Source organism: Corallococcus sp. bb12-1 (assembly GCF_026626765.1).
Classification (GTDB): Bacteria; Myxococcota; Myxococcia; order Myxococcales; family Myxococcaceae; genus Corallococcus; species Corallococcus terminator.
Genome location: NZ_JAPNJZ010000002.1, coordinates 160,001 through 216,476, shown reverse-complemented (window position 1 = coordinate 216,476; position 56,476 = coordinate 160,001). Strand labels below are relative to the sequence as shown.

At 70.3% G+C, this 56,476-nt stretch carries 50 protein-coding genes (2 of these 50 cut by a window edge); 28 read left to right on the top strand and 22 right to left on the bottom strand.

The window, feature by feature from the left end:
* Together OV208_RS06720 and OV208_RS06715 are read left to right on the top strand one after the other, a co-directional pair.
* On the top strand, positions 1-379 hold the 3' end of the coding sequence (locus OV208_RS06720; RefSeq protein WP_267572993.1) for a cytochrome c oxidase subunit II. It extends 527 nt beyond the left edge of the window; only the last 379 of its 906 coding nucleotides appear in the window; the start codon falls outside the window, past its left edge; its stop codon occupies positions 377-379.
* On the top strand, positions 376-2,109 hold the full coding sequence (locus OV208_RS06715; protein ID WP_267572992.1) for a cytochrome c oxidase subunit I: 1,734 nt from the start codon (positions 376-378) through the stop codon (positions 2,107-2,109). The genes OV208_RS06720 and OV208_RS06715 overlap by 4 nt, the downstream gene beginning before the upstream one ends.
* Before the next feature lie 10 nt (positions 2,110-2,119).
* Here OV208_RS06715 and OV208_RS06710 read toward each other — a convergent pair whose 3' ends face one another.
* Positions 2,120-3,583, bottom strand: a complete 1,464-nt coding sequence (locus tag OV208_RS06710) for an ArnT family glycosyltransferase (protein ID WP_267572991.1) — start codon at positions 3,581-3,583, stop codon at positions 2,120-2,122.
* Between the two features lie 310 nt (positions 3,584-3,893).
* The gene (locus OV208_RS06705; protein ID WP_267571816.1) at positions 3,894-5,375 is read right to left on the bottom strand and encodes a transposase; all 1,482 of its coding nucleotides are present in this window, start codon (positions 5,373-5,375) and stop codon (positions 3,894-3,896) included.
* 300 nt (positions 5,376-5,675) lie between these two features.
* Between OV208_RS06705 and OV208_RS06700 the strand changes: the two genes are divergently transcribed.
* From OV208_RS06700 to OV208_RS06685, 4 genes are all read left to right on the top strand, one after another.
* Positions 5,676-6,260: a hypothetical protein gene (locus OV208_RS06700; protein WP_267572990.1), complete on the top strand. Its 585-nt coding sequence runs from the start codon at positions 5,676-5,678 to the stop codon at positions 6,258-6,260.
* 50 nt (positions 6,261-6,310) lie between these two features.
* Complete coding sequence (locus tag OV208_RS06695) at positions 6,311-7,279, top strand: cytochrome c (protein WP_267572989.1); 969 nt, start codon at positions 6,311-6,313, stop codon at positions 7,277-7,279.
* 105 nt (positions 7,280-7,384) lie between these two features.
* Positions 7,385-8,503: a LysM peptidoglycan-binding domain-containing protein gene (locus OV208_RS06690; protein WP_267572988.1), complete on the top strand. Its 1,119-nt coding sequence runs from the start codon at positions 7,385-7,387 to the stop codon at positions 8,501-8,503.
* 327 nt (positions 8,504-8,830) lie between these two features.
* A complete protein-coding gene (locus tag OV208_RS06685) occupies positions 8,831-10,204 on the top strand; it encodes a hypothetical protein (RefSeq protein WP_267572987.1) in 1,374 nt (457 codons plus the stop codon).
* A 76-nt stretch (positions 10,205-10,280) separates the two neighbouring features.
* Here OV208_RS06685 and OV208_RS06680 read toward each other — a convergent pair whose 3' ends face one another.
* The 3 genes from OV208_RS06680 to OV208_RS06670 form a co-directional block, all read right to left on the bottom strand.
* Positions 10,281-11,258, bottom strand: coding sequence for a hypothetical protein (locus OV208_RS06680; protein WP_267572986.1), 978 nt, complete (start codon positions 11,256-11,258; stop codon positions 10,281-10,283).
* Positions 11,259-11,350: 92 nt separating this feature from the next.
* Positions 11,351-12,157 carry a hypothetical protein gene (locus OV208_RS06675; RefSeq protein WP_267572985.1) on the bottom strand — a complete coding sequence of 269 codons (807 nt, stop codon included), beginning with the start codon at positions 12,155-12,157 and terminating at the stop codon, positions 11,351-11,353.
* A gap of 21 nt (positions 12,158-12,178) precedes the next feature.
* Positions 12,179-12,982 (bottom strand): hypothetical protein, encoded by an 804-nt coding sequence (locus OV208_RS06670; RefSeq protein ID WP_267572984.1) that lies wholly within the window; start codon positions 12,980-12,982, stop codon positions 12,179-12,181.
* Positions 12,983-13,144: 162 nt separating this feature from the next.
* On the opposite strand from OV208_RS06670, the gene OV208_RS06665 reads away from it, so the two are divergent.
* The 4 genes from OV208_RS06665 to OV208_RS06650 all read left to right on the top strand — a co-directional run bounded on the left by OV208_RS06665 (position 13,145) and on the right by OV208_RS06650 (position 16,002).
* A complete protein-coding gene (locus tag OV208_RS06665) occupies positions 13,145-13,570 on the top strand; it encodes a nuclear transport factor 2 family protein (RefSeq protein WP_267572983.1) in 426 nt (141 codons plus the stop codon).
* A gap of 188 nt (positions 13,571-13,758) precedes the next feature.
* Positions 13,759-14,550, top strand: a complete 792-nt coding sequence (locus OV208_RS06660; RefSeq protein WP_267572982.1) for a hypothetical protein — start codon at positions 13,759-13,761, stop codon at positions 14,548-14,550.
* A 79-nt stretch (positions 14,551-14,629) separates the two neighbouring features.
* Complete coding sequence (locus OV208_RS06655) at positions 14,630-15,205, top strand: YceI family protein (protein WP_267572981.1); 576 nt, start codon at positions 14,630-14,632, stop codon at positions 15,203-15,205.
* A complete protein-coding gene (locus OV208_RS06650) occupies positions 15,202-16,002 on the top strand; it encodes a ubiquinol-cytochrome c reductase iron-sulfur subunit (protein WP_267572980.1) in 801 nt (266 codons plus the stop codon). The genes OV208_RS06655 and OV208_RS06650 overlap by 4 nt, the downstream gene beginning before the upstream one ends.
* Positions 16,003-16,038: 36 nt before the next feature.
* Here the strand turns inward: OV208_RS06650 and OV208_RS06645 are convergent, their stop codons facing one another.
* From OV208_RS06645 to OV208_RS06635, 3 genes are all read right to left on the bottom strand, one after another.
* On the bottom strand, positions 16,039-17,058 hold the full coding sequence (locus OV208_RS06645; RefSeq protein WP_267572979.1) for a CBS domain-containing protein: 1,020 nt from the start codon (positions 17,056-17,058) through the stop codon (positions 16,039-16,041).
* A gap of 142 nt (positions 17,059-17,200) precedes the next feature.
* Entirely contained in the window at positions 17,201-18,310 is a 1,110-nt protein-coding gene (locus OV208_RS06640) for an ArsA family ATPase (RefSeq protein WP_267572978.1), read from the bottom strand.
* The gene (locus OV208_RS06635; protein ID WP_120542919.1) at positions 18,307-19,260 is read right to left on the bottom strand and encodes an ArsA family ATPase; all 954 of its coding nucleotides are present in this window, start codon (positions 19,258-19,260) and stop codon (positions 18,307-18,309) included. The genes OV208_RS06640 and OV208_RS06635 overlap by 4 nt, the downstream gene beginning before the upstream one ends.
* 393 nt (positions 19,261-19,653) lie before the next feature.
* On the opposite strand from OV208_RS06635, the gene OV208_RS06630 reads away from it, so the two are divergent.
* Positions 19,654-20,109: an STAS/SEC14 domain-containing protein gene (locus tag OV208_RS06630; protein ID WP_267572977.1), complete on the top strand. Its 456-nt coding sequence runs from the start codon at positions 19,654-19,656 to the stop codon at positions 20,107-20,109.
* A gap of 49 nt (positions 20,110-20,158) precedes the next feature.
* Here the strand turns inward: OV208_RS06630 and OV208_RS06625 are convergent, their stop codons facing one another.
* Complete coding sequence (locus OV208_RS06625; protein ID WP_267572976.1) at positions 20,159-20,842, bottom strand: hypothetical protein; 684 nt, start codon at positions 20,840-20,842, stop codon at positions 20,159-20,161.
* Between the two features lie 170 nt (positions 20,843-21,012).
* Here OV208_RS06625 and OV208_RS06620 point away from each other — a divergent pair, with 170 nt between their 5' ends.
* Positions 21,013-21,432, top strand: a complete 420-nt coding sequence (locus OV208_RS06620; protein ID WP_267572975.1) for an STAS/SEC14 domain-containing protein — start codon at positions 21,013-21,015, stop codon at positions 21,430-21,432.
* 112 nt (positions 21,433-21,544) lie between these two features.
* Here the strand turns inward: OV208_RS06620 and OV208_RS06615 are convergent, their stop codons facing one another.
* From OV208_RS06615 to OV208_RS06600, 4 genes are all read right to left on the bottom strand, one after another.
* Positions 21,545-21,991 (bottom strand): hypothetical protein, encoded by a 447-nt coding sequence (locus OV208_RS06615; RefSeq protein ID WP_267572974.1) that lies wholly within the window; start codon positions 21,989-21,991, stop codon positions 21,545-21,547.
* A 140-nt stretch (positions 21,992-22,131) separates the two neighbouring features.
* Positions 22,132-22,263: a hypothetical protein gene (locus tag OV208_RS06610; RefSeq protein ID WP_267572973.1), complete on the bottom strand. Its 132-nt coding sequence runs from the start codon at positions 22,261-22,263 to the stop codon at positions 22,132-22,134.
* Between the two features lie 64 nt (positions 22,264-22,327).
* Positions 22,328-23,611, bottom strand: coding sequence for a serine/threonine protein kinase (locus tag OV208_RS06605; RefSeq protein ID WP_267572972.1), 1,284 nt, complete (start codon positions 23,609-23,611; stop codon positions 22,328-22,330).
* Between the two features lie 115 nt (positions 23,612-23,726).
* Positions 23,727-24,929 carry a serine/threonine protein kinase gene (locus OV208_RS06600; RefSeq protein ID WP_267572971.1) on the bottom strand — a complete coding sequence of 401 codons (1,203 nt, stop codon included), beginning with the start codon at positions 24,927-24,929 and terminating at the stop codon, positions 23,727-23,729.
* Between the two features lie 232 nt (positions 24,930-25,161).
* Here OV208_RS06600 and OV208_RS06595 point away from each other — a divergent pair, with 232 nt between their 5' ends.
* Together OV208_RS06595 and OV208_RS06590 are read left to right on the top strand one after the other, a co-directional pair.
* Complete coding sequence (locus OV208_RS06595) at positions 25,162-25,539, top strand: helix-turn-helix domain-containing protein (protein ID WP_267572970.1); 378 nt, start codon at positions 25,162-25,164, stop codon at positions 25,537-25,539.
* 67 nt (positions 25,540-25,606) lie between these two features.
* Complete coding sequence (locus OV208_RS06590; protein ID WP_267572969.1) at positions 25,607-26,050, top strand: helix-turn-helix domain-containing protein; 444 nt, start codon at positions 25,607-25,609, stop codon at positions 26,048-26,050.
* A 39-nt stretch (positions 26,051-26,089) separates the two neighbouring features.
* Here the strand turns inward: OV208_RS06590 and OV208_RS06585 are convergent, their stop codons facing one another.
* Positions 26,090-26,524 (bottom strand): hypothetical protein, encoded by a 435-nt coding sequence (locus OV208_RS06585; protein ID WP_267572968.1) that lies wholly within the window; start codon positions 26,522-26,524, stop codon positions 26,090-26,092.
* 197 nt (positions 26,525-26,721) lie between these two features.
* Between OV208_RS06585 and OV208_RS06580 the strand changes: the two genes are divergently transcribed.
* The 4 genes from OV208_RS06580 to OV208_RS06565 all read left to right on the top strand — a co-directional run bounded on the left by OV208_RS06580 (position 26,722) and on the right by OV208_RS06565 (position 33,617).
* A complete protein-coding gene (locus tag OV208_RS06580) occupies positions 26,722-28,305 on the top strand; it encodes an ATP-binding protein (RefSeq protein WP_267572967.1) in 1,584 nt (527 codons plus the stop codon).
* Positions 28,306-28,404: 99 nt separating this feature from the next.
* The gene (locus tag OV208_RS06575; RefSeq protein ID WP_267572966.1) at positions 28,405-28,779 is read left to right on the top strand and encodes a response regulator; all 375 of its coding nucleotides are present in this window, start codon (positions 28,405-28,407) and stop codon (positions 28,777-28,779) included.
* Entirely contained in the window at positions 28,780-31,593 is a 2,814-nt protein-coding gene (locus tag OV208_RS06570) for an ATP-binding protein (RefSeq protein ID WP_267572965.1), read from the top strand.
* Positions 31,590-33,617 (top strand): response regulator, encoded by a 2,028-nt coding sequence (locus OV208_RS06565; protein WP_267572964.1) that lies wholly within the window; start codon positions 31,590-31,592, stop codon positions 33,615-33,617. Before OV208_RS06570 ends, OV208_RS06565 begins: the two co-directional genes overlap by 4 nt.
* Positions 33,618-33,620: 3 nt before the next feature.
* On the opposite strand, the gene OV208_RS06560 is transcribed toward OV208_RS06565, so the two are convergent.
* A complete protein-coding gene (locus tag OV208_RS06560; RefSeq protein WP_267572963.1) occupies positions 33,621-35,201 on the bottom strand; it encodes an LVIVD repeat-containing protein in 1,581 nt (526 codons plus the stop codon).
* A gap of 75 nt (positions 35,202-35,276) precedes the next feature.
* Here OV208_RS06560 and OV208_RS06555 point away from each other — a divergent pair, with 75 nt between their 5' ends.
* On the top strand, positions 35,277-36,044 hold the full coding sequence (locus OV208_RS06555; RefSeq protein ID WP_267572962.1) for a hypothetical protein: 768 nt from the start codon (positions 35,277-35,279) through the stop codon (positions 36,042-36,044).
* Here OV208_RS06555 and OV208_RS06550 read toward each other — a convergent pair.
* The 3 genes from OV208_RS06550 to OV208_RS06540 form a co-directional block, all read right to left on the bottom strand.
* A complete protein-coding gene (locus OV208_RS06550) occupies positions 36,025-37,761 on the bottom strand; it encodes an LVIVD repeat-containing protein (RefSeq protein WP_267572961.1) in 1,737 nt (578 codons plus the stop codon). The genes OV208_RS06555 and OV208_RS06550 overlap by 20 nt on opposite strands.
* A gap of 165 nt (positions 37,762-37,926) precedes the next feature.
* Complete coding sequence (locus OV208_RS06545) at positions 37,927-39,726, bottom strand: LVIVD repeat-containing protein (RefSeq protein WP_267572960.1); 1,800 nt, start codon at positions 39,724-39,726, stop codon at positions 37,927-37,929.
* Between the two features lie 97 nt (positions 39,727-39,823).
* Entirely contained in the window at positions 39,824-41,569 is a 1,746-nt protein-coding gene (locus OV208_RS06540; protein WP_267572959.1) for an LVIVD repeat-containing protein, read from the bottom strand.
* 165 nt (positions 41,570-41,734) lie between these two features.
* Between OV208_RS06540 and OV208_RS06535 the strand changes: the two genes are divergently transcribed.
* The 3 genes from OV208_RS06535 (at position 41,735) to OV208_RS06525 (ending at position 45,794) form a co-directional block, all read left to right on the top strand.
* On the top strand, positions 41,735-42,853 hold the full coding sequence (locus OV208_RS06535; RefSeq protein WP_267572958.1) for an AAA family ATPase: 1,119 nt from the start codon (positions 41,735-41,737) through the stop codon (positions 42,851-42,853).
* A complete protein-coding gene (locus OV208_RS06530; RefSeq protein ID WP_267572957.1) occupies positions 42,850-43,746 on the top strand; it encodes a tRNA pseudouridine(55) synthase in 897 nt (298 codons plus the stop codon). The genes OV208_RS06535 and OV208_RS06530 overlap by 4 nt, the downstream gene beginning before the upstream one ends.
* A gap of 251 nt (positions 43,747-43,997) precedes the next feature.
* Positions 43,998-45,794 (top strand): hypothetical protein, encoded by a 1,797-nt coding sequence (locus OV208_RS06525; protein ID WP_267572956.1) that lies wholly within the window; start codon positions 43,998-44,000, stop codon positions 45,792-45,794.
* Positions 45,795-45,927: 133 nt separating this feature from the next.
* Here the strand turns inward: OV208_RS06525 and tkt are convergent, their stop codons facing one another.
* The 3 genes from tkt to OV208_RS06510 all read right to left on the bottom strand — a co-directional run bounded on the left by tkt (position 45,928) and on the right by OV208_RS06510 (position 50,224).
* Positions 45,928-47,994, bottom strand: coding sequence for a transketolase (gene tkt / locus OV208_RS06520; protein WP_267572955.1), 2,067 nt, complete (start codon positions 47,992-47,994; stop codon positions 45,928-45,930).
* Between the two features lie 153 nt (positions 47,995-48,147).
* On the bottom strand, positions 48,148-49,353 hold the full coding sequence (locus OV208_RS06515; RefSeq protein ID WP_267572954.1) for a vWA domain-containing protein: 1,206 nt from the start codon (positions 49,351-49,353) through the stop codon (positions 48,148-48,150).
* Between the two features lie 19 nt (positions 49,354-49,372).
* Positions 49,373-50,224 carry an AAA family ATPase gene (locus OV208_RS06510; RefSeq protein ID WP_244238275.1) on the bottom strand — a complete coding sequence of 284 codons (852 nt, stop codon included), beginning with the start codon at positions 50,222-50,224 and terminating at the stop codon, positions 49,373-49,375.
* Positions 50,225-50,332: 108 nt separating this feature from the next.
* Here OV208_RS06510 and OV208_RS06505 point away from each other — a divergent pair, with 108 nt between their 5' ends.
* The 6 genes from OV208_RS06505 (at position 50,333) to OV208_RS06480 (ending at position 56,119) form a co-directional block, all read left to right on the top strand.
* On the top strand, positions 50,333-51,052 hold the full coding sequence (locus OV208_RS06505) for a vegetative protein (RefSeq protein ID WP_267572953.1): 720 nt from the start codon (positions 50,333-50,335) through the stop codon (positions 51,050-51,052).
* A 121-nt stretch (positions 51,053-51,173) separates the two neighbouring features.
* The gene (locus OV208_RS06500; RefSeq protein WP_267572952.1) at positions 51,174-51,686 is read left to right on the top strand and encodes a hypothetical protein; all 513 of its coding nucleotides are present in this window, start codon (positions 51,174-51,176) and stop codon (positions 51,684-51,686) included.
* Between the two features lie 459 nt (positions 51,687-52,145).
* The gene (locus OV208_RS06495; protein WP_267572951.1) at positions 52,146-53,255 is read left to right on the top strand and encodes a 3-oxoacyl-ACP synthase III family protein; all 1,110 of its coding nucleotides are present in this window, start codon (positions 52,146-52,148) and stop codon (positions 53,253-53,255) included.
* Between the two features lie 45 nt (positions 53,256-53,300).
* The gene (locus OV208_RS06490; RefSeq protein ID WP_267572950.1) at positions 53,301-53,918 is read left to right on the top strand and encodes a DUF2378 family protein; all 618 of its coding nucleotides are present in this window, start codon (positions 53,301-53,303) and stop codon (positions 53,916-53,918) included.
* A gap of 41 nt (positions 53,919-53,959) precedes the next feature.
* Positions 53,960-54,496, top strand: a complete 537-nt coding sequence (locus tag OV208_RS06485; RefSeq protein WP_120545303.1) for a hypothetical protein — start codon at positions 53,960-53,962, stop codon at positions 54,494-54,496.
* Between the two features lie 144 nt (positions 54,497-54,640).
* The gene (locus OV208_RS06480) at positions 54,641-56,119 is read left to right on the top strand and encodes a hypothetical protein (protein ID WP_267572949.1); all 1,479 of its coding nucleotides are present in this window, start codon (positions 54,641-54,643) and stop codon (positions 56,117-56,119) included.
* Between the two features lie 12 nt (positions 56,120-56,131).
* Here OV208_RS06480 and OV208_RS06475 read toward each other — a convergent pair whose 3' ends face one another.
* Positions 56,132-56,476: the 3' portion of a nuclear transport factor 2 family protein gene (locus OV208_RS06475; protein WP_267572948.1), read on the bottom strand. The gene runs 138 nt beyond the window's last position; the window shows 345 of its 483 coding nt (coding positions 139-483); its start codon lies beyond the right edge, outside the window — the gene reads right to left on this strand; it ends in the stop codon at positions 56,132-56,134.

The following is a 56,476-nucleotide window of genomic DNA, read 5'->3' as shown; positions in this document are numbered from 1 at the left end:
ACAGGACGGCACGTTCGGCACGAAGGACGACGTGGTGACGTGGAACGACCTGCGCGTGCCGGCGGGGGTGCCCGTCTGGGTGCAGCTCGTGTCCACGGACGTGGTGCACGGGTTCTCCCTGCCGGCCTTCCGCGTGAAGCTGGATGCGATCCCCGGTCGCGTGAACCAGACCTGGTTCCAGGCCGCGCGCGAAGGCGCATGGGAGGCCGCCTGCTACCAGCACTGCGGCACCAGCCACTACCGCATGCGCGGCATCCTGACCGCCCTGTCCCCGGAGGCGTACGCGTCCTGGCTGCACGAAGCCGGACGCCAGGCGGTGCAGGCCTACGACCCGGACGACGCGGCGGCGCACTGGGGTTGGGCCTGGAGGACGCCGTGAAGCCCGGCGCGCTCCTGAGGTCGCTGTGGACGACGGACCCCCAGCGCGTGGCCCGCCAGTACCTGTGGGGCGGGTTCCTGTTCCTGCTCGTGGGCGGCCTGCTGGCCATGCTCATCCGCTTCCAGTGGGCGTGGCCGGGACAGCCGGTGCCGGGGCTCGCGTGGGCGCTGCCCGAATCGAAGGGCGCGCTGACGCCGCCCGCGTACACGGCCGTGTTCACGATGCACGGCCTGCTGATGATCTTCTTCGCCGTGACGCCGCTGCTCTTCGGGGCGCTGGGCCACTTCGTGCTGCCGCTGGCCATCGGCTCGCGGCAGATGGCGTTCCCCCGGCTGTCGGCGTTCGGGTTCTGGGCGTACGCGGTGGGCGGCGCGCTGATGCTCGCGTCGTTCGGCGTGCGCTTGGGCGCGGCGAGCGCGGGGTGGACGTCATATCCGCCCCTGTCCACGCCCGCGTTCACGCCGGGCCTGGGGCAGACGCTGGTGACGGTGGCGGTGCTGTGCGTGGGCGTGTCCGCGTTCCTGTACGGGCTCAACTTCGTCGTCACGGTGGTGCGCTGCCGGGCACCGGGGATGACGTGGGGACGGCTGCCGCTGGTGGTGTGGGGCCTGTTCTACGGCGCGGTGCTCAACGTGCTGTTCGTGCCGGTGCTGGCGGCGGCCACGGGCCTGCTGCTGCTGGACCGGGTGGCGGGCACGCAGTTCTTCATCGCGGGCGCGGCGGCGGTGGGCGGCGGCGGCGACCCGGTGGTGTACCAGCACCTGTTCTGGCTGTTCGGCCACCCGGAGGTCTACATCCTCATCCTGCCCGCCTGGGGGATGGTGGGGGACTTCGTGGCGTACTTCAGCCGCAAGCCCGCGCACGGCTACCGGCTGACGGCGGGGGCCATGGGCGTGGTGACGGCGCTGAGTGGCGCGGTGTACGCGCACCACCTGTTCACCAGCGGCATGGCCCCGGTGCTGGGGCGCACGTTCATGGTGCTGACGCTGCTCATCTCCCTGCCCGCGGAGGTGATGTTCCTCAACTGGCTGATGACGCTGTGGAAGGGCAGCGTGCGACTCACGTCGCCGATGCTCGCGGCACTGGCGACGATGGTTGTTTTCGGCCTGGGCGGCATCACCGGACTCGCGCTGGGCGCGGTGGCCACGGACGTGCCCCTGCACGGGACGCTGTGGGTGGTGGGCCACTTCCACCTGACGATGGGCGCGGCCAGCTTCCTCGCGGTGTTCGCGGGGCTCTACTTCTGGTTCCCCCGGATGTATGGACGCTCGCTGCACGAGGGCCTGGCGAAGGCGCACGTCCTGTCGAGCGCGGTGCTCTTCATCGCCGTCTTCGGTGGCCAGCTCGCGGCGGGATACGCGGGGCAGCTGCGGCGGCTCTATGACCCGTACCAGTACACGTTCCTCGCGCACCTGCTCACGCTGAACCGGTGGACCACCTGGGCCGCGTTCCTGCTGGGCACGGCGCAGCTGCTGTTCGTGGTGAACCTGGTGCGCACGCTCGGATGGGGTCGCGCCGCGGAGCCCAACCCGTGGCGCGTGGGCACGCTGGAGTGGACGGACGCGGGGCCCTCACCGGTTGTACTGCGCGGGCCGCATGAGCTGTCGCAACCCGAAGTACAAGAGCAACTGGGTCGCGATTGGATTGGCCAGGCGGAGGTGTTGCCCGTGGCCGTCCCGGTGAAGGGGACCACGGAGTCCGAAGCATCCGGGGTGGAAGGCGCGGGTTAGCGGCGAGGGCTCAGGGCGCTCGCCGTTCCCACACGTCCACGCCGCCCGCGTCGCCGGTGGGGAATCGCCGGACGAAGCGCTGCTTGAACCAGGGTCGGCTCTCCGGGGTGAGCTGCCAGGTGCCCCGCCAGCCGAGGACGACGAAGCGGCAGGACTCCAGCATGACGCGCAGGGCCTGCTGAGCTTCCGGAGCGGTGAAGGCTTCTTCGGTGTCGTCGAAGCGGTCTCCGGTGCTCATGGAGTCCTGGAGCATGGTGGCGTAGACGTCCACCACGGGCGTGGCCCCCTGGGGGAGCCGTCCTGCCGCGAGCGCCCAGCCGGGCTCGAACGAGAACAGGCACGCGTTGGGAGGCACGTCGGTCCGCAGGTAGCGGGCGAGCGCCACGACGTCCGGGGCCTGCAACCGGGAACTCTGGAAGGAATGCCACGCGCCGGGCAGGAACGCGGCGACCAGGGCGAGCCCGGCCACGGCCCGTGAGGCGACGCGGCCCCAGCGCAGGGAGAAGGCGTAGAGCGTGGAGGCGCCCAGTCCCACGAGCACGGCCTCCGACGCGGCGAGGTGCGCGTTGTACTGGTTCCAGTAGGTGCGCGACGCCAGGAACAGGACGACGGTGAGGACGAAGGTGGTGGCGAAGAAGCGGGCGGCGGGGCGGCCCGGGGTGGGGGCGCGCAAGGCGTGGACGCAGGCGGTCCCCAGGCCCACGAGGGCGAGCAGGACTTCTCCCAGGCGGCGCTCGTGGAAGATGTCGTGCAGGCGCACGAGTCGGTCCGGCTCACCGTCGGCGGGGCGCAGGGCTTGGAAGGTGATGACGTCGCGGAAGAACTCGGAAGGGGCGAGCGCGGCCAGGGGGGCCACGACGACGACGAACGTGGCGAAGGCGATGAGCGCGAGCGTGAGGGTGTCGCGCCAGGTCTCGTTCCAGGGCCGGGCCAGCAGCGCGGCGACGAGCCAGAGTCCGCCGGGGAGCTTCACGGACACCGCGAGGCCGATGAGCACGCCCGCGCCGATGCGCCGCGCGCGAGAGGGCGTGTCGGAGGCGAGCCAGAGGTTGGCGAAGCCCAGGCACAGGACGTTGAGCAGGGGTTCGAGGAACGTGCCGCGCTCGACGAGCACGGCCTCCGGGTACGCGGCATAGGCGAGCGCGGCCACGCAGCCGGCGAGCGGTCCCCAGGCGCGCCACGCGATGCGGCCCGCGAGGAACACGCAGAGGGCGCCCACGGTGGCGGCCATGTAGCGGGCCACGCCATACGCCGTGCCCGCGTCGAGCCCCAGGGTGAGCGCGGCGCCGGGCGCCCAGAGCAGGAGCGAGCCGGGAGGGTGGACGAAGATGAAGTCGCGGTAGGGCAGGTCCCCGCGCAGCAGCAGCGACGCGGCGGAGAAGTAGACGCCTTCGTCGTAGTCCATCGGGTAGCCGAGCGGGCCGGTGCGATGGAAGAACGCCAGCGCGCGCAGCACCCAGGCGCCAAGCGCCACGAGCACCAACGGCCAGGGGAGCCAGTCCCGCCAGGAGCGCGGAGGGGCGGGAAGGGACGAAGTCGCGAGCGGAGTGGGGGCGGGTTGCATCGGGGCGGGGCCGCGACGCTACTACCCGGAGGCCCATGCGCACGCGGGGTTCTTGTTCCCCGTGGGCCTCAGGGTGGGCCGTCCCTGGGAGCGGCCCTCCCGCGCTTTGTGCGGAGCCTGGACTTGGAGTGGGCACGCCAGCAGCGGAGTCCAGGGGGACGCCCCGCCGGCTGCTGCTCGCCGGAACCTGTCCGACAGGAGGGTTGCGCGGAATAGGGGTTCAGCCTGGCTGCGATGCAGGGGGAGGAGCAGGGGCTTCGAAGAGGACGAAGACACAAAAAAGCCGGCTGCGGGTGAGCAGCCGGCTGACGTTATGGGCCAGCAGTTTGAGGAAGACTTCCGCGTCGATGGCGGGCGGGTGCCGGGACGAGAGGCGACGAAAGCCCATGTCCTGCTGCAGCGAGGCGAAGACGGGCTCCACGGTGGCCATCCGTTGCAGGTACCGGGCCTTGGCGTCTGGCTGCCTCATGCGCGCCAGCATGGCCTCCAGCGCGCCTTCGTACTCCCAGCGCACGCTGAAGGTGCGGCGCCTGGCGTGGGTGCACCGAGGACGCAAGGAGCACGTCGGACAGCCCTCGCCGAAGTAGACCTCGCACCGGTCGAAGTGATTGAGCACCGGCCCGCGCATGGTGCGCCCTGCCGGACACACCACGGCCCGCCGCGCGTGCTGGAGGATAAACGCCTCGCGCTGGAGCATGCCGGGCTTGTTGGCCAGAGGGCCGGTGGCCGGGCCCGGGTTGAGCAGCACGTCCACGCAAGGGCGCTGGTGGGCGGCGAAGCGCAGGTCCTCTTCACTCCAGTAACCGGAGTCTCCGGCCACTTGCAGCCGCGTGGGCAGGGGCACCCCGGCCGTGTGCAGCACGCGGCGCGTGCGCTGCATCGCCTCTTCCAGATGGCCCTTGTCATTGCCCGAGGCCGTTAGCAGGACACCTACCACCAGTCGCTGCGTGACGCCGCTGGCCACCACCGTGAGGCGGTGCCCCGGGTGCACGCCATTGCCAGGAAACTGCATGAGGGCCGCGCGGGGGTTGCTGAGGACCACGCTGGCCGCGGCCCGTTGCTCGCACAGGCGTACCGCCTCCTGGTGCTTGCGCACCTGCCGCGAGTGCTGCTCGCGCTGGCAAGCGTCCAGGGAGTCGAGCTCCACCGCGCCCAGGTGCTTCAAGCGCCGCAGGGACTGCGAGTGCACGCGCACCTGGCTGCGACTGGCATGGGCGCGCAAACGCACGCTGTCGATTCCCAACTCCTGCGTCCGCACCAGGCCCTCCTCCACGGCCCAGCGCACCGTCTCTTCCAGTGCCGCCAGGAAGAGGCCGGCATTCTCCGCGCGAAAGCGGTTGAGGACCGCAACGCTGATGCAATGGCCTCCGCTGAGCCACCGCAAGGCGCAATCCGTTTGCAACGCACGCGCGACCCGCGTCCCCTGGTGCAGCCCGATGAGGCTGGCGTAAAGCCAGAGCCCCAGCAGCTGACGCGGCGCGAACCCATTCTGGCCCAGGGCCGAGTAACGGGCCTCCACGGCCCTCATCTCGAAGCGCTCCACCACGCGCTGCACCCTTCTGGCCAGATGCTCCCGGGGCACCAGCCGCTGCGCGAGGGCCAGCGCTTCTCTGTCGGGCGCTTTGAAGCGAGGGGCCGGGTCCTTCGGGATGCGCCGCCTCGGCTGCTTCGCTGGCGGGCGGGGGCCGTTTTCTTCCTCCATCACCCCCTCTCTACCCTCCCCCCAGACTCCCTTATTCCGCGCAACCCTCCAGTCGGACAGGTTCGCGCGATGCGCCGCCCCTCGTGGGCATCATCCAGGTGGGGCACGCGGAACGTCGAGTGCATGGAGGCGGGCCGTTTGCTGTGTCTCGATGGGACCGAAACGAGGGACAGCGCCCCTCATTCACCAAGACCTCCTTGTGGTGACTCCAGCCCAAGCGCGGGAGATCTCCGGGCGCGGGGGAGCGGCCTGGTTCCCCGGTGCTTCGTGCGGGGCCCAGGCATGCGAGAGTCGCCCTCCGTGAGCACGAATGACTCCACCGGGCCGCTGGCGCCGGTGTCCCCCCAGCGCGCCGAGGCCAACCTGTGGTTCGGGATGGTCCTCGCGCACGCGGCGGCGGCGATGCTCTTCTGCGCGGTGGCCTTCGCCGCGGACTTCTACCGGATGCGAGGCTTCTGGCCGCCCGCGTCCGCGCTTCCGGGGCGCTTCGTTCCCTCACTGGCGGGCGCGTTGCTCGTCGCGGGAGGCGTTCTGCTGCACGGTGCGCTCCGGCAGGTCGCGAGTCTCCGGCGCTCGCGCGGATGGGCGCTGGGAGCCCTGTTCGCGGGGGCGGGTTTCCTCGCGACGCAGGCCGCGTGGCTCCACGTGCTGTGGTGGCATCGCGACCTGCGCATCCCCGATAGCGGCGTCTTCGCCTCCGTGCTGTATGGCCTGTCGGCGGTGCAGGCCGCGCACGCGGCGGTCGTTCTCACGGGCCTGCTGCGCGCCACCCTGCGCACGCTGCGAGGCTTCGACGCACGTGCTCCCTTGCGGCGTGCCCTGCCCGGCTGGTGGTGCACGACGGTGATGTACGGCGTCCTCTTCGCGGTGGTGTACCTCCCATGAAGCCAACTCCCTGCCTCCCTGGAATCGCTTCCGCGTCGCGTGCGCTTCGCATGCTCGCCGTGCTCTCGCTGGGGGCACTCGCCCCCGCGTGTCGTCGGGAGCCGCCGAAGTTCGAACCGTTGAAGCTCGCGAACGGCACCGTCGTTCCGGCCGCGACGCTGGCGCGTGGCTGGGATGTCTACACGCACTACTGCGCCTCTTGTCACGGCGAGAAGGGCGACGGACAGGGGCCCGCGGGGTCCGGCATGCGTCCCGTGCCGCGCAACTTCCACCAGGGCCTGTTCAAGTTCGGAGGCGTGGCGGCCGGCGAGCTGCCCACCGACGACGCGCTCAAGCGCACCCTCCGTCGCGGCATGCACGGCACCCCGATGTTCGCGTGGGACGTGCCCCCGGCGGACGTGGACGCGGTGGTGCAGTACCTCAAGACCTTCAGCCCGCGTTGGAAGGAAGAGGCGCCGGGCGTGCCGCTCGCGATGTCGGAGGACCCGTGGAAGGGCCGCGACGCGGAGGCCGTGGCGCGAGGCCGCACCGTCTACCACGTGGCCGGCAAGGGCAACGCGGGCTGCGCCAGCTGCCACGTCGCGTACCTGCCCCGCGCGGAACTCGCCGCGCTCACGGAGAGCGTCACCGGCCGCAAGGTGAACCTGGCCAACGTGGATCCGTACACCGCGCTGGCTCGGGATTCGGACTACTCGCTCACCGTGGACGCGAAGGGCGAAGCCATGCAGCTCTCCAAGGTGCTGCCCCCCGACTTCCTCTTCCACCGCCTGCGCACCGTGTGGCCCCAGGGCACCCGCGTGGAAGGCCAGCTGTACACCGCACAGGCCCAGCGCGAGGACCTCTACCGCGTCATGGCCGCGGGCGTCGGCGGCGCCGCCATGCCTTCGTGGAAGGGCGCCATCCCGGAGGAGAACCTCTGGGCGCTCGCCTACTACGTGCAGAGCCTGCTCGTGCTGCACGACACCGACGCGGCCCGCGATCTCCAACAGCGCCTGCGCGACTCCAAGATGCAGCCGTAGTGGATTGATTCAACAACCTGAAAAGACTGTCTTCCTGGGAAACTAATTCTCAGGCGTCACGAAAATCCGGGCATTGGTTTCCACTTTTTCCCCGGAGTTTCAACCGTGACGACCTATTCCGTTCGCAGCGGCGACACGTTGAGTGGCCTCGCGCAGCGCTTCAACACGTCGGTGGGTTCGCTCCAGAAGACGAACCACATCCCGAACGCGAACCTCATCCGCGTGGGGCAGAAGCTGACGGTGCCGGACTCGTTCCAGGCGGCGGCTCCGTCTGGGGCGGGGGCGAAGGCGGGCAGCTACACGGTGCGCAGCGGGGACACGCTGAGCGGCATCGCGGGGCGGAACGGCACGACGACGGTGGCGCTGGCGAAGGCCAACAACATCTCCAACCCGAACAAGATCTACGTGGGCCAGAAGCTCACGATTCCGGGCAAGGGGGGCGCGGCGCCGGTGACGCCGAAGCCGTCGTCGGGGGGCTCGACATACACGGTGCGCAGCGGTGACACGCTGAGCGGCATCGCGGGTCGTCACGGCACGACGGTGAACGCGTTGCAGCAGGCCAACAACATCTCCAACCCGAACAAGATCTACGTGGGCCAGAAGCTCACGATTCCGGGCAAGAGCGGTGGTGGCGGGACGACGAACCCGCCGCCGACGACGGGCGGAGTGGGCGGCGTCCCGGGCTCGTCGGGTGGCAAGGGCGGCGTGTCGGTGGCGCAGCTGCGGAAGATCATGCCGAACCTGTCGCAGGCGAAGGCGGAGCAGTACCTGCCGCACCTGAACAAGGCGATGGCGGAGGCGAAGATCAACACGCCCCAGCGGCAGGAGATGTTCCTGGCGCAGCTGGCGCATGAGAGCGGCGAGCTGCGCTACATGGAGGAGATCGCCTCTGGCGCGGCGTACGAGGGCCGCAAGGACCTGGGCAACACGCAGCCGGGCGACGGCAAGCGCTACAAGGGCCGGGGCCCCATCCAGCTCACGGGCCGCGCCAACTACCGCGCCGCGGGCAAGGCGCTGGGCATCGACCTGGAAGGAAACCCCGCGCGCGCGAAGGATCCGGACGTCGCGTTCCGCATCGCGGGTTGGTACTGGGGCTCGCGCAACCTGAACAGCTACGCGGACGCGGGCAACTTCCGCGAGGTCACCCGCCGCATCAACGGCGGCTACAACGGCATGGCCAGCCGCGAGATGTACTACCGCCGCGCGCAGGACGTGCTGGGCTGAAGCAGGGCCGCGTGCGTGGACGGGCGTGCGTGAGCGTGCCGCCCGTCTGCACGGAAGGATCCCGCGTCCGGATGAGGAGATCCTTCGTGCGGCGCGAGGCCGTGATTCCGGGCACCTGCCCGTGGCGCACCCGCTGCAAGACGTCCGGGTTCCTCCTTCGGAGCGAGCCCGATGTCCCGAATCGATTCTTCCGGCAGCAGCCCAGTTCTCCTCGACAGCCCCCTTCCCGACGTCGTCGGTCCGAAGCCTCGCGACGCCCTGGACGTTTCGCCCCTGGCGTCCAGACGGTCCTCCGTTGGCGAGAGCAGCGCCTCCGCGCCCGGAGCCTTGCAGTCCCTCGCATCCACCGCCTCACGGCCGGCGCGCAACGAACTGCGGCCCTATGACGGTCCGCCGGGTGCTCCCGCGCATTCCGCCGTGGCCCCACCGCCGGGTGGCCTCGCGGGGCCCGCCGTGTCCGCCCGGGAACTCGCGGCGATGGGCGGTCGGCTGCGCCCCGCGTCCGCACCCGTTCCGGAGGACGTCTACGCCACGCTCCAGTCGCACCTGACGCGCAGTCTGTCGAACCCCTTCCTCACCGGCAGCGATGTGCAGGCCTCGCACGCGGCGCTCGGCTCCGTTCCGCAGGAGGCATACCGCGCCACGCTGGAGCGCATGGACCGTGATGGGCTGCTCGCCACGTACGTGTCCCGCATGGATGGGCCCTCCCGGCAGTCCTTCCTCGAACAGGCCGCGTCGAGCGGCGTCCTCCAGCGGCGTCCGGGTGGCGTCACCGGGGAACTCGGGATGCCTGGACGACCGGAGGTCTTCGTCAATGATCCGAAGCTGCCCGGGGCCATGCGTGACGCGGTGAATGCCCACGCGACCGACACCGGGCACGCCTCCGTCCAGGCCTACGACGCCTACCTGCGCCGCTATGGCGAAGCCGTGGAGCAGACCGACAGCCTGCGTGCACTGCGCACGCTCGGGCCACCCCAGTCGCTGGAGCTGCGCGAAACGGTGCTCGGGCTGGCCTGGGCCGATCCCCAGCGTGCGCGCTACGAAGCCGCCTGGAAGGCCGGGCTCGGCCGTCCCCAGGCATCCCACGTCCAGGCCTATGAAAAGGCCACCGCCCGCGCGCTGGTCCTCTCCGGACAGCAGCCCGCCGGGGTCTTCCTCACCGCCGAGGTGAGCGCGTCCCACGACTTGTTCAAGCTGAAGTCCGAGGCCCACCTCGAATCGCGCGGATCCTCGGGAGTCCAGGCGCAAGCGGGCGCCGTCGCGAAGGCCGGTCCCCTGGAGCTGGAGCTGATGACGGATGCGCACGGCAAGACCGAGGCGGAGCTTCAGCTCAGCGTGGGCATCGCTGGCGTGAGTCGTGACTCGGAGGGCAAGGCGGAGCTGTCCCTGGGGGCGGGCCAGCATGCCCGGGCCCACGCGAACCTCAACCCGCGCACCGCGGAGTTCGGGGGCGGCGTGGCCTTCGAACTCTCCGACAAGTCCCATCAGCACCACGCCGGCCTCAAGCTGGGCTACGGCCTGCGCGGCCTTCCCCCCGAGCGCGCTGGCCAGGCCGTGCGCAACGACGTCCCCGGGGTCTTCAGCCGCCCGAAGGACCTGGACCCCGGCACCGCCTGGGACGCCCTGCCCGCGGAGCGCCGGGCCCTCTACGAACGGCAGGGCTGGACGCGCGAGGAGTGGGCCGAGGACTCGCGGCGCTAGGTCACCGCACGTTCGCGGGCAATCGCCTCTCCACCACGGTCCTCGCGCGTGGCGGGCCTCACGGTGGGGGAGGGGCTCATGACTTGGAGGCGGGGGCTTCCGGCTCCGGTCCGGGGCGCATCGTCCAGGCGGCCCACAGGGCCACGTGCCAGGGCAGGAAGAGGAGCCAGAAGGGACTCGAAGTGGTGAGGACCACGAGGCTCGCCGCGCTCCAGGCTGCCATCACCAGCCACAGCCCCACCGCACCGACGGAGTGCAGCGTCCGCTGCCCCAGGCCCAGCCCGAAGAGCGCGCACAGCGTGGGAATCCACACCGCCAGCAAACCGGGGAAGAAGGGCTCCGTCCACCAATGCTCCTGGTTGAAATGCAGGAAGCTCATGAACACCTGCGCCGCCAGGATGACGCCTGTCTGGTACAGCGCGGACAGCAGCGTGGCGACGACGCCCACCGTCCCTGGGCCCGTGTAGAGCTCGGCGGTGGAGCGGGCCTGGGGCGAGTCCAGCAGTTCGGGCGGCAGCTCCAGCGCGAACGGATAGCCCAGCGACAGCAGGGCTGCCTTCGCCGCGTGCCGCACCTTCGTCCCATCGCGGCCCCGGTAGTCGCCCATCGGGTTCTCACGCGCCATCAGGTCCAGCAGGATGTCCGCTCGCGCCCGGGGCGTCTCATCCTCCGTCGGAGGCCGGCCCATCCCCGCGATGAGCGCGTCCATGTCCGCGCGCACCGCCCCCGGAGAGCGCACCGCATCCAACAGCTCCGCGAACGGAGGAAACGTCTCCTTGGGAACGGGAAGCGGGGCCCTCTCGGTCGCGGCCGCGGGCAGCGCGTCCATCGCCTTCACGGCCTCCGGAGCGGGCAGGTCGGCCATCGCGTTCGAGGCCATCACCGACGCAGGCGCGTCGCTCATCGCGTTCGAGGCCATCACCGACGCAGGCGCGTCGCTCATCGCGTTCGAGGCCCCGGGCAGGTCGGCCATCGCGTCGGCGGCCAGGGACTCGGGCAGGTCATTCGTCGCGTCGGCGGTAGGAGGCGCGGGGCGGTGGGTTTGCTGGGACATGGATGCTCCTCACGGACAGTCATGCGCCGCCCCGATACCCGGGCGCAACGGGGCGAGCCTGGAGCGCGCGGGGCCGCTCCCTGGGGACGGGGTCACGGCGTGGATGGTGGAGCCGGTGCTTCCTCCGGCTGTTTCGCCGGATGCATCACGAAGGCGGCCCACGCCGCGAGGTGCCACGGCGTGACGACGATGAGGACCCCGACGCTCCCCATCACGAAGCCGAAGCCCACCAGGACCCACGCCACCACCTGAAGCCACATCGCCACGGAGCCGAGCACCTGGAGCGACCGTGACTTCTCGGCGTGGCCGACCATGCTGAGCAGGGGCGGTCCCCACACGAGCAACAGGGGGATGAGCACCCCCTTCGACAGCGGCTCGGTGAAGTCCACGCGGAAGAAGGGGAAGAGGGCGTGGACCCCGAAGATGGCGAACGACTGGTACAGCGCGCAGAGGGACGCGATGAGGAACGCCCGGCTCCCCGAACTGGCGCCGTCCTGCGTGTCCGGAGCCGGAGTCCGCGCGGCCGGAACGGGAGCCGGAGCTTCGTTCAACACCTCGGCCGGCACGTCCCGCGTGTAGGCCGGTCCCAGTGCCAGCAACGCGGCCACCGCCGCCTGCCGCACCGTCGTCCCGTCCCGCCCGGTGTGTTCGCCCACCGGGTGGTCGCGCGCCACCAGCTCGCGCAGCAGGTCCGCTCGGGCCTGGAGGGGTTCCGCGAACGGCGGGGGCTGGCGCAGCGCCGCGACGAGCGCGTCGATGTCCGAGTGCAGCACCCCCGGCGAGTCCACCTCCGCCACCAGCTCCTTCAGCGGTCGGAACGTCTCCGGGGCCGCGTTCCCGGGGCGGTCGGTCGCTTCGGGGTCGGTGGTCGGCGCGGGAGGAAGCGGCGGGGAAGACATGAGCGGTGCTCCTGAAGACAGTCATCCTCCCGCGTGCCTTCCGAGCGCAAGGGGCGGGGACTTCGGCAGGGGGCGCGTCGCCCAGAGGGCCCACAGGGACAGGTACCAGGGCAGGATGACCGCGCGAATGGGCTCGTTCTCGCGGAGGACGGAGGCGCCCGCGACCAGCAGCCAGGGCATCGTCTGCACCGCGAGGAGCGTCGAGCCGATGCTCTGGAGCCAGCGGCGCTTCCAGACGTGACCGACCAGCGACACCAGGGGCGGCAGCCAGGTGAACGCCACCATGACCGCGATCATCACCGCGGTGTCGCGCGTGAACCGAGGGGGAGGCAGATGGCTGGACTGCCGGACTGTCAAATCCTTCCACACCGTCCAGGAGAAGAGGCCCGTCTGGTACAGCGTGAGCGTCGCCAGGGCGGCGAACCCACCCCTCCCGATTCCCGTCCGGGGAGGCCGGGGGGGCGCGGCCGGCTCCATCAACTCGGGCGGCACCTCCAGCGCGTACGGAAAGCCCAACGCCAGCAGCGCATCCCGCGCCGCGTGACGCACCGTCTTCCCGTTGCGGCCCGTGTAGTCGCCCACGGGATTGTCGCGGGCCATCAGGTCCAGCAGCAGGTCGGCTCGCTCCCGGTGCAGCCCTTCCTCCGCGGGCGCCCGGTCCAGCGCGTCGATGAGCAGGTAGACGTCCGAACGCGTCACGGCCGGAGAACGGACCTCTTCCACCAGGTCCCTCAACGCGGAGGACGCCCGCCCGGCTGCCGCGTCGGAAGGATCATCTGTCACGGAGGACAACGGCTTCGCGTGGCGTGGATCCGACCGTGACATGGCGTGCGCTCCCTTGGGCCTTCATCCACCGCTGGGCCACCCGGGGGCAAGGGGGTGGGGGCGCCGTCTGGAGGGCAGGGGGGCGACCGCGCGGGACGGCCACCAACACCCCACGTGCGCACCCTTTGCGCACAACCCCTTCGCCAACGAGTGAGGACGCGGATGCCGATGGAACGAGCGCAGCGGTTCGTGGACGCCCTGTTGAAACTGGAGGCGGAAGGCGACATGGAATCGCTGCTCGCCCTCTTCGCCGATGACGCCCAGGTGAGCAACGTGGCCTCGCCCAGCGTCTTCACGGGCATCGATGGCGCCCGCCGCTTCTGGACCGAATACAAGGCCACCCTGGGCGGCGTGAAGTCCACCTTCCGCAACGTGATTGAGTCTGGCGACCGCGTGGCACTGGAGTGGGAGACGCAGGGGCAGTCCCCCAACGGGGCGGCCATCGCCTACGAGGGCGTCTCCATCATCGAATGGGACGGCGACCGCATCCGGCGCTTCTTCGCCTACTTCGATCCGCACGCCCTGGGACAGGAGCTGTCCCACGACACCGCGCCCCGGTCAGAGGTCCCCGCGACCACCCCGGCTTGAGCCGCCGCGAGACTTTTCAGGGGCCCGGGGGTTCGAGGGGATTCCACCCCCCGGGTGACTTATCGCTGCCGCAAGAGGCACCGGGACCCAGTGTGCACTCCCGTGCACCGGGGCCGCGAGCCGGGGTAGCGTGGAGGGGTGGCCTCCCCCATTTCGACGGGCCGCGTCGTCCCCCTTTCGGGAACCCCATGATGACCCGCGTCATAGCCCCCCTCCTGGCCGCCCTGCTCCTGGCCGCCTCCCCCGCGAGCGCGGCCCTCGCGTCGGACGCCCCCGTGCTGCTGGTCGCGGCGACGAAGCGCAAGCCCGCGAAGCGCAAGCCCGTGCCGCCCGCGCCCCCTCCCCAGGAGACGGCGCCCGCGGAGTCCGCCCCTGCCGCCGCGCCCCAGCCCCTGACGCCGGACGTGGCGCCGCCGGTGTCCGCCACCCCGGAGTCGCAGCCCTCCACGGGCTCCTCCATCACGGAGCCCAGCCTGGACTTCGACCTGCTCGCGCCGGAGGCGGAGGCCTCCGCGGGCCTGTTGGATCCGGAGCTGGACAACCAGCTCAAGACGCGGCGCACCATGCTCCTGCTGCACCAGGGCCTGGGCCTGGGCATGGCGGGCGGCCTCACGGCGGCCACGGTGCTGGGGCAGATCCAGTTCAACCGCTCGTTCCGGGGCGGCGGGGATGACCGGACGCTGCTCGCGTGGCACCGGGGCGTCGTCATCGGCACGTCGGTGCTGTTCGCCACCGTGGGCGCGCTGGGCATCCTGGCCCCGGACCCGGTGGAGCGCGCCTTCCAGTGGGACTCGGTGACGTTCCATAAAATCTTCATGAGCCTGGCCACCGCCGGCATGGTCGCGCAGGCCGTGCTGGGCATCCTGGCCACCCACAGCTACGGCGAGCTCCAGGAGCCGAAGTACGCCACCGCGCACCAGGTGGTTGGCTATGCCACGCTGGGCTGCGTCGCCGCGGGCATCGTGACCCTCACCTTCTGACCTCACCCCCCCTGCCGTGAATGTCTCCGCGCGCCGGCCGTTGTGCGGAGGCAGAGCCGTACCCCCTCTGGAGGACGCCGTGATTGTTCGACGACTCGCCACGCTTGCCGCCCTGATGCTCGCGCTTCCCGCCGCCGCGCAGGACGCCCCGCGGCTGTACTCGGTGAAGAAGGACGCCAGCACGCTCACCTACAAGCTCATCCACAAGCTGCACGAGGTGTCCGGCAAGGCGCCCCCCAGCGAGGGCAAGGCCGTGCTGAAGCCGGACGGCACCCTCCAGGTGGCCGTGCGCGCGCAGGTGAAGGACTTCGACTCGCAGAACTCCAACCGCGACACGCACATGCTGGAGGTGACGGAGGCGGCGAAGTTCCCGCTCATCACGCTCCAGGCCGTGGCCACGGGCGTGAAGGCCCCCGCGACCTTCCCGGGCTCAGTGCCGGTGGTCCTCAAGGGCAAGCTGACCTTCCACGGCGTGACGAAGGACGTGGAGGTCCCCATGACGGTGAAGTTCGAGTCCGCCAAGCAGGTCACCGCGGACGGCACCTTCGAGGTCAGCCTGGAGGGCTACAAGATTGAGCGCCCCACGCTGCTGATGGTGAAGGTGGAAGACAAGCTGGTGCTGGAGCCCCACCTCGTCTTCCAGGAGGGTACGTGAGCTCGTCGCGTCGAGACTTCTTCAAGAAGCTTCTGGGCACGGGCGTCGCCGTCGCGGGGATTCCCGCGTGCGCGCCGGACATCGACCCCTCGCCGCTGCTGGACGTGCCCGCCCCGGGCGAGGACGGCGTCGTGTCGCTGGTGGTGCAGCGCTACCCGGACCTGTCCCGCGTGGGCGGCTCGGTGACGCTGCGCTTTCCGAACGGCTCCGGGCAGGAGAACCTGCTGGTGGTGCACCCTTCGGACAGCACCTACGCGGTGCTGTCCGCCACCTGCACCCACGTGGGCTGCCCCATGGGCTTCGATGGCAAGGAGGCCGTGTGCCCCTGCCACCTGTCGCGCTTCGACCTGACGGGCGCGGTGACGAACGCGCCCGCCACGGTGCCGCTCAAGGCCTACGTGGCCACGTACAACGCGGGCACCCAGGTGCTGAGCATCTCGCTCAAGTCCGGTGACGACAACTTCCCCTCGGTGATCAACGGGACGCTGACGCTGACGTTCGCGCAGTTCCCCGCGCTCCAGGACACAGGCGGCATGGTGAGCGGCACGCCCACCGGTTACGGCAAGACAGTGTTCGTCTTCAAGCTGGAGGACGGCACCTATTCGGCGGTGGACTCCGTCTGTCCGCACCTGCAGTGCGAGGTGGGGTTCGAGTCGAGCGTGGACGGGCTCCTGTGCCCCTGTCATGCGTCGACGTTCAGCAAGACGGGCGCCCGCATCGACGGGGTGGCCACGTCCGACCTGAAGAAGTTCACCGCGACGTCGGATGCGTCCGGGGTGGTCGTCACCATCACGTAAGGCGCGGGCTTCGTGCGCCGCGCCTCACGGGTGCGGCTAACGCAGCCGGCTCCAGAACGAGCGCCGCGAGGAGATGCGTTCCAGCGCGTCCTGCAGCTCCTCGTCCTGATCCGCGCGGCTGGCGATGTCCCCCAGCGCGATGATGCCCACGAGCCGGTCGTCGGGCTCCACGACGGGGACGCGGCGCACCTGTCTGCGTCCCATCAGGTCGATGACGCCGTGCAGGTTCTCCTCCGGCAGCACCACCTCGATGTCCTCCGTCATCACGTCCGCCGCGCGCAGGTCGTCCACCGCCCGGCCGCCGGTGAAGGCGCGCAGCGCGAGGTCCCGGTCCGTGACGAGCCCAAGCAGCCGCCCCTCCGCGTCCACGATGGGCACGACGCCGCAGTCCTCGTCCTTCATCCACTGCGCCACCTCGCGCAGGGTGCTGTCGCGACGGGCGGTGCGCACCGCGCGGGTCATGATGTCGCGCGCGGTGAGCGGCTCACGCTGCCACCTGCGTCGCGAGGATGAGGCCGGCGTGGCGCGCGCGGACTGCTCGCGTGGCACCTGGGGCCGGCGGTCGCGCAGGAGGGGCTCCTCGCCGCCGTAGCCGGTGCGGTCCCAGTCGCGGTAGTCCGCGCGTTGGGGCTGCATCTCGAGTTCCTGGTCACCCATCGTCCGTCCGGTGAGCTGCGCGGCGGAGCGCACGTCTTGCTCACGTGGCCCCTGTCCGGTGGCGGAGCGGACGTCCCGGTCATCGCGGCCGTAGGGGCCCTGGCTGCCACCGCGCTCGCCTTCGCGGTCCTGGCGCCAGGTGCCGGTGTCATCCACGTCGGTGCGCACCTGGCCCAGGCGCCACGCGGCGGCGCGGTGGAAGCGTCCCTGCCGGGCGGCCGGTTCCTCATCGCGTGCGGGGTTCCACCCGCTCACGTCGGATTCGGCGCGCTCCCGCGAGCCGGGCGGGGCCGTGTCCGGGGGGCGGTGCGTGGCCATGGCGTCGGTGGGCGGGGTGGACCGGTCCGCACGCCCCAGGTCCTGCCGGCCGTTTCCGTTGCTGTAGTCCTTGGTTCCCATGTGCGTCGCAAGCCTCCTCGCCTGACGAACATGGGAAGCCGGAGGGAGCGCGCAAAGCTCCAGACGACCGGGAGCGGCGACGGCCGCCTGCCCGCCCTGCCCGGCGCGCGGAAGCGAGGCCCCGGCGCGCGGGGCCCGGACGTCAGGCGACGGTGAGCGCCTCGCCCAGGTTCACGAGCCCCCGGAAGTCCTCCAGGTCCGCGCCCGCGTCCGGCGCGGCGATGGCCATCGCGCCCAGGGGCAGCCCCTCCGCCAGCCTCGCCAGCAGCGAACGGTGGGCCGTCGCGCGCGCGTCCTCCACGCCCGCCAGGTGCTCCAGCGCGAGCACGGCGTCGGTGTCCACGGCGTTGAGGGCGTGGGGCTTCAGGTTGGCGGCCGGCGCCAGTCCATCCTCGCGCGCCCAACTGCGGTTGAGCACATAGCCCGCGAAGGGCAGGCCGCGCGCCAGGAGCGTGTCCTTGAAGAAGGTGGCCTCGCGCAGCGCGGCGGCCTCCGGAGAGGTGACGAGCAGGAAGGCCGCGTCCTTCGACGCCAACTGCGCGCGCAGCCGCTCCGTGTGCAGGCGGATGCCGGCGAACAGGCCGCCGAAGGCCCCCACGAAGGTGCGCATCTCCTGCGCGAAGCCTCCGCCGAAGACGCCATCCAGCACCTTGCCCACCAGCGCCTGCGCGCCCTGCCACAGGCGGCCGGTGCGGCTGGAGTCGGGGCCGAAGAGGGAAATCACCCGGTCATCCAGGAAGCGCGCCAGCCGGCCCGGCGCCTCCAGGAAGTCCAGCGCGTGGCGGCTGGGCGGGGTGTCCAGGAGGATGAGGTCGTAGTGGCCGTCCGTGAGGAAGCCGTCCAGGGCCTCGGCGGCGGCGTACTCCTGCACGCCCGCCACCAGCTCCGACAGGAAGCGGTACAGCCGGTGGTCCAGGATGGCGCGCGCGGCGCTCTCCGTGGCGGACAGCTTGCGCACCATGCGCTCGAAGATGACGCGCGGCTCCAGCATCCACACGTCCAGCCGGCCCTCGCCCTGGGGGCCGTCCGCGTAGAGGCGCTCCGGGGGCACGGTGGTGGGCTCCGGGCCGTTCTCCTTCAGCCCCATGGCCTCCGCCAGCCGGCGCGCCGGGTCGATGGTGAGCACCAGCACGTGGCGCCCCGCGCGCGCCGCGGCCACGCCCAGCGCCGCCGCCGTCGTCGTCTTGCCCACCCCTCCCGCTCCACACAGGACGATGACCCGCTTGTCGCGCAGCATGGCGTCCAGGTTCATGGCGTGGCCTCCCGGCCGCCGGGATGGGCGGCCTCCTCGAGTGTGGGCACCAACAGCTCCGACAGCCGCTCCACCAGCGCCGGGCCGGTGAGGGCCAGGTCCGGAAGCCCCCATTGTGGCACGGCCGTGCCCGCCTGGAGCCGCTGACGGGCCTCCCGGGCGCGCTCCAGCCGCTCCAGCGCCCGCTGTCCCCGGTGCGGCCCATGGGTCTCCAACAAACGCCCCAGCGCCGCGAGTGACTCCGGCGTGAAGGGGTCCTCCGGCAGCCGGTTGAGCACCGCGACGGACAGGGGCAGGCCCACGTCCTTCAGCTCCTTCGCCAGCGACAGCGTCTCGCTCACCGGCAGGGGCTCCGGCAGCGTCGTGAGCACCACGCCGGTGCGCTTCGGGTCCTGCAACAGGTCCAGGCCCTCGCGCATGGCGCGGCCAATGGGCCCGCCCGGGATGAGCGACAGCAGGCTCCGGGGCAGCGTGGCCAGCGCCATCGCGTGGCCGGTGGCCGGCAGGTCCAGCACCGCCAGCGGGTACAGGGGGCGGCCATCCGGGTGCGTGCGCCGCACCAGCGTCAGCATCTGGTACAGCAGCCCCATCTCCTTGAGCGCGGGCCCTGCCTCCAGGAAGCGCCGGAGCGCGCGCGAGCGCAGCGCGGCCTCCGCCAGCCACTTCGCCGGCAGTGTCTCCTCCAGGAACTGGCGGTGGCCCTCGGCGGCGGACAGGCGCACGAAGGACAGGTTCTGCCGCACCGGGACGACCTTCGCCCCGGCGTCCTTCGCGCCCACCAGACCCGCCAGGGTGGACGGACCGCCCTCGTCCGGGGACAGCTCCGCCAGCAGCACCGGACGCCCGGAGCGCGCCGCCGCCACGGCCATGGCCGCGGACAGCGTCGTCTTCCCCACGCCACCCTTGCCCGACACGAGCACGGCGCGCTTGTTCCACAAGGAGTCCAACACCACGCCCCCATCCACACGCGCCTTCGCGCGCGACTCTTCACAGTGAGCAAGGAGGCGCGCCCCGACAACCGGTCGGCGGCGCAACCACGGGCGAACGTCCGCACGGTCGCCCGCCGGCAATCATACCGGCATCTGTTCACCACCCGGCAGACCCTCCCCCCATGGAAAAAACCGGGCCGGGCCTCCGGCGTTCACCCGGCGCCGTTCCCCCGCGCACGAGTGTCCACGACGCGACGCGAAGCGCCGCACCCCTCCCACGGGGCCACCCCCGGATGCGCGGGAGTGGGACCCGTGAGGTCGCGTGGTGTTGCCTCACCCGGGAAAGAGGGCATCTCGGGCTGGTGGCGTTGCTCCGGTTTTGAGTACCCTCGGAGACTCTGCGTGGGAGAGGGTATGGCAGCGCTAAGGGAATGGCTCTTGGGGACACAGCGGGTGTCGCTGGAGTCGTCCGACGTCCTCTGGGCGACGATTCGCGGCACCTTCTCCGAGGAGGAGGCGCGCCAGCTCACGCTCCTGCTCCAGGAGCAGTACGCGGAGCTGGGGCGGCCCTACTACCTCGTGGTGGACCTGGGGGGCTCCATGGGGCCCGTGGCGGAGGAGACCGCGCAGTCGGTGGCGCCGCGCAAGCTCCTGGCCGAACACGTGCGCCCCGAATGGTTCCAGGCGATCCTCTTCTTCGGGGGCAAGCGCTCCCAGCGCGAGGTGCTGCAGGCGCTGGTGGTGGCGCTCCAGTTCACCGGCCGCATCCGGCTGGAAGCCCGGTTCCTGGAGACCCGCAAGGAAGCCCGCGAGTGGCTGGAGGCGCACCGGCAACACCACACCCCGCCTCCCGCCGAACCGCTCCCCTGAAGGCTTGCGTGAAGCCCTCCACGGGGCGCGGGTGAGGCGCGGGCCTTCTTCAGTGGACGGCCCAGCGATCGGCGATCTCCTCGCACGCGAGCACCACGTCCCCCAGCCGGCGGATGTGCGCGCGCGGCGCGACGAACAGCGACCCCGCGAACACGTCCACCACGGTCATCAGCCGGTGGTCCGCCGGGCCCAGCCGGCACAGGTGCTGTTCGGCGAAGCGCTGCAGGAGCGTGCCAATGTACTGCCCCGACCGTTCATCCAGCGGCTGCGTCTTGGAGAAGTAGAGCTTCATCAACCCCACGCGCGGCTGGCCCTGCTTGTCCAGCCGCTGCACCACCACCTCCGGACGCACGCTGATGGTGACGCCCGCCATCTCCAGCACCGGCGGCTCCGCCCCCACGGCGCTGATGATGGCGTCGTCCAGGTCCAGCCACGGCACCAGGTCCGCGAAGCGCTCCAGCGCCTCTGAACACAGTTGCATGCGCTGCGCCTCGAACTCCGACGTCGGCACCGCGCAGGCGAACCGGCGCTGGGCCTCCTTCAGCACGTTCATGTCCAGGCCGCGGCAGAGGAAGTCGGTGACGGCGTACGACGCCTCCGGATAGCGCAGGTACTGGGCCTCCGGCGGGTGCTTCTGGTCATGGATGATGCGCTTCCTGCGGGCGGGCGTCGCGATGAGGTATTCGCCCAGCTTGTTGACCGACACTCGCGGCATTTCACGGGTCTCCGGCACGGTGATTCCCCCTCTGGAAGGCTGTCGGAATGGGTACACAGTACAGGGGGGGTCTGACATCCAAAGGACAGGCAGGACCTGCCCTGAAGGGCAGGTTCGCGGGGCGGCTCTTCCCTCGGGCGGAGGGGGTCGGCGTAGGGTAGGGGAGGCCTGGATGGGGGGAGCACCAAATGGATCAATCACGCGAATGGACGTGCGGCGCGCATCGCATCCGGATGATCGCGCCGGACGCCTTGCATACGCGGTACATGGGACTGGTGGGATTGCAGGACGCGAAGTGGTGTCTGCGCGTCTACGAGGAGATGGCGGTCCACGGACCGTTCTACCTGGTGGCGGAGGTGCAGGGTTCGGAGCTGCCGACCGAGTCGCGCAAGTACCTGGCGAACAACGTGCGCGCGGAGTGGATGCGCTCGGTGGTGTACGTGGGCTCGGACCTGACGCAGCGGGTGGTGGGCAAGGCGATGTCGGTGGCCATGCTGCTCACCGGGCACGCGGCCAGCTTCGACACGGTCTTCGTGGACACGATGACGCAGGCGCAGGCGTGGGTGGACACCCACCGCCTGGAGCACGCCCCGCGCCGCGTGGGGTGATGCGGGCCGGATGAACGCAGCCAGGGCCAGGACGGGGCGGAGTGCCCCGGTTCCTGGCCCGGCGGTCCGGCGGTGTCTGTCGCCGCGGTGCGCGCGAAGAGGGTGTCTGTCTTCAGCGCTCGCGGTCCGGAGAGCGGTCCGGGTGGCCGTAGCGGTACACGTCGGAGAGGGGATTGGTGCCCGCGTCGCTGCGGGGCCCGTCGCCGTCCGGAAGCTCGTCCAGCGAGGCGCCGGGAGCCCGTTCGCGCGGGTCGTACGGGTGGAGGCCGCTGGCGTCGCGGGGCGTCAAGTCGCCGTCGTCCGTGTCGTCGCTGGCCTCACGGGGGCGGACGCCCTTCTCGTCGGCCTCGGTGAGCTCGCGGTGGGGCGTACGTTCGTCATCGTCCACGTCGGGACGCGGGTGGGCCTTGCGGTCCGCCTCTTCATCGCGAGGCGAGGAGGATGTGGAGTCCTGGCCTTCGCGTGGCACGGCCGCGTCGTCCTGGGGTGCGCCGGTGGGGCGCCCGTAGTAGTCCTCGGCGGGCTGCGGGGGCGTCTGACGCTTGTCGTTGTCGGCCATGATGGATTCCTCCGTCCGACTGACGTTCGTAACGGTCCCCGTGTCCGGCAACCTGCTTCGGAGCCGACCTCGCTGAGGCCGAAGGGCAGGCGGGCAGGCGTCATGGCCTTCCCGGAACGGCGTCAGGTCTGGGTGTTCTCTCAGCCCCGCTGTCCGAAGGCCCCGCACCCCCAGCACCGCACCGAACCGTCATCGTCACTCACGTCCGCATTGAAGATGACGTTGCCCGTCTCGCGGACGCGCGAGCCGTTGATGACAGGATTGAAGAGCACGGCGACGGCGGCACCCCGTCGGTCCTGGGAGACTCGGGTAACGGGCGTCCCAGCGCGGCCCGGTTCACACCGGTTCGTGCCCGTCGTCGTCCTCGTCCAGCGCTTCCTCGTCGGGTCCCGCCAGCTCGTCCAGCCCCTCCAGGTCCACGGGCAGGGGCTCGTCGTTCACGTTCGGCGTCGCGTCGTCGCCCCCGAGGAACGGCGGCGGCACGACCGGCTCGGAGGCCATCGCGGCCTCGTCGGACGTCAGCTCCGCCGGGTGCAGGCCCCCCTCCAGCAGCTCCGCTTGATTGCGCCGGCCGGTGGCCTCCCTCGCCGCCTCGGACACCTCCTCCGCCGCGGCCTGCCGTCCGTACCCGGGCGCGTGCTGGCGCAGCCACTCGCGCAGGACTCCGGCCAGGTCCGCCGCCGAATCGAAGCGCTCCGACGGCACCTGTCGCAGCGCCCGGACGATGGCGACCCGCAGCCCCTCCGGCACGTCGCGCGCCAGGTGCTCCACCTCCCGAGCGCCCAGCATCGCCATCCGCGCCGCCACCTCCGTCAGCGGCATCCACGTGGGGCCCTGGGCCTCCACCAGGGGCAGGTCCGGCGGAGGCGGGGGCGCCGCGTCCCCCAGCGTGAGCGGGTGCGTGCCCGTCAGCACCTCCAGGAGCACCAGCCCCAGGCTGAACAGGTCGCTTCGAGCATCCAGCGGCTCGCGCCGGAGCGCCTCCGGGGACGCGTACGCCACGTCCCCCTTCACCAGGGGCCGGCTGGTGATCTCCCGGCCGGGCAGCGTGGAGAACGCGGCGGTGAAGTTCGTGAGCTTCACCTCGCCGTGCACGCCCAGCCTCAGATTCCGGGGGCTCACGTCGCGGTGGATGATGTGGAGCGGCCGGTTCCACTCGTCGCGCAGCGTGTGCGCGTGGTGCAGGGCTTCGGCCACCTCGGAGACCACCCACGCGGCGAAGGCCGCGGACATGGGCTTTCTGCGCATGGCCACCAGGTTCAGCACCGTGTCCAGCGACCGGCCCTCCACGTACTCCATCACCACGTGCGGCACGCCCCGGTACGCCTTCAGGTGGTAGACCTTCGCGATGCCGGGGTGGTTGAGCCGGAACGTCAGCTCCACCTCCTCCACCAGCCGACGGCGCTCCACGAAGCCGGACGGGTTGCGCAGCCGCTTGATGACCACCGGGCCGCCCAGCCCGCCCCGGTAGCGTCGGCGTGCCAGCATCAACAGCTCCCCGGTGGCGCGCACCTCCAACTTGCGCACGAACTCGAAGGCCGTGCCGCCCACCGTGAACAGCACTCGCGGCCGGCGGGGCACACCGGGAATCTCCTCCGTCGTCGTATCGGGGGTCTTCATGTCCTGCCTTTCAACCTCTAGGGTCGAACGGGAATCGCTCGACCCCGCAGGTAGCACAAACCCCGTCGCGGGGAAAACCTGCAGGGTCGTCAGGACTCCTTGAGACCCTACAGGTCTATCGGTCCCGATGCAATCCCAGGCGCCGGGCCCAGCGCTCCCACAGGCGCCGCCACGCGAGCCTTCGGGCCACGCGCCAGGGCATGGGGGGCGGCAGGGGCGCGGCCAGCCCCAGGGACGGGGCGGGGCCGGGGGGCGCGCTGGAGTGGGGGGATGCGCCCGGGATGCGCCAGTCCTGGGCCCGGGCCCACCGGCGCATCTCGCGAGCCTCCTCGTTGCCGTCGAAGAACTCGTCGGACTCCTCCGTGACGGCGTCGTGGAGCGGCGGGGCGGCGAACAGCGGGATGTCCCAGCTGGCCGGGGCGCGCTCCAGGGCGGCGTTCAGGTCCGCGTAGAGGTCCGCGCCCATGGGGTAGCGCTGGGTGACGTCGTGGCGCAGCATCCGTTCGCAGATGGCATCCAGTTCGTGGGGCACGCGCGGGTTGAGCGCGCGGGCGGAGCGGCTGGGGGCGGCGCGGATGCGGCCCAGCAGCGCTTCGGCGGGCACGTTCGTGGGGTAGGGGAAGTCGCCGGTGAGCACCTCGAAGAGGACCAGCCCCAGCGAATAGAGGTCGTCGGTGGGTTGGTAGGCGTAGCGGGTGATGTGCTTGGGGTAGCGCAGCCAGTACCGGAGCAGCTCCGGGCTGCGGTAGCTGGGCGTGCCCGGTGGGGGCCGGTCGTCGGTGATCCGCGCGGCGCAGGCGTGGTCGCTGGAGCCGAAGTCCACCAGCACCGGCCGGGCGTCCGACGCCCGCACGATGATGTTGCTGCCCTTGATGTCGCGGTGGCGCACGCCGGCGCGGTGGACGAAGTCCAGCGTCAGCGCCAGCTCCGCGAACAGCCGCGCCACCTGCCGGGGAGAAGGCCGCGACCCCATGGCCCACTCCGACAGCGTGGGGCCCTCCACGTAGTCCATCACCAGGAACAGGTAGCCGGTGCTCGGGTGGGGCCAGCGGTGGTAGCCGCGCAGCGCCACCACGTTGGGGTGGGCCATGCGGTGCAGGACGCTCACCTCCTTGAGCGTGCGCGCGTCCACCTGCGAGCCTTCCTCGGCGTCCTGGGGCCCATGGAGCGCGAACTTCAGCGCCACGGGGACGCCCCCGGTCTCCGCCAGGAACACGGTGCCGTAGCCCCCGGTGGCCAGGCGCTTCAGGAGCTTGAAGCTGCCCACCACTTCCTGGGGTTGCAGCAGAAGGGGGTGACCTTCGATTCCCATGCTCATCGCGGGTACCTCCCCGGGCCCGCGGGGCGGGAAACAGTTGTAGGACGTGGAAGGTTCAATTCAGGAGGAGGGACGTGGCTGGGCGGAAGCATGGGGGAAAGGTCCGTAGGACCTGGGAGGTCCATAGCATGGCGCCTGCCCCTTGGGGTAGTGTCGGTGCCATGTCAGGTAGGGCGTCGGACACCTGACTTCACGGGGAACATGGCTTTCCGGCCAGGAGTGGTGAGCGGCAATGAACGAGGAGCTGGCCATCACGGTGGGCATGGCGGCGCGCGCGGCCCGTGAGCGACAGGGGCTGACCCAGGGAGACGTCGCCAGCCAGGTGGGCATCGCCATGGAGGTCTACAGCCGGATGGAGCGGGGGCGGGTGTTGCCCAGCTCCACGACGCTGCGTCGGTTGAGCATGGTGTTGCGCATCCGCGCGGACACGCTGCTGGGATTGGACGGGCCCACGCCGCCGCAGGAGGCGCTGACGATGGCGTTGGCGGACCGGGAAGAGGATCCGCCGTCCTTGCGGCGGTTGGTGCGGGCGCTGCGGCCGTTGGACGAGGAGGAGTTGAAGGCGTTGGGACTGGTCATCCAGGGGGTGTTGGCGTTCCGGGCGCGCTGAGCGTCCACGGGAGCGCGGGAGGGGCCCGAAAACTTGCGTGCCGGGGGAGAGGTGCAAGGTTTTGGGGGTGCCTGCCCCCGTCAACGAGAAGCTGAACACGGTCTTTGGAGCCGCCGCGCGCGACGCGCGGATGCGCCTGGGGCTCACGCAGGCGGACGTGGCGGAGCGCGTGGGCATCGCCATGGAGGTCTACAGCCGCATGGAGCGCGGGCGGATGTTGCCCCGGGCGCAGAACCTGCGGCGGCTGTGTGACGTGCTGGCGGTGTCGGCGGACGCGCTGCTGGGCGTGGGTCCGGGCCCGTCGCCGGTGGCTTCGCGAGCGCCCCGGCATGAAGAGGAATCCGCGGAGCTGCGGCGCCTGATGCGCACGTTGCGGGAGTTGGATCCAGCGCGGCTGAAGGCGGTGTCGCGCGTGGTGAAGGCGATGGTGTCGGTGCTGCCCGCGCCGGCTGCGTCCGCTCCGGTGGTCCGGAAGAAGGCTGTGGCGAAGAAGCGCAAGCCCGCGGGCTAGGTTGGGATTCACGGACGCGGATCCGCGCGCTTCCTGCCGCTAGCGCTCGTCGAGGATGCGACCGTTGCGATCGATGGCGAAGTCTGCCCCCGCGTCCAGGATGGGCACTTCCAACTGGATGCCGCAGCGTTCGATCTTGGGGAGGAAGCTGACGAAGTAGAGGTCGTCGTTGGCCTTCAAGATGGTCGCGTCGTACGTGTCACGGCGGGTCAGACACTTCGTCAGCGCTTCATTGGCGGTGTCCGCCTTGCTGTGCGGCGGAATGAATTCGTTGAGCGCGACGATGAAGGCCGCCAGCGCGGGCCCGTCGAGATGTGTCCCGTCCGCATAGGAATTGGGGAAGTCGATCTGATCAGCCTCTGCCGGTGTGCCTCGCGGTGTCCGCTCATATTTGTAGTAACCAAACAGCGAGCATCCTGGCAGCAGGCCCAGAAGGACGAGGGCAGAAGTCAAAAGGCGCTTCGTCATGGGCATGGGCAACACTTGCCTCCAATCCGTGCAAGCGAACGACTGCCCCCCTCTCCCTGTTGGCGTCAAGCCTGTAAAATCCGCCTGCTGGTTCGCTCACGACCCATGCTGTGCAGCCACACCACCCATTTCTCCCCTGCCCGCCCGCCCCAAGGACCCCCCTCCTCAATGGCAAACAGGTGGGGTAGCACGGGGCTCACGCCATGCTCCCTCCCCCGACGCCCGTGGATGAGCCGCGGCGCTTGCAGGCCCTGCGCTCGCTGTGCCTCCTGGACACGCCCGCGCATGAGCGCTTCGACCGCATCGTGCGCGCCGCGTCCCACCTGTTCCGCGTGCCCATCGCGCTGGTGTCCCTGGTGGACGAGGACCGCCAGTGGTTCAAGGCCCGCCAGGGCCTGGACGCCCCCCAGACGCCGCGCGACGTGTCCTTCTGCGGCCACGCCATCCTGTCCTCGGGCAGCTTCGTCGTGCCGGACGCGCTGCTCGACCCGCGCTTCCACGACAACCCGCTCGTGGTGGGCGCCCCCTTCGTGCGCTTCTACGCCGGCCACCCCCTGCGCGCCGCCGACGGCAGCCGCGTGGGCACCCTGTGCCTCATCGACCACCAGCCGCGTGACTTCACCGACGCGGACCGGGGCGCGCTCGCGGACATGGCCGGCTGGTCGGAGGTGGAGCTCAACGCCCTCAACGAGCGCGAGGCCCGCACGGCCCTGGAGCAGCAGGAGCGCTTCTTCGAAGTCTCCGTGGACATGCTCTGCATCGCCGCCATGGACGGCACCTTCCTGCGCCTGTCCCGGGCCTGGTGCCGCACCCTCGGCTTCTCCGAGGAGGCGCTGTACTCCACCTCCCTCGTGGACCTCGCCCTGGAAGAGGACCGCGCCGCCACCGCCCTGAACCTGGCCCGAGCCCGCGAAGGCGCCCCCGTCCTCCAGTTCGAACACCGCGCCCGCTGCGCTGACGGCTCCTGGCGCTGGTTGCAGTGGAACGCCGTCCCGGACGCGGAGGAAGGCCTGCTCTACGCCGTGGCCCGCGACATCACCCAGGCCCGTGCCCTGGAGGCGGAACGCCAGCGCGTGGAGCGGATGAAGAACGAATTCATCTCCACCGTGAGCCACGAGCTGCGCACGCCGCTCACCTCCATCCGGGGCTCGCTGGGCCTCCTGAGCGGCGGCATCGCCGGGCCCCTGGGCTCGGAAGTCGCGCACATGGTGGGCATCGCCTACCGGAACAGCGAACGGCTGCTGCGCCTCATCAACGACATCCTGGACCTGGAGAAGATGGAGTCAGGCCGGTTGGATCTCTGCATGGCGGCCACGGAGGTCGCCCCGCTGCTCGCCCAGGCGCTCCAGGCCCACCAGGGCTACGCGGCCGAATACGGCGTGCACCTGGAAGTGAAGGTGGACGCCCCGGAAGCCCGCGCCCGTGTGGACGAGGACCGCTTCAACCAGGTGCTCGCGAACCTCCTGTCCAACGCCATCAAGTTCTCCCCCCAGGGTGAACGCGTCACCCTCTCCCTCACCCGCGAGGACAGCTGCCTGCGCGTGGAGGTGGCGGACCATGGCCCCGGCATTCCGGAGGCCTTCCAGCCCCGCGTCTTCCAGAAGTTCGCCCAGGCGGACGCGTCCGACACCCGCAAGCGTCCCGGCACCGGCCTGGGGCTGAGCATCGCCCACGGGCTGGTGGCCCGCATGGGCGGCACCCTGCGCTTCATCACCCGCGCCGGCGAAGGCACCCGCTTCTCCTTCGACCTGCCCGAGTGCGCGCCGACCCCGGGACCCGGAGCCTGAAGCTTGGACAGGGCTTCGCTGAACCCTGAACATGGATCCAGTCCACCTCCTTGCGCGTAACCCCGATCCAACCCCGACCCCGAGGAGCACTTTCTCCCCATGGCGACCATCCAGAAAGTCCTGCTCGTCGATGACGAAGACGACATCCGCACCATCGGTCAACTGAGCCTCAGTCGCGTGGGCAAGTGGCAGACGGTGTTGGCCTCCTCCGGCGCGGAAGCCCTGGAGAAGGCAGCCGCGGAAGTGCCCGACCTCATCCTGCTGGATGTGATGATGCCCGGCATGGACGGGCCCACCACCTTTGGCCGGCTGCGCGCCCAGGCTGCCACCGCGAACACGCCCATCATCTTCATGACCGCGAAGATTCAGAAGCAGGAGGTCGCGCGCTACCTGGAGCTGGGCGCGGTGGGCGTCATCGGCAAGCCGTTCGACCCCATGACGCTGCCGCAGGAAATCCGCAAGCTGGTGCCCTGAATGGAACCTCGCCTGTCCAAACGCTCCGCCGCGCTGGCCGCGGGCGCCCTGGTGCTCCTGTGCACCCTGTTCATGCTGGGGCGTCCCGGATCCACCGCCGAACACGACGCCTACCGCACCCAATTGCGCCAGTTGCGCGTGGCCACCGCGGAGCTGGAGCTGGACGTGCTGCGCCAGCGGGTGGGCATGCGGGAAGCGCACGGCTCCACCCGTGACGACTTCGAAGCGCTGGAGGCCCGTGCCCGCATGCTGCGCGCCATGCCCGGCTTCCTGCCGGATGAAGGCATGCGCTCACTGACCGCGTCCCTGGACGCCTACCTGCGCGTGCTCGAGGGCTCGCGCGTCCTGCTCACCACGGCCCGTGAGAAGGACGAACAGTTCGCGGCCCTGCGCGAGGCCTTCCCCAAGAGCGTCTTCGCCGCCGCCGCCACGCTGCCTCCGGGCGCGCTGCGCGACCAGGTGGAGACGCTGGGAGGGGACGTGCTCACCGCGTCCCGGCCGCACGGGAAGGACTTCGGCTCGCGGGTGGAAGGCTCGCTCGCGCGTCTGGAACAGGCCCGCCAGGGACAGCGCCTGTCCACCGACGCCTTCGCCGCGCTGTATCTCCTGGTGGCCCAGGCGCGGGAGCTGACGGTGCTGCTGCGCACGGCGGACGCGTCCTTCCAGACGCTCCTGGACCACAGCGCCAGCAGCGAGGCCGAGCGCCTCATCACCACGTACCTCCAGCTCCAGGAGCAGTCCCAGTCCCGCGCGGAGCGCACGCGCATCGTCCTCTTCGGCGTGTCCTTCCTGCTGGTCCTCTACGTGCTCGTCGTCCTGGTGCGGCTGGCGCGGGCGTCCGCGGCGCTGGGGGAGCTCAACCGGGGCCTGGAGGCGCGCGTGGCCGAGCGCACCCAGGCCCTGTCCGCCGCCAGCGCGGAGGCGCGGGCCAGCGATGCGCGCAAGGCCGCCATCCTGGAGGCGTCCCCGGACGGCATCGTGGTGTTGGACGAAGCCGGCCGCGTGGTGGAGTTCAACCCCTCCGCGGAAGGCCACTTCCGGCTGACGTCCGCCCGGGCGGTGGGCGCGGACTTCCTGGCGCTCGCGCTGCCCGCGTCGCTGCCGGCATCCCAGCGCGACAGCGTCCATGCCGCGCTCCAGAAGGACACCGGCCCGGCGGCGCGCGTGGAGTCCCCGTGCCTTCGCGCCGACGGCGGCGTGTTCCCCGCGGAGCTCACCTTCGCGCGCGTGCACGGGGAAGGCCCGCCGCGCACCACCGTCTTCGTGCGCGACCTCACCGAGCGCAAGACCGTGGAGCGGATGAAGAACGAGTTCGTCTCCACCGTGAGCCACGAGCTGCGCACGCCGCTCACCTCCATCCGGGGTTCGCTGGGCCTGCTGGAGGGCGGCATCGTGGGGGACCTGCCCACGCAGGCGCTGGACATGGTGCGCATCGCGCGCACCAACACCGAACGGCTCATCCGCCTCATCAACGAAATCCTCGACCTGGAGAAGATGGAGTCGGGGATGCTGGAGTTGAAGCTCCAGCCCCAGACGGCGGAGGACCTGGTGGAGTCCACGCTCCTGGGCGTGCAGGGCATGGCGGACACCGCGCACGTCACGCTGCGCTCGGACGTGGAGGGCTCGCCGCAGGTGAAGGGCGACCGCGACCGGCTCATCCAGGTGCTCACCAACCTGGTCTCCAACGCGGTGAAGTTCTCCCCGCGGGGCGGCTCCGTGGTGGTGGCCTCCAGCGTGGCGGCGGACGGCCGCGTGCGCTTCAGCGTCACCGACCAGGGCCCCGGCATCCCGGAGGAGAAGCTCTCCCGTCTCTTCGGCCGCTTCCAGCAACTGGACGCGTCCGACACCCGCTCCAAGGGCGGCACCGGCCTGGGGCTGGCCATCTCGCAGGCCATCGTGGAGCAGCACGGCGGCCGCATCGAAGTGGTGAGCAAGCCCGGCCACGGCGCCACCTTCCACTTCAGCCTGGAGTCCCTGCGCGCCCCGGCCCCTTCGCCCGGCGCCGTGTCCCCGGTGCCCCGGGACGAGTCGCGCCACAACGTGCTCATCGTCACCGCGGACGCGGACCTGTCCGCGCTGCTCAGGGGTCTGTTGTCCCACGAGGGCTACCGGGTGGTGCGCGCCGCCACGCTCGCGGAGGCCGTGCAGGCGGTGGACACCACGCTGCCGGACGCGCTGGTGGTGGACACGCAGATGCCGGATGGCCACGTGCTGGACTGGGTGCGCCGCCTGCGCGAGCTGCCGCGCACCCGCGAGCTGCCCGTGCTGGCGCTGTCCGGCCGCGCGACGGACGGCACCGCGGGCGTGGGCACGCCGCTGCTGGTGGACTGGCTGCCCCGGCCGGTGGATGAGACCCGGTTGCTGAAGACACTGCGTTACGCCATGCGCCAGCCGGGACAGGCGCGGGTGCTGGTGGTGGACGATGACGCCACCACGCGCCGGGTGCTGTGCGCGCAGTTCGAACGGCTGGGCGCGCTGTGCATCGAAGCGGCGGACGGGGAGAGCGCGGTGGCGCTCGCGCGCGACACGCCCCCGGACCTCATCGTGCTGGACGTGGGGCTGCCCCGCCTGGACGGCTTCGAGGTGGTGGACATCCTGCGCCAGGGCAAGGGCCGCGCGACCCCGCTCATCGTCTTCACCGGACGGGAGCTTTCGCGCACCGACCAACGCCAGCTCACGCTGGGCATCACGCGGCACCTGACGAAGGCCCGCTCCTCGGAAGAGGAGCTGGTGAACTCCGTGCGGGAGCTGCTCAACGGATTGCTGGCCCGCCGGGATGTCGCGGCCACCGAACCCAGAAAGGCGCTGCCATGAGCACCGCGCGTCACCTCAACAAGACCCTCCTCTTCCTGGAGGACGACCGCGACCTCCAGACGCTGGTCTGCACCTTCCTGCGCGACAAGGGCTACAAGGTCACCCCCGCGCGCTCCGCCGCCGAAGCGCGCCAGGTGCTGGTGTCCCAGCCGGTGGACGCCGCCATCGTGGACGGCCTCCTGCCGGGCATGACGGGCGCGGACTTCATCCGCGAGCTGCGCCAGACGCGCCCCGGGCTGCCGGTGCTCTTCGCCTCCGCCTTCTGGAAGGACCTGAAGAGCCATGAGCTGCTCACGCGCCAGTTGGGCGTGGCGCGCGTGGTGCACAAGCCCTACCGGCCGGAGGAGCTGGCGGTGTGGCTGGAGCAGCTCTTCGCGCTGGCGGAGCCGCCGCCCCCGCCCCTGGAGGCGCTGGAGGAAGAGGAGCCCGAACCGGAGGACGCCTTCGCGGCGAGCCTCGCCCTGCTCAGCGCGGACTATGGCGCGAAGCTGCCGGACCGCCTGGCCACGCTGAAGGCGCTGCTGGGCCGGGGCCGTGAGGGGGATGCCCCGGCGATGGAGGAGGCCTACAGCGTCGTGCACAAGCTGCACGGCACCGCGGGCAGCTACGGCTTCCGGGACGTGAGCATCACGGCGGGCAAGCTGGAGGACGTGCTGCAACCCGTGAGGCACGGGGGCCCGCTGGACTGGGATGCGGTGGCCAAGGCCTTCCAGGCGCTGGAGGACGTGGTCGCCCTGCCGGTGGAAGTGGAGCCGGAGCCGGAGGTCGTGGAGCCTCCGTCCGCCATGGGCACGCTGCTGGTGGTGGACGAGGATCCGGCGCTGCTCGCGGACGCGAAGCGCATGGGCGAACAGGAGGGCGTGCGGGTGGTGACGGCGGCCTCGGCCGACGAGGCCTGCGCGGTGGCCCGGCGCCAGTGGGTGGACGGGGCGCTCCTGCACATGGGCGTGGAAGGCCTCGCCACGGCGAACGCGCTGCGGGCGCTGGACGGGCACCAGTCGCTGCCCCTGGCCTTCTCCAGCTCCGGCGGAGGCTTGCAGGAGCGCGTGGTGGCGGCGCACGCGGGCGCGTCGCTGTTCCTGCCCCGGCCCTTCACATTGCAGGACTTCGCCACCGCGGCGGAGCGGCTGGTGACGGCGCGGCGGCAGGAGCGCGCCCGCGTGATGGTGGTGGACGACGATCCGGAGGCGGTGCGCGCCCTCACCCAGGCGCTGGTGAGCGACGCGGTGGAGGTGGTGGGGCTGGAGAACGCGTACGGGCTGCTGGACGCGCTCGCGCAGCACCGTCCGGACCTGCTGCTGCTGGACGTGCAGATGCCCGGGCCCAGCGGCTTCGACTTGTGCCGCATCCTGCGCCTGACGCCGGAGTGGCAGGAGCTGCCCATCCTGCTGGTGACGGCGCAGGTGGGCCTGGAGTTCCGGCTGGCCGCGTTCCAGGCCGGCGCGGACGACTACCTGGCCAAGCCCGTGCTGCGCGAGGAGCTGCGCGCCCGCGTGCATGCGCGGCTGGAGCGGGCGCGGCTGTCGCGCGAGCGCACGGAGCGGGACGCGCTCACCGGCCTGATGCTGCGCCGCCCCTTCGTGGAGGCGGTGACCACCCGGTTGTCGGAGGCGCGCCGCGTGGACCGGCCGCTGGCGCTGTGCTTCCTGGACGTGGACCACTTCAAGAAGGTCAACGACGAGCACGGCCACCTCGCCGGGGACCGCGTGCTGATGCGGCTGGGGCGCCTCCTGGGCGCGCGCTTCCGCCGCGAGGACCTGCGCGCCCGCTGGGGCGGCGAGGAGTTCGTCGTCGCGCTGCTGGGGGAGACGGCGGAGACCGCCCGCGAAATCCTCTCCCGCACGGCGGAGGAGCTGGCGGGCATGTCCTTCGAGGGCGACAGGGGCGAAGCCTTCCACGTCACCTTCAGCGCGGGGCTCGCGGTGGCGCCGCAGGACGGCACCACCCTGGAGGAGCTGCTGCGCGTCGCGGACTCCCGGCTGTACCGGGCCAAGTCCAACGGCCGCAACCGCATCGAGGTCTGACGCTCAGGGCTCGTCGAACACCAGCAGGCCGCGCGACAGGTCCACGACGTACATGGACCCGTCCCCCGGCACGCGCATGCCGATGGCGCCCTGGTAGAGGCTGTCGGTGCTGCGCGGGTGGAGCTCGTCGAAGGTGTTGAAGGACGCCACCTCCTGGGGACTCTCGGGGGTGGCCACGTCGAAGACGCGCACGCCCTCGTGGTACCAGGCGACGTAGAGCCGCGTGCCCTTGAGCACCAGGTTGTGGATGGACGTCTCCGCCCGCATCTTCACCTGGGCGAGGAGGCGGATGCGCGCCGGGTCGGTGACGTCCAGCACGCGCAGGTGCGCGCCGAACCGCTCGCCGCCCTCGAAGGCGATGGTGCGCTCGCCAAACGTCCCCACCGCGTTCGCGTGGCTGTACTGATTGGGGAAGGAATACGCGCCCAGCACGGGCGTCACGTTGGGGCGGGTCACGTCCAGGATGACGTAGCCGGTGGTGCTGTGATTGACGTAGAGGCGGTCCTGGTACGCGAACGCGTCGTGCGGGTAGCTGGTCGCATCCGAGCGCGGCACGGAGATGCGGCTCAGCAGTTGGGGGGCCAGCGGCGTGGCCACGTCGAACAGGAGCGTCTCGCCGTTGGGCGCGGGGGACATGGCGTACAGCCGATCGCCTTCCACGAACACGGTGTGCACGTTGATGGCGCCGCCGGGCAGCGCGCGCACGTACTGGGGCGCCGCCGGGTTGGAGATGTCGTAGACGATGACGCCGGAGTTGCCGCTGGCGATGTAGAGCGCGTCGCCCTTGGCCCAGACGCCGTTCCAGTAGCTGTCATTGGGCAGGTTCAGCGTCGTGACGACGACCGGGTGCGCCTTGTCGGCCACGTTGATGACGGTCAGGCCGCCCGCCTCCGTGCCCCGGGGGAGGGACACCACGTAGGCGTGGTCCTTCGTGACGTAGACGTCCACCGGGTCGCCCTGCGTGACGGCGGTCTCGGAGACGAGGTGCAGGGACGGGGAGCGGACCGGCTCCTCGGTCCAGTTCATGCGCCGTGCGTCGAAGGTGCCGGAGTAGTCCGGCACGCCGTCGGTGCAGCGCACGAAGCAGCCGGTGATGCGGCCCGGCTCCGGCACGCGGCAGCCCGCGAGCGCATAGCGCTGCACGGCCTTCGTGGACGTCGTGAACTCATTGGTGAGGAAGAAGCCCTGGGCGTCCACCTGCTGGCGCACCAGGGGGCGGCCCAGGAGGGTGCCGGGGCTGCCCTCGGCGCCCAGGCGGAACCCGGCGCCGAAGGCGCTCTGGGAGGTGTAGCGCAGGATGGCGCGGTAGGTGCCGGAGGGCGACACGGCCCCGACGGCTGCCTTGTCACAGCGGGACAGGTCGAAGCTGCCCGGGTCCTCGCAGTTCGCGCGGGGCGATGCGTAATCCGGATCCGCGCACGGCACGTCGGGAAGGACGTCCACGTAGTCGGTGCGCTCCACGTCCGTGCCCGCCGTGTCTGGAGGGCCCGCGTCTGGAACCTCGGGGTCGTCCTTGTGACAGCCGGACAGCGACACGGCGCAGGCGAACAGCGCCGTGATGGACAGGCGCACGGGGGATTTCATGGGCAGGGGCTCCGGACGGCGAGAGGCTTCGCGGCAGCATGACGCAGCCACCAGGGCCGGGCTAGAAGCCCCCGGATGCACCCACGCCGCCCAGACATCGACGAAGCCCTCGCTGACCTGCGCACTCGCGTTCCCGGCGGGGAGATCGTCGACCACTGGAGCAGCAACCCTGCCTGGCCCACACCCGAGCAGCAGCGCCTGAAGGACGCGTGGCGCGACAGCATGGCCCAGGCGCTGGAGCAGGCACTGGCGCGGCCTGCCTTTGAACCCATCACCATTCCCGAAGCCCGGAGTCCCCCGGACTGGGAGTTCATCGTCGCGCACGCGCTGAAGCGGCACGGTGGGCCCGTCGCCGCGTTCCCCAGCTTCTCCACGACGCATCAGCAGGACGGGGACACGTTCATCACGCTCGGCACGACCTACGACGAACTCGTCATCTACCAGGGCCCGCTGGAGCTCCACGGCCATGTCCACCTGAGGGGGACCGTGGTCGTCCTGGGAGACCTCATCATCCACGGCGCGCTGATGGACGGGGACCCAGCGGACTCGGGCCTCGTGGTCATCGGCAGCGAGCGGGTCCGCGCGCTGTACACCGGCGCGGACCACCTCGTGGTGGGGAACCTCGAAGCGGACTTGATGGTGCTGTCCGGCTCGGATGGATCGTGGGATGTCGGCGGAGAGGTGCGTGCCCGCATCAAGTTGGAGGAATCCAAACTCCAGGGCACGGCGGGGGAGGAGCTGCGGCGTCGGCTGGAGCCCGCGCCCTCCGAGGACCTCCTCGAGGACGGCTGGGAGCTGTGCCTGGAGGTCGGGCGCGGCCGGCTCACGGTTCGCGAAGGATGAGCAGTCCTCGGTGCGTATCCACCACGTAGACGTACCCGTCGTCCGGGACGCGGATGCCGATGGCGCCCTCGAAGATGCCCCCGATGCGGCCCGGCTCCGTCTCCCGGTAGGTGTTGAAGTACGCCACCTCACGCGGCTTTGGCGGCACGGACACGTCCAGCACACGCACGCCCTCCTGGTAGTACGCGACGTAGAGGCGCGTGCCCTTGAGGATCATGTTGTGGATGGAGAACTCGGGGCGCAGGCCGTACTCGCCAATGAGCCGCATGTTCGCGGGGTCGGTGACGTCCAGCACGCGCAGGTGGGAGCCCTGGAACTCGCCCCCTTCGAAGGCGAGGGTGCGGCCCGCGAAGGTGCCCACCGCGCTCGCATGGGCGAACTGGCCGTCGAAGACATACGAGCCCAGCTTCTCGATGTGCTCGGCGTCCTTCACGTCGAAGGCCACATAGCCCGACTCCGTGTAGCTGACGTAGAGGCGGTCCTGGTACGCGAAGGCGTCATGGGGGCCGTTGCCTCCCGCCTGGAGTGAGACCTTGTTGAGCAGCACGGGCGCCAGCGGTGAGGACACGTCGAACAGGAGCACCGCGTCGGTCTGCGCCGGGGCCATGGCGTAGAGCCGGTCGCCCTGCACGTGCACGGTGTGCACGGGGGTCGGCTCGCCGGGCACGGCGCGCACGTACTGCGGATCCGCGGGGTCGGAGATGTCGTAGACGATGACGCCGGAGCTGGCGCTGGCGATGTAGAGCGCGTCGCCCTTTGCCCACACGCCATTCCAGAGCGTGTCGTTCGGCAGTTGGATGACCTTCTTGAGTACCGGGTGCGCCCGGTTCGTCACGTCGAAGACCGCCAGGCCCCCGAGCGCGCTGGCATGGCCGTCGGCGACCACGTAGGCGTGGTCCTTCGCGACGTAGACATCCACGGCCATGCCCAGGGGGACGGTGGCTTCGGAGACGAGGGTGAGGCCGGAGGACTCGGATTCACCCCGGGCCGGGATGCCGGCGCGCGTCGCGGTGAACGTGCCCACGATGCCCACCTTGCCCTGGGAGCACTGCACGTAGCAGCCGTTGATGCGGTCGGGTGTGGGCCGTGTGCAGCCTGCGAAGACGAAGTCCCGGGCCGGGTTGATGCGGGTGGCGACGTAGGTGGTGGCGGCGACGAACTCGCCCGCTCCGACCGCCCGATGCGTCAGGGCCCGGCCGGAGAGGTTGCCCGCGGAGCCGTCCAACGGGAGCCGCAGGTCGAAGGCGGAGAGGTTGTTCACGTAGCCGGTCGAGGGCCGCGCATCCATGGCGTAGAAGCCCACGGTGTCCACGCTGTCGAACGCGCCCGAGGGGCACGAGGACCGGTCGAAGAGGGACGCGTCGTTGCAGGCGGCGACGGGAGCGCCCACGGGCAGGGTGAACGCGCAGTCGGAGTAGAGCCCCCGGTCCACGTGGTCGGTGCGCTCGGGCAGCGTTTCGGCGGTGCCGTCCCAGGGCGGCAGGTCGGTGCCCGCGTCGGACGTGCCCGCGTCGACAACCGAGCCCGCGTCGGATGTGTCAGTGCCGGCGTCCGAACCGGCGTCTGAATTGTCACCCGCTTCGGAGTCGCCGCCCGCGTCGGACGTGCCGGCATCCACGGGGGCAGGGCCCGCGTCGTCCGGGGTGGTGGAAGACGAGCACCCTGAGAGGGCCAGGGCGGTGGTGAACAGCAGGAGCCAGCGGGGCAGGCGGGACATGGGAAGCGGACCTCTTCGCGGGAACCCGGAGCCCCACCAGGACGGCGGGGCCTCCATCGACACGGTCCGGTAACGTCCCTTCGGCGTGGAGTGCGTGAACTGCCCTCCATCCGGCAACCATCGGTCCCGCGCGCTCCAGCAACCCTTGCGCGCGGACGCGATGCCTCACGGCTCGTTGAAGATGAGCAGCCCGCGGTGCGAGTCCACCACGTAGACATACCCGTCGTTCGGGACGCGGATGCCGATGGCGCCCTCGTAGAGGCTGCTGCCCCGGCCCGGTTGGGTCTCCAGGAAGGTGTTGAAGTACGCCACCTCGCGAGGCTTCGGGGGCACGGACACGTCCAGCACGCGCACACCCTCCTGGTAGTGCGTGATGTAGAGCTTGGTGCCCCGGAGGATCAGGTGGTGGATGGAGTACTCGGGGCGCAGCGCGTACTCGCCAATGAGCCGCATGTTCGCGGGGTCGGTGACGTCCAGCACGCGCAGGTGCGTGCCCGGCCCCTCGCTGGCTTCGAAGGCGATGGTGCGGCTCGCGAAGGTGCCCACCGCGCTCGTGTGCGCATCCTGCCCGTTGTAGCGATAAGCGCCCAGCTCCTGGACCTGAGCCGGGTTCGCCACGTCGAACACCACGTAGCCGGAGCTCATGCTGCTGACGTAGAGGCGATCCTGATAGGCGAAGGCGTCGTGTGGCCCGCCCAGGTCCCCGGACGCCGTCACCCGGTTGAGCAGCACGGGCGAAAACGGTGAGCTCGCGTCGAACAGGAGCGTCTGGCCCGTGGGGGAGGGTGACATGGCGTAGAGCCGGTCGCCCTGCACATGGACGGTGTGCACGTTGAGCGGTTCGTCCGGCACGGCGCGCACGTACCGCAGCTCCGCCGGGTTGGAGATGTCGTAGATGAGGACGCCTGAACTGCTGGCGATGTAGAGCGCGTCGCCCTCGGCCCAGACGCTGTTCCAGGACGTGGTGTCCGGCGCGGGGATGCGTTGGATGAGGACGGGGCTCGTCCGTGTCGTCACGTCGAAGACGGCCAGCCCGCCCGGTTGGGACCTGTCTCTGGCGGCCACCACGTAGGCATGGTCCTTCGCCACGGCCACCTCCAGCGGAAGGCCCAGGGGGACACGGGTCTCGGAGCGGAGGAAGAGCCCTCCCGAGGACTCCGACTCACCGCGACCCCAGGAGGGGCGCAGCGCGGTGAAGGTCCCCTTGCTGCGCACCTTGCCGTCGGAGCACTGGACGAAGCAGCCGTTGACGCGACGGGGCTCGGGCCGGGTGCACCCCACGAAGACGAAGTCCCGGGCAGGAAGGGAAGGGGAAGCCGCGCCGAAGGTGCTGTTGACGAGGAACGCGCCCGCACCGACCTCCTGGCGCGTCAGCGGCCAGCCGAGCATCGTGCCCGCGCTTCCATCGAACGGCAGACTCACGCCATAGCCGGCGAGGATGAAACCCGAAGGGGACTGGGTGAGCAGCCGGTAGTGGCCCACGGACTCCAGCGTGTTGAACGCGTCCGCGGGACACGAGGCGCGGTCGAACAGGGACAGGTCGGAGCAGTCCGCGACGGAGGCATTCGTCGCCAGGGTGAAGGCGCAGTCCGAATAGGGGGCAGGGACCTTCGCGTCGGTCCGTTCAGGAAGCGTCGCGGCGCCGCCGTCCCAGGGTTCGACGTCGGGGCCCGCGTCGGGACTCCCGCTCCCGGCGTCCTCGGAGGACGGGTCGCCCGCATCGACGGGGCCGGCGTCCCCGGTCCCCGCATCCCCGCCTCCGTCACCCGCGTCGGAGGTTCCTGCGTCCACGGACGAGCCAGCATCCACGGACGAGCCAGCATCCACGGACGAGCCAGCATCCACGGACGAGCCAGCATCCACGGACGTGCCGGCGTCCGCCGAGGATTCCTCGGAGCAGCCCGTCAGGGCCAGGGTGGCGACGAACAACAGGGACGCGCGCGAGAGGGAAGACACGGAAGGCATTCGCTTTCATGACCCCTGAAGAAGGGGCCCTGGAGGAATACACGATCCACCACGCGCAACTCCAGACAGGCCGAGTACGCCTCCCTGCCAGCTCGCTTCACGGCTCGTTGAAGATGAGCAGTCCGCGCGCCGTGTCCACGACGTAGACGTACCCGTCGCCCGGGACGCGGATGCCGATGGCGCCCTCGAAACTCCCGCTGCCCCGGCCGGGCTGGGTTTCGAGGAAGGTGTTGAAGTGCGCCACCTCGCGAGGTTGCGGCGGCACGGACACGTCCAGCACGCGCACGCCCTCCTGGTAGTACGCGATGTAGAGCTTCGTGCCCCTGAGGATCATGTTGTGGATGGAGAAGTGGGGGCGCAGTCCGTACTCGCCAATGAGCCGCATGTTCGCGGGGTCGGTGACATCCAGCACGCGCAGGTGCGCGTTGATGCCCTCACCGCCTTCGAAGGCAATGGTGCGGCCCGCGAAGGTGCCCACCGCGCTCGCATGGGAGTACTGACCTTCGAAGACATACGCGCCCAACTCCAGCGCGTGCTCCGGGTTGCTCACGTCGAAGGCTACGAAGCCGGAGCTCGTGCTGTTGATGTAGAGGCGGTCGCCGTAGGCGAAGGCGTCGTGCGGCCCTCCCCACTCTCCGGACACCGTCACCCGGTTGAGCAGCACGGGCGCGAGCGGTGAGCTCACATCGAACACGAGCGTCTGGCTCGCGGGCTCGGGCGCCATCGCGAAGAGCCGGTCGCCCTGCACATGGACGGTGTGTACGGCGATGGCCTCGCCGGGCACGGCGCGCACGTACTGGGGGTCGGCGGGGTTGGAGATGTCGTAGACGATGACGCCGGCCTGGGTGCTGGCGATGTAGAGCGCGTCGCCCTTCGCCCAGACGCCATTCCAGTAGGTGTCGCCGGGAAGCTGGATGCGCTTCGTGAGGACGGGGTTCGTCCGCGTCCTCACGTCGAAGACGGCCAGGCCGCCCGGTTGGGACTTGTCGCCGATGGCCACCACGTAGGCATGGTCCTTCGTCACGTAGACATCCGCCGGGAAGCCCAGGGGAACCGGGACCTCGGCCTGGAGGGTGAGGCCACCGGAGGACTCGGACTCACCGCGACCCCAGGAAGGACGCAGCGCGGTGAAGGTCCCCTGGCTGCGCACCTTGCCGTCAGCGCATTGGACGAAGCAGCCGTTGATGCGGCGGGGCTCGGGCCGGGTGCAGCCCACGAACGTGAAGTCCCGAGCGGGGACGTAGGGAGGCGTCGCGGCGAAGGTGGTGCTGAAGACGAACGAGCCCGGCCCCACGGACTGGCGCGTCAGGGGCCTGCCGTTGAGCGTGCCCGGCGCCCCGTCGAACGGCAGCGTCAGTCCGTAACCGACGGTGACGTACCCGGAGAGACCTCGGCCGAGCAGGTGGTACGTGCCCACGGACTCCAGCGTGTCGAACGCGCCCGAGGGACACGAGGAACGGTCGAACAGGGACAGGTCCTTGCAGTCCGTGATGGGGGAGCCCGTCGGGAGGGTGAGGGCGCAGTCCGAATAGGGGTCCGGAGGGGTCAGCCAGTCGGTCAGCTCGGGGAGCGTCGCGGCGCCGCCGTCCCAGGTTTCATCCTGTGGGCCCGCGTCGGAACTCCCGCTGCCAGCGTCCTGGGAGGATGGGTCCCCTGCGTCACCCGCCCCCGCATCCACGTCACCGGGACCCGCGTCGGAGGTCCCAGCGTCCACGGACGTGCCGGAGTCCACGGACGCACCGGCATCCAGGGGCGTGCCGGCATCCGCCGAGGACTCCTGGGAACAGCCCGTGAGGGCCAGGGACAGGGTGAGGCTCAGGAGCCAGCGGAATGGGAGCGGCATGGGACCTTCTCCTTCAGGGCGCCACGGAAGGCGGACACGCGGAGGCTATACGGAGCGGTCCCGCATTCCTGGCGGCCCCGGGTGTTTTCGGGACTGGGAGTGCGCTCCCGGAATCTGGAATGCACGGCGCCGGAAGCCCCTGCGCGCGGCTAGGCTGCGCACGCCATGCCCATCACGCGTCTGGAAATCTCCGGCTACCGCTCCGTGCGCCAGCTCCACCTGGAACTGGGGCCGGTGAACGTGGTGGTGGGGCCCAACGGCAGCGGCAAGACGAACCTGTACCGCGCGCTGTACCTGCTGGCGGCGTCGGCGGAGGGCAGACTCGCGCGCACCCTGGCGGAGGAGGGCGGCACGCCGAGCGTGATGTGGGCCGGCCCGCGCGACCTCAAGAAGCCGGTGCGGCTGAAGGTGTCGGTGGACCTGGACGACCTCGCGTACGAACTGCAATGCGGGCCCGTGCCGACAGGGCCCCCGCCTCCCTTCACGGCCTTCCGGTTGGATCCGGAGGTGAAGGAAGAGCACCTGTGGGCCTACGCGGGCGGGCGGCGCGTCGTGTTGATGGAGCGCAAGGACCGCACGGCGTTCCTGCGCGACGCGGACGGAACGAAGGTGACGTTCCCCACGGAGCTGTGGAGCGCGGAGTCGGTGTTGGATCAGTTGTCGGATCCGCACCGCTTCCCCCGGCTGATGGAGGTGCGCAGGACGCTGTCGTCGTGGCGCTTCTACCACCACTTCCGCACGGACCCGGACGCGCCCCTGCGGCATCCCCAGGTGGGCGTGCGCACGCCGGTGCTCGCGCACGACGGCCGAGACCTGGCGGCGGCGCTCCAGACCATCGTGGAGGTGGGTGACGAGCAGGCATTGGAGCAGGGCATCGATGACGCCTTCCCGGGCGCGCGCCTGGACGTCCGAGCGGAGGAGGGACGCTTCAGCCTCTTGCTGCACATGCCCGGGCTGTCACGCCCCATGGCGGCGACGGAGCTGTCGGATGGGACGTTGCGCTACCTGTGCCTGCTGGCGGCGCTGCTCAGTCCCAGGCCGCCCCCGTTCCTCGCGCTGAACGAACCGGAGACCAGCCTGCATCCGGAGCTGCTCAAGCCCCTGGGCCGGCTCATCGTGAACGCGGCGAAGCACAGCCAGGTCTGGGTGACGACGCACGCGGAGGAGTTGGCGAACACCGTCTCGAAGCACTCGGACGCCACGCCCGTGCACCTGGAGAAGCAGCAGGGCGCGACGACGGTGCGCAAGGCGCGCTTCCAGGAAGACGACGAGGAAGGGTCATGACCCCCGGCCTCTACCTGACGCACAAGCCGGTGGGCGCCACCAGCTTCGCCACCGTGCGAGCCTTCCAGGAGGAGGCCCAGGCCACGCGCCCCAACCGGCGCACGGCGCTGGTGCACGGCGGCACGTTGGATCCATTCGCGGAAGGGCTGCTGCTCATGCTGGTGGGCCCGGCCACGCACCTGTTCGAACGGATGCACGCCGTGCCCAAGACGTACGTGGCCCGAGTGGAGTGGGGCACGGAGATGGACACCGGAGACCTGCACGGCCGCCCCGTGCACCAGGGCGACGCGAGCGCACTGACCCCGGCCGTGTTGGACGTGGCGTTGGAGCCGTTCCTCGGCTGGACGGAACAGGTGCCCCCGGCCACCAGCGCGAAGAAGATCGACGGTGAGCCCGCCTACCGCAAGGCGCACCGGGGCGAAGCCGTGGACCTGCCCCCCTCGCGCGTCTACCTGCACACCGCCCGCTGGCGTTCGCACGACCTGCCGCGAGCCAGCATCCTGGAGCTCACCTGCCGAGGCGGCTACTACGTGCGCTCGCTGGCAGGGGACCTGGGGCGGACGCTCGGCTGTGGCGCGCACCTCTCCGCGCTGAACCGCACGGCCATCGGTCCATGGAAGGACCCGGGCCCCGGCCACCGCGTGGAGCTGCACGGCCGCGACCTCCTGCCCTGGGCGCGAGGAAGGGACCTCACCGACCAGGACGTGGGCGCGCTGCGCCGGGAACAGTCCATCCCCCTGTCGCCGCTGAAGCCCCCGGAGTGGCGCCTGCCTTCGGGTTTCCCGGACCCCCATGCCCCGGTGCGAGGCTTCCACCAGGGAAGGTTGACCTTCCTGCTCACCGAACGTGACGGCGCGCTGTGGAGCGAGACAGAGCTGCGAGGCGGAGTCTGAACCGCCGCATGGCGACGCCCCACCTACGCACCCTCCTCCCCTGGTGACCGGAATCACCACCCGAGGGGTGGGGGGGCTGGTGACAGTCACCACCATGGTGACTGGAGTCACCACCCCGCGGAGTGCGTCCTCGCCGCGCAACCTCTTGGAATCACGGCACTTCGCCCGGTGGGCAGGGATGGCACGACGCGCGCAATAGGTCCCGGCATGACTGCTTCCGACACGGAAGCCGCTCCTACCGGAGATCAAAAATGACCACGCTCAAGACCGCTTCCACCGTCATCTCGAACCGCCCCGCCATCTCGAAGACGACGCAGGAGCGCGTGCTGGGTGGCGGCTCGAAGCTGTCCGGCAAGGAGGCGGCGCTGCTCTCCTCGCTCAAGGAGATGAAGACCCAGATGTCGGGCATGCGCGCGCAGATCACGGAGCTGAAGGCGGGGCTGAACAAGGCCGACCAGTTCGACGCGGGCAAGAAGTTCGCGGTGCAGCCGCGCAACGACTGGATGCCCAAGGACGTGGGCGCGCTGGTGGAGCTGAACAAGCTGAACCAGACCTCGGGCCCCATCAGCGCGGAGCAGATGGCGGACACCATCGACCGCGCCACCGCGGACCTGGACGGCCAGGCCGCCTCCTCCGAGTACCGCACCGTCGCGGACTGGGCGATGAACAACCGCGAGCGCCTCACGCCGGAGGCGAAGCAGGTGATGGACCTCTACTCCAAGTACGCGGCGCTCTCCCAGGCGCGCGGCGAGTCCGGCATCCCGCAGGACGACTTCAAGAAGATGCTCGGCGAGATGCGCGACGTGGGTGATGCCAGCGCGAAGAAGGCGCTCGCGAACCTGGACCGCAAGGGCGGCACGGTGTCCGGCGAGGACATGGCCAAGGCCATCAAGACGGGCACGGCGGACCACGACGGCCAGGCCGCCGGCGCGGAGGCCAAGGAGTTCGAGAAGTGGGCCGCGAAGAACGAGAGCCGCCTGAGCCCGGAGGCCAAGGAAGTGCTCGACGTCTACCGCAAGCACACGAAGGCGGCGCAGGAGAAGGGCCAGACGGGCCTGACGGACAAGGAGTCCGCCGTCATGAACGCGGAGATGAAGAAGGCGGCCGCCGTTGACGTGAGCGCCCGCAAGGCGACCGAAGCGCTCGACCAGAAGAAGGGCCCCATCTCCGGCCAGGACATGGCCAAGGCCATCCAGAAGGGCACGGCGGACCTGGACGGCCAGGCGGCCGGCGCGGAGCTGAAGGAGTTCGAGCGGTGGGCCTCGAAGAACGAGAGCAAGCTGAGCCCGGAGGCCAAGGAGGTGCTCGACGTCTACCGCAAGCACGCCAAGGCGGCGCAGGCGAAGGGCCACGAGGGCCTGAACACGAAGGAGACGATCGCCCTCAACGCGGAGATGAAGAAGGTGGGCGCTGGTGACGTGAGCGCCCGCAAGGCCACGGAGTCGCTCGACAAGGAGCAGGGCCCCATCTCTGGCGAGGACCTGACGAAGGCCATCCGCGAGGGCATCTCGGACACGGACGCGCACTCCACCACCTCCGAACTGAAGGAGTTCGAGAAGTGGGCCGCGAAGAACGAGAGCCGCCTGACGCCCGAGGCGAAGGAAGTGCTGAAGGCCTACCAGTCCGCCGCGAAGAAGGCCGGCCCGGACGGCATGACGCAGAAGGAGACCGACGCCATGTTCAAGACCATGGACGGCTTCAAGACCTTCCGCGACGACTCCATGCGCGCCGCGCTGGAGGGCCTGGACAGCAAGAGCGGGAAGATCAACGGCAAGGACCTGACGGCCGCCATCGAGAAGGGCGCCGCGGACCTGGACGGCCAGGCGGCGGGCCTGGAGTTCACCGACACGATGAAGTGGGCGCGCCAGAACTACGACCGCCTCACGCCGGACGCGAAGAAGGTCGTCGACACCTACGAGAAGTACGCCACCCGCGCGCAGGCCAAGGGCGGCACGGGCATCGACCAGAGCGACTTCAACAAGATGATCAAGGAGATGAAGTTCATCAGCAACCCGCCCCCGGCGCGCCCGGTGTACTTCGCGGCCTGAGCCGCACCGCGGCACCGCTGAATCGGGGGGGAACACAGCCACACGCATCCATGGAGTTCCCGCCGGAGGTAGCCCGGCGGTGAACCCAGAGGTGCCCCGGACCTTCGGGGGAGGGTCCGGGGCCCTTTTATTTTCAGGCCTTGGACTTCTTCATCTTGGCGATGGTGGCGTGCGCTTCCTTCACCACGTTCTCCACGGTGAAGCCGAACTTCTGCTGCAACGCCTTGATGGGCGCCGAAGCCCCGAAGCTGCGCATGCCGACGACGCTGCCAATGTGGCCCACCCAGCGCTCCCAGCCGAACGCGGCGCCCTTCTCCACCGCGACGCGAGCGGTGAGCGCCTCGGGCAGCACGCGCTCCTGGTACTCGGCGGGCTGCTGCTCGAACAGCTCCCACGACGGCATGCTGACGACGCGAGCCTTCACGCCGTCGGCCTTGAGCTTCTCCGCGGCCTCAATCACCAGCGCGACCTCGGTGCCCGTGCCAATGAGGATGACGTCCGGCTTGCCGCCCTCCGCCTCCTGGAGGATGTACGCGCCCTGGGACAGCCCCGAAGCGGGAGCGAACTTCGTGCGGTCCAGCGTGGGCACCGGCTGCCGCGACAGCACGAGCACCACCGGGTGGTGCTGCTGCTGCGCGATGTAGCGCCAGGCCTCGGCGACCTCGTTGGCGTCGCCGGGGCGGATGACGATGTTGCCGGGGATGGCGCGCAGGGACACCAGTTGCTCGACGGGCTGGTGCGTGGGGCCGTCCTCGCCCAGACCGATGGAGTCGTGGGTGAAGATGTGGATGGAGGGGATCTCCATCAGGGACGACAGGCGCATGGCGGGGCGCTCGTAGTCACTGAAGATGAGGAACGTGGCGCCGTACGCGCGCACCTTGCTCAGGTTGAGGCCGTTGACGATGGAACCCATCGCGTGTTCGCGCACGCCGAAGTGGATGTTGCGGCCCGCGTACTCGCCCGGCTTCATGGACGTGGAGGCGGTCAGGTACGTCTTCGTGGACGGATTCAGGTCCGCGGAGCCGCCCACCAGCCACGGGTAGTTCTTCGCGAGCGCATTGAGCACCTTGCCGCCCGACTCACGGGTGGCCATGCCCTTCGCGTCCGCGGGGAACACGGGCAGCTCCTTGTCCCAGCCATCCGGCAGCTCACGCTTGAGCATGCGGTCCAGCTCGTGCGCCAGCTCCGGGTGCTGCGCGCGGTAGCCGGCCAGCGACTTCTCCCAGGCCTCGCGAAGCTGCTTGCCGCGAGCCCCCATGCGCTCCTGGAAGCGCTCCTTCACGCCCTCGGGGACCAGGAACTGCGCATCCTCGGGCCAGCCGTAGAAGCGCTTGGTGCCCTTGATCTCCTCGGCGCCCAGGGGCTCGCCGTGGGCGCTGGCCAGGCCCTGCTTCTTGGGCGCGCCGTAGCCGATGTGCGAGTTGACGACGATGAGGGTGGGCTTGCCGCGCTGTTCCTTGAAGGTGCTGTAGGCCTTGCTCAGCGCGTCCAGGTCGTTGGCGTCGGTGACCTGGAGGACGCGCCAGCCGTAGCCCTCGAAGCGGTGGCCCACGTCCTCGGTGAAGGCAAGGTCGGTGCTGCCGTCGATGGAGATGTGATTGCTGTCGTAGATCCAGCACAGGTTGGGCAGCTGGAGGTGGCCGGCGAGCGACGCGGCCTCGGACGCGACGCCCTCCATCATGTCGCCGTCGCCGCAGATGGCGTAGACGTCATGGGTGAACAGCTCGAAGCCGGGCTTGTTGAAGTGGCCCGCGAGCCAGCGGCTGGCGATGGCCATGCCCACGCTGTTGGCGACGCCCTGGCCCAGGGGACCGGTGGTGGTCTCCACGCCGGTGGTCCAGTGGTACTCCGGGTGGCCCGGGGTGACGGAGTCCAGCTGGCGGAACTTCTTGATGTCCTCCAGGGACACGGCGGGCACGTCCGTCACGCGCTCCTGCTTGTCCATGCGCTTGATGCCGGACAGGTGCAGCAGGCTGTAGAGCAGCATGGACGCGTGGCCGTTGGAGAGGATGAAGCGGTCGCGGTCCGGCCACTGGGGCTGGGCCGGGTCATACCTCAGCTCCTGCTGCCACAACTGGTAGGCCACCGGAGCCAGCGCCATGGGCGCGCCCGGGTGACCCGAGTGGGCCTGCTCCACCGCGTCGATGGACAGGGTGCGAATGGTGTTGATTGCCTGGGTATCGATCTTCTCGGTCGTCATGCGGTCTCCCCACGCCGGCTGCGTCGTGGGCGCACCATGCCGTAACCGGGGACGCCGCGCCGCACGAAACAGGCCCGTCCCGGCTTGCCCACAACGGGGCATGCCGGGAGGTCCGCCACGGGACACTGGAAACGTGGGAAATGCTGGGGGGACCTACCGCCGGGTCGCCGCCCCACGCGGCGTCTTCCCACGCGTCAGGTGGCTCACCGCCTCACCCAATCCCTCCACGGTGAGGGAGAACATGGGGAACACATTGGCGAGCATCGCGATGGTGCCCGAGCGCCACGACCCACGAGGCTCCGGGTTGAGCCACACGTTGCGCTCGAAGTGCTGCGCCAGTTGCATCATCCACGTCATGCCCTCCAGGCCCTCCTGGCGGTACTGACCATTGGCATCCGTGCGGATGCCCAGCTCATACGGGGCCATGGATGCATCGCCCACCATCACCAGCTTGTGGTGTCGGCCCACCTGCGCGGTGAGCTCCGGGACCGTGAGGCCGCCGGTGAGTTGGGGCGTGGCGTAGAGCTTCCCGTAGACGCAGTTGTGGAAGTAGTAGGTGCGCAGTTCCTTGAAGTGCGACGCCTGACTGGCCACGCTGAACAACCGGCTCACCAGGTGCGCGTACGGGTCCATGGACCCGCCCACGTCCATGCACAGCACCACGCGGGTGTTCGGCCGGCGTGGAGGACGCGTCACCACCTCCAGCTCGCCCGCGTTCTTCGCGGTGGCGGAGATGCTCTCGTCGATGTCCAGCTCCTCCAATGCGCCCTCGCGCACGAAGGCCCGCAGCTTGCGAAGCGCCACGGCCATCTGTCGAGTGTCGAGCACCACGTCATCGCGGTAGCCCGCGTACTTGCGAGCCCCCGCCTGCCACAGCGCCTGGCCCTGCCGCCCTCCGGTGCCGCCAATGCGAACGCCCTGGCGCGCCATGCCGTTGTTGCCAAACGCGGACGCGCCGCCGGTGCCCACCCAGCGGTTGCCGCCGTCGTGGCGCTCGGTCTGTTCCTTGAGGCGCTGCTCCAATTGCTTGCGCAGCTCCTCCGGGTCCCACTGCTCCAGCAGGGCCATCTCCTCGGGGCTCAGGTCTCGGCGCTCCTTGGCTTCCTCCAGCCAGGACAGCAATTCCTCGGTGAGCTTGAGCGCGTCGGACGCCACGCCCTGGAAGTGGGCGAGGAACGCCTGGTCGAACGCATCCAACTGCGTCTCCGAGTGCACCAGGAGCGCGCGAGCCACGTGGTAGAAGCCATCCAGGCTGCTGTCATGCAGTCCGGCCTTCAGCGCCCCGGCGAGGGCGAGCGCCTCCTGGGCGCCCACCTTCACCCCGCGCTTTCGCAGCTCGTAGAAGAACGGCAGGAACATGGCCTGAATCCTCCCCGTACTACGCGCGAGTCTTGCGGCCGCCCCTGAACGCCTCGGCCACCGCTACCAGGTCCTGTTCCTTCTTGAGCAGCGCGCCCAGGAACGGAAGCTGTTCATCCAGCTTCAACTCCATCACGCCGTTGGCCTTGAGCACGGAGATCCAGTCAATGAGCTCGCTGGTGGAGGGGCGCTTGCGCAGACGGGTCATCGCGCGCAGTTCGTAGAAGACCTTGAGCGCCTGCTCGGCCAGCGACGCCTCCAGCCCCGGGTGATGCACATCCACGATGCGCTGCATGAGGTCGCGCTCCGGGAAGTCGATGAAGTGGAACACGCACCGGCGCAGGAACGCGTCGGGCAGCTCCTTCTCGTTGTTGCTGGTGATGAGCACCACGGGGCGGTTCTTCGCCACGACCTCATCCTGGGTCTCGGAGATGCGGAATCGCATCCGGTCCAGCTCGTGGAGCAGGTCGTTGGGGAACTCCAGGTCGGCCTTGTCCACTTCGTCGATGAGCAGCACCACGCGCTCGGGCGAGGCGAACGCTTCACCCAGCGGCCCCAGGCGGATGTATCGCCGGATGTCACGCACGTCCCCGTCGCCGAAGCGCGAGTCATACAGCCGCTGCACGGTGTCGTAGACATACAGGCCATCCTGGGCGCGCGTGGTGCTCTTCACGTGCCAGGTGAGCAGCTTCAATCCCAGTCCCTGGGCAATCGCTTCCGCGAGGAGCGTCTTGCCGGTGCCGGGCTCGCCCTTGACCAGCAGGGGGCGCTGAAGCGTGAGGGCGCAGTTGACGGCGGCCTGCAGGCCCTCGCTCGTGAGGTAGGAGTCGGTGCCTCGGAAGCGGACGGGAGTGGGGGAAACCGGAGTCATGACGGGTTCCTTTAACATCTTGGACGATGTTTCCATCCCGCCCCGGGCGGTTGGGTGTATATCCTGCCCCACATGGCCCCACTTTCTCTTGAGACCGAACTCCGCGACATGGTCCGACGCGAGTTGCAGTTGCAACTCGCTCCCGTTCAGAAGGCCGTGGCCCGTATGGCCAAGGGTCTGGATGCGTTGGATGTGCTTCGCGAGGTGACGCGCCGTCTGGCGCCGCTGTCCAGCCGTCTGGGCGCCGTGGCGGGCGTTCGCACGCCCACGCTCGCACCGGAGCCGCCCGCCCGTCGCAAGCCGGGTCGTCCGCCGTCCGCGAAGACCGTCGCCGCGAAGGCCGCGCTCGCGAAGGCAGCGCTCGTGAAGGCTCCCGCCGCGAAGGCAGCGCCCGTGAAGGCTCCTGCCGCGAAGGCAGCGCCCGCCGCGAAGGCAGCGCCCGCGAAGGTTCCTGCCGCCAAGGCAGCCGTTCTCGCGAAGGCGCCCGCCACCAGGGGTCCGGGCCGTCCGGCCGCGCGTGCTCCCGCGGCGGAAGACAACCAGGCGTGCGCGGTCATCGGGTGCAAGCGCCAGAGCCGCTCCAAGGGCTACTGCTCGGCGCACTACCAGAAGCTGCGCCTGCTCATCCGCACGGGCCGTCGTCCGGAGTCGTGGGTGGACGGTGCCCGCTCGCAGTCGGTGCAGGATGTGAAGCTGCCGCGCGGTCGCGCGGGCAGCCAGGCGCTGAAGGAAGTGGCGAAGCCGGCCGCTCCCGTCGCGGCGCCGCCCAAGCCGAAGGCCTGGGTGCGCAAGAAGGGCTCGGGCGGTGGCATGGTGTCGCTGAACTGACGGGAGACGTCGTCTCCCAGGCATGTTCCGTGGTGGGTCGTCCCAGGCGACCCGCCATGCGACCGACATGCCCCGCTTCCATCGTTGACAGCGGCCGGCCCGTGGTGTGAATCCGGGCCGCATGAGCGAGCAATATCCAGTCACCGTCGCGGTCCATCGCCCCGACGGTCAGGTGGAGCAGGTCCGGGTGGGCACGGCGTACAGGAACGGCGAAGGCTTCACGCTGCAACTGGGCGAACTGTCCATGAGCGCCACGCCCGTCGCGGCGGCCCCGGCCGCCCGTCGCGCCGCGCCCGCAGCGGGTGCGCCCGCTGGTGGTGGCGACGGCATGACCCTTCCCAACTACGGCCGCAGCAAGGGCGCGCCCGTCTACGGCGCCAGCCTCCAGGACCTGGAGTTCTACGCCAACGGCGCCCGTCGCTCGCTGGCCGACCCCAGCAAGTCCCGCTGGCACGACAAGGAGAAGCAGCTCCTCGCGTCCATCGAAGCGGAGATGGCCCGGCAGCGCGGTGAGGGTGGAGGCGGAGGCGGAGGTGGTGGTGGTGGTGGTGGTGGTCGGGGTTACGGCTACGGCAATCCGCCGGACGACGGCGACATCCCGCCTCCCAACGACGACGACAACATCCCCTTCTGAACCGCGGGAAATCGCCGAAATCCAATTTCAGGCGCTTTCCGTATGACAGCGAGGCCTGGCGCGACCTGCTGGAACTGGGGGGGAGGCGCGATGGGCCTGCCGTCCAAGTCCGCCGCCCGCAATCCCGGGGCGCGCGGACAGTTGCCAAATCGCGGCGGATTGACATTTTGAAGGAACGACGCACCCCGATTGTGTTATTGGGGGCACCCAGCGTGAAGTCCACACCGCGTGTGATTCATTCCATGTCGGTCGCTTCATTGCTGAAGTAGCATCATTTCCCGTGTAATTTCAGTCACTTGGATGCCAGTTGTCCGACTGTGCACTTCATTGGTGACACACGCACAGCAGGAATACACCGTCTTTCCAAGGGCTTAGGAATTGGCCTGGATCGTGCTCTGAAAACGCTCTTGCCAGGGAATTCATCCCGTCCGGCAGGGCATTGATGTCAGGGGCCACGAAATGACCGAACGGGTTTGTGTGGTGGGTGCGGGGGCCTTTGTTCCGACGCGGACCATCAGCAACGAACGGATTGCGCGGGCCATCCCAGGCTGGTCCGCGGCGCGCATCGAAGAGAAGATCGGAATTCGCGAGCGTCGGTTCCTGTGGGACTTCGACGACGAGACGGGCCGAGCGATTCCGCCGCCAGACGACGTGGCGGGGCGCTTCTACCCGGCGACGAACACGGACATGTGCGAGTTGTCGCTGCGCCAGGCGCTGTCGCGCGGGGGCGTGGAGGCGAAGGAGCTGGACGCGCTGTTCGTGGTGACGTGCACGCCGGACGCGCCGCATTTCAACCACGACGCCATGGCGCTCCATGAGCGGCTGGGGCTGCGCGAGGACGCGTTCGCGCTGGTGGTGGACGACGGCTGCGGCGGCACGCCGTACGTGTTGGACCTGGTGCGCAAGATGATGGAGGGCGGCCGCTTCCGCACGGTGGCGGTGGTGGCCTCGGCATTCACCTCGCCCCTGCTCAACCGGGAGGTCTATACGGACGAGCTGCCGCCCACGCCGGGCCGGCCCAAGGCGCTCAACGCCTACCTGTCCATGTATGTCTTCGGCGACGGCGCGGGCGCGGTGGTGTTGCGCTCGCAGCCGGGTGACGAGGACGGCCCGGGCATCCTGTCCTCCTTCTCCGGCAACGCGTACGCGGAGCTGGTGACGCGCCGTGGCGGGGGCATGTTGAAGCTGCCCTACCAGCCAGGGCGGACGCGGCCGTCGGACATGGCCTTCGTGGTGGATGGCTTCAAGGTCGCGCGCAGCTACCCGGAGTACATGCAGAAGTGCCTGGACGCGGTGCTCACGCCCGCACTGCGAGAGCAGGTGAAGCGCTACTACTTCCACCAGCCGAACAAGCGCGTGATGGACTCATTCGTGACCCGGGCGGGTCTTCCGAAGGAGGCGGTTGCCTGCAACGTGGATCGCATCGGCAACACGTCGGCGGCGGGCATGTTGATTCTCCTGTCCGAGGACCTCGAGCAGGGGAGGGTGACGCTCGGGAGTGGAGATCTCGTGGTGGTGGCGGCTGTCGGAGCCAACGTTCATTATGGCGCTCAGCTCGTGCGGCTGTAGTGCGCGCGGGTCTTCATCTCCTCCCCCCCGGAGATTTCCCCCTCTATGAGTGAGCAGCGCAAGGAAGCACCAGGCCTGGATGCAGCACTGGCCCAGGACCTGGAGAAGCGTCTGGCCCTGGCGACCCCCGACGACACGGCCCGAGGCATGTTCTTCAACGGAGCGCTGAACGCGGTACGCATCCTGGGCGGTGACGCGGCGGTGGAGCGGTGCCTGGCGTCGGTGACGGAGAAGAAGTTCGTGGACTTCTTCAACTACCCGGTGTCGGGCTTCCTGAAGCTGGCCTTCACGGGAGCCCAGTTGATGGGACCGCAGCTCGGCGGCTTCGACGTGATGCTGCGCAAGATGGGCACGCAGGCGACCACGGACTTCCTGTCGTCGGCGGCGGGCAAGACGCTGCTCCTGCTCGCGGGAGACAGCCCGAAGCGGCTGGTGACGAACCTGCCCACGGGCTACCGCGCGGCGGTGAGCTACGGCGAGCGCAGCGTGGACTGGTCCGGCGACCGCACGGGCCGGCTCATCATGAAGCGGGACTTCATGCCGCCCGCGTACCACGAGGGCGTGCTCCAGGCCGTCATCGAGGCCCTGGGTGCGCGAGGCGTGCAGGTGCACGGCAAGCAGACCGGTCCGGTGGACACCGAATACGCGCTGTCCTGGCAGTAGCCGCTGCACGAAAGCCCGTGGTTCCAGACAGGGAGCCGAACATGTCTCAGCAGCAGCGGACAGGGCCTGGGGTGCGACTGCAGTCGGGCAACGAGTGGGTGTATGCCTTCCGCTCGCAGGAGGACGCTGCGTCGCCGCCGGACCTGGCGGTGTGCGCGGCGGCCCCCTTCGAGCCTACGGTGAAGCTGGGTGCCAGTCTGTACGTGCCCGTCCATCGCGAGGTGGACGGGCGGTTCGTGGAGGACGGCTACGAAAAGGTGGGAACGGCGACGGCCTGTTTCCGGCTGACGGACCGGACCTTCCCCCCCGGCACGCGAGTCCCGTTCTACGCACGCTTCCACTTACCGGTGGGCGCATTCACGGCGTCGGGCGAGTGCACGCTGGTGAGCAACGACCAGCCCCAGGCGGGCGTGGTGTTGGCGGGAGGTGCGTTGAAGCTGGTGGAGGTGCCCCCGGGCTTCGTGGGCGGGGTGCTGTCGAACCTGAGTGTGTTCAATCCGCTCAAGCTGCCCGGCTTCGCCACGGGCTCGTACTACACGCTCTACACCTTCCGGAACGAAGGCTCCGCGAGCCCCTGAGCGTCGCGTCGAGTGAGGGTCTGTAAGCGTCCGGATGCGACCGGGAACCGGCGCCCCGGGACGAACATCCATGTCGGGGATGCCTGGGAGAATGCGTCCTGGGTGGGGGCTCTGGGGACCAGGGCCACCAAGAGGGGGACGCGCATGGAAGGCAGGTGGAAGCAGCTCTACGAGTCGCTCGGCTACCGTCCGCCAGCGACCGCGAAGGTCACACCGCCCGCGAACGAAGTGGCGAAGACGCACGAACTCCAGGCGGAAGTGCCCCCGGCGACGGACACGGACCTTCCGGTCCTGGGCCCGGAGGAACTGGAGGCCCTGCGAGCCGCCTTCCTGCGAGAGCCGGAGGACGTGCTGCGCTGGACGGAGACGGGCCTGGGCGCGCGCGTGACGGTGGGCGCGTTCGTGGAGGCGTTGCGGGAGCTCGAATTGCTGTTCACGGACCCCGGCCAGTTGCAGGAGCGGCTCGACGCGACCGAGCGACAGGTTCGTCAGGGCGCCGGAGGCCTGCCCTCGGACTTCACGTTCCCGCTGAAGACGGAGGAGATCCCCATCGACCCCACCCGCACGCGCTTCGAGCCGCGCTCGGACCTGCGCGGGTGGTTGCTGTTCAATGGGCCGGTCTGGCTGGAGCAGGGGGCGGCGGCGAGGCAGGCGCCGTTCCGCTGGCACTTCGGCGCGAAGAGCCGCTTTCTCTATCCACTGCGGGAGCCGGAGCCAGGGCAGCCGGTGGAGGTGGCGCTCTTCGGGGACTTCGGCACGGGCGAATACACCTCCAGGTACATCGCCCGGCAGCTCGTGATGCGAGGCGAGCGCCTGGACTGCGCGGTGCACCTGGGGGGCGTCTTCTACGCGGGCCGGCAGGGCGAATTCGACGCGCACGTAGCGGAGCCCCTGGAGCCACTGCTCGCGACGACGACGCTGCTGACGCTCAACGCGGCGCCGGAGATGCGCTCGGGAGCGGGAGCCTATTTCCGCTACCTGGACGAGCGCCGGGGCGCGGGCCCCCGGCACCCCCAGGAGGGCAGCTACTTCTGCCTCGCCGCGGAGCGCTTCCAGCTCATCGGCCTGGACACCGCCTGGTTCGAAGCCGGCCGCCACCGCGAGCCCGCGCTGTTGCAATGGCTGGAGCAGCGGCTGTCGGAGGGGCGAAGGCGGGGCGCCATGAACATCCTGCTGAGCCACACGGCCCCCTACGGACCAGACCGAAAGCGCCTCGCGCCCCTCGTGGAAGAGGACTTGAAGTCCCTGGTCGTGGAGCGCGAATGGGTGGACCTCTGGTGCTGGGGAGGCGCCCAGGGAGGCGCGTTGTACGACCGGGCGCCAGGGTTGCCCTTCCTGGGGGCCAGCCTGGGCCACGGAGGTTTCCCCTACGAGCGAAGGGACACGCCGATGCATCCAGTGGCGCCAGTGCGCTTCTTCGAATCCCGGCCGCGCTTCCCCGAATGGACGGGCGTGCGCCAGGACCGCGGCAACCACGGGCATGCGACCCTGTGGCTGCACGCGGACGGCACGGCCACGCTGCGCTACACGGACTGGATGGGCGAGGTCCGCTGTGAAGCCACCCTGGCGCGCCAGGGGGCGAAGGGGCCGGTGACGCTGAAGCAGCTCGACGTAGGAGGGTGACGCCGCCGCGAATCAGGGGCCCTGGATGCCGCGCTCCTGCATGTACTTGCGCAGTCCCGCGGCGCCCTGGGCGCGCACCTTGTTGTGCAGCAGCGGCGTCCACCCGAGCACCAGTCCCACGGGCCCGAGCGCCTGCCGGGACCACGTCCAGAAGGGAAAGTGGTCCCGGTGGCGGATGATCTTCCCGTCGGCGAACTCGAACGTCGCGTCGATGCGGTTGAGGACCTTCCGGCGCGTCTGGCTGAAGGTGTAGCGAGCATCCCAGTGGGCCTTGCCGGTGCGGTCATCGGCCTGGATGTCGCTGAAGGAGAGCTCCAGGTCCTTGCCGCGCTCCAGCAGCATGCGCCACATGGAGGT

What these genes read in the sequence shown, in the direction of transcription:
- OV208_RS06705 (WP_267571816.1), bottom strand. Translation starts at nt 5,375, where the DNA reads ATGGAGGAAGAAAACGGCCCCCGCCCGCCAGCGAAGCAGCCGAGGCGG.
- OV208_RS06695 (WP_267572989.1), top strand. Translation starts at nt 6,311, where the DNA reads ATGCTCGCCGTGCTCTCGCTGGGGGCACTCGCCCCCGCGTGTCGTCGG.
- OV208_RS06680 (WP_267572986.1), bottom strand. Translation starts at nt 11,258, where the DNA reads ATGTCCCAGCAAACCCACCGCCCCGCGCCTCCTACCGCCGACGCGACG.
- OV208_RS06675 (WP_267572985.1), bottom strand. Translation starts at nt 12,157, where the DNA reads ATGTCTTCCCCGCCGCTTCCTCCCGCGCCGACCACCGACCCCGAAGCG.
- OV208_RS06670 (WP_267572984.1), bottom strand. Translation starts at nt 12,982, where the DNA reads ATGTCACGGTCGGATCCACGCCACGCGAAGCCGTTGTCCTCCGTGACA.
- OV208_RS06665 (WP_267572983.1), top strand. Translation starts at nt 13,145, where the DNA reads ATGCCGATGGAACGAGCGCAGCGGTTCGTGGACGCCCTGTTGAAACTG.
- OV208_RS06660 (WP_267572982.1), top strand. Translation starts at nt 13,759, where the DNA reads ATGATGACCCGCGTCATAGCCCCCCTCCTGGCCGCCCTGCTCCTGGCC.
- OV208_RS06645 (WP_267572979.1), bottom strand. Translation starts at nt 17,058, where the DNA reads ATGGGAACCAAGGACTACAGCAACGGAAACGGCCGGCAGGACCTGGGG.
- OV208_RS06640 (WP_267572978.1), bottom strand. Translation starts at nt 18,310, where the DNA reads ATGAACCTGGACGCCATGCTGCGCGACAAGCGGGTCATCGTCCTGTGT.
- OV208_RS06630 (WP_267572977.1), top strand. Translation starts at nt 19,654, where the DNA reads ATGGCAGCGCTAAGGGAATGGCTCTTGGGGACACAGCGGGTGTCGCTG.
- OV208_RS06620 (WP_267572975.1), top strand. Translation starts at nt 21,013, where the DNA reads ATGGATCAATCACGCGAATGGACGTGCGGCGCGCATCGCATCCGGATG.
- OV208_RS06615 (WP_267572974.1), bottom strand. Translation starts at nt 21,991, where the DNA reads ATGGCCGACAACGACAAGCGTCAGACGCCCCCGCAGCCCGCCGAGGAC.
- OV208_RS06605 (WP_267572972.1), bottom strand. Translation starts at nt 23,611, where the DNA reads ATGAAGACCCCCGATACGACGACGGAGGAGATTCCCGGTGTGCCCCGC.
- OV208_RS06600 (WP_267572971.1), bottom strand. Translation starts at nt 24,929, where the DNA reads ATGAGCATGGGAATCGAAGGTCACCCCCTTCTGCTGCAACCCCAGGAA.
- OV208_RS06595 (WP_267572970.1), top strand. Translation starts at nt 25,162, where the DNA reads ATGAACGAGGAGCTGGCCATCACGGTGGGCATGGCGGCGCGCGCGGCC.
- OV208_RS06585 (WP_267572968.1), bottom strand. Translation starts at nt 26,524, where the DNA reads ATGCCCATGACGAAGCGCCTTTTGACTTCTGCCCTCGTCCTTCTGGGC.
- OV208_RS06580 (WP_267572967.1), top strand. Translation starts at nt 26,722, where the DNA reads ATGCTCCCTCCCCCGACGCCCGTGGATGAGCCGCGGCGCTTGCAGGCC.
- OV208_RS06575 (WP_267572966.1), top strand. Translation starts at nt 28,405, where the DNA reads ATGGCGACCATCCAGAAAGTCCTGCTCGTCGATGACGAAGACGACATC.
- OV208_RS06570 (WP_267572965.1), top strand. Translation starts at nt 28,780, where the DNA reads ATGGAACCTCGCCTGTCCAAACGCTCCGCCGCGCTGGCCGCGGGCGCC.
- OV208_RS06565 (WP_267572964.1), top strand. Translation starts at nt 31,590, where the DNA reads ATGAGCACCGCGCGTCACCTCAACAAGACCCTCCTCTTCCTGGAGGAC.
- OV208_RS06560 (WP_267572963.1), bottom strand. Translation starts at nt 35,201, where the DNA reads ATGAAATCCCCCGTGCGCCTGTCCATCACGGCGCTGTTCGCCTGCGCC.
- OV208_RS06555 (WP_267572962.1), top strand. Translation starts at nt 35,277, where the DNA reads ATGCACCCACGCCGCCCAGACATCGACGAAGCCCTCGCTGACCTGCGC.
- OV208_RS06550 (WP_267572961.1), bottom strand. Translation starts at nt 37,761, where the DNA reads ATGTCCCGCCTGCCCCGCTGGCTCCTGCTGTTCACCACCGCCCTGGCC.
- OV208_RS06545 (WP_267572960.1), bottom strand. Translation starts at nt 39,726, where the DNA reads ATGCCTTCCGTGTCTTCCCTCTCGCGCGCGTCCCTGTTGTTCGTCGCC.
- OV208_RS06540 (WP_267572959.1), bottom strand. Translation starts at nt 41,569, where the DNA reads ATGCCGCTCCCATTCCGCTGGCTCCTGAGCCTCACCCTGTCCCTGGCC.
- OV208_RS06535 (WP_267572958.1), top strand. Translation starts at nt 41,735, where the DNA reads ATGCCCATCACGCGTCTGGAAATCTCCGGCTACCGCTCCGTGCGCCAG.
- OV208_RS06530 (WP_267572957.1), top strand. Translation starts at nt 42,850, where the DNA reads ATGACCCCCGGCCTCTACCTGACGCACAAGCCGGTGGGCGCCACCAGC.
- OV208_RS06525 (WP_267572956.1), top strand. Translation starts at nt 43,998, where the DNA reads ATGACCACGCTCAAGACCGCTTCCACCGTCATCTCGAACCGCCCCGCC.
- tkt (WP_267572955.1), bottom strand. Translation starts at nt 47,994, where the DNA reads ATGACGACCGAGAAGATCGATACCCAGGCAATCAACACCATTCGCACC.
- OV208_RS06515 (WP_267572954.1), bottom strand. Translation starts at nt 49,353, where the DNA reads ATGTTCCTGCCGTTCTTCTACGAGCTGCGAAAGCGCGGGGTGAAGGTG.
- OV208_RS06510 (WP_244238275.1), bottom strand. Translation starts at nt 50,224, where the DNA reads ATGACTCCGGTTTCCCCCACTCCCGTCCGCTTCCGAGGCACCGACTCC.
- OV208_RS06505 (WP_267572953.1), top strand. Translation starts at nt 50,333, where the DNA reads ATGGTCCGACGCGAGTTGCAGTTGCAACTCGCTCCCGTTCAGAAGGCC.
- OV208_RS06500 (WP_267572952.1), top strand. Translation starts at nt 51,174, where the DNA reads ATGAGCGAGCAATATCCAGTCACCGTCGCGGTCCATCGCCCCGACGGT.
- OV208_RS06495 (WP_267572951.1), top strand. Translation starts at nt 52,146, where the DNA reads ATGACCGAACGGGTTTGTGTGGTGGGTGCGGGGGCCTTTGTTCCGACG.
- OV208_RS06490 (WP_267572950.1), top strand. Translation starts at nt 53,301, where the DNA reads ATGAGTGAGCAGCGCAAGGAAGCACCAGGCCTGGATGCAGCACTGGCC.
- OV208_RS06485 (WP_120545303.1), top strand. Translation starts at nt 53,960, where the DNA reads ATGTCTCAGCAGCAGCGGACAGGGCCTGGGGTGCGACTGCAGTCGGGC.
- OV208_RS06480 (WP_267572949.1), top strand. Translation starts at nt 54,641, where the DNA reads ATGGAAGGCAGGTGGAAGCAGCTCTACGAGTCGCTCGGCTACCGTCCG.